General features: G+C 62.0%; 54 protein-coding genes and 4 tRNA genes (2 of these 58 cut by a window edge). 22 read left to right on the plus strand and 36 right to left on the minus strand.

Annotated elements, in window-relative coordinates:
• From nuoK to THL1_RS12360, 22 genes are all read right to left on the minus strand, one after another.
• Positions 1-224 carry the 5' portion of an NADH-quinone oxidoreductase subunit NuoK gene (gene nuoK / locus THL1_RS12255; RefSeq protein WP_069083527.1) on the minus strand. The gene continues 85 nt to the left of window position 1, outside the view, so only the first 224 of its 309 coding nucleotides appear in the window; its start codon is at positions 222-224; its stop codon lies beyond the left edge, outside the window.
• Positions 225-228: 4 nt separating this feature from the next.
• Positions 229-729, minus strand: coding sequence for an NADH-quinone oxidoreductase subunit J (gene nuoJ, locus THL1_RS12260; protein WP_069083528.1), 501 nt, complete (start codon positions 727-729; stop codon positions 229-231).
• Positions 730-739: 10 nt separating this feature from the next.
• The gene (gene nuoI / locus THL1_RS12265) at positions 740-1,288 is read right to left on the minus strand and encodes an NADH-quinone oxidoreductase subunit NuoI (RefSeq protein ID WP_028628751.1); all 549 of its coding nucleotides are present in this window, start codon (positions 1,286-1,288) and stop codon (positions 740-742) included.
• An 11-nt stretch (positions 1,289-1,299) separates the two neighbouring features.
• Positions 1,300-2,289: an NADH-quinone oxidoreductase subunit NuoH gene (gene nuoH, locus THL1_RS12270; RefSeq protein WP_069083529.1), complete on the minus strand. Its 990-nt coding sequence runs from the start codon at positions 2,287-2,289 to the stop codon at positions 1,300-1,302.
• Positions 2,286-4,994, minus strand: coding sequence for an NADH-quinone oxidoreductase subunit NuoG (gene nuoG, locus THL1_RS12275; RefSeq protein ID WP_069083530.1), 2,709 nt, complete (start codon positions 4,992-4,994; stop codon positions 2,286-2,288). Before nuoG ends, nuoH begins: the two co-directional genes overlap by 4 nt.
• Before the next feature lie 96 nt (positions 4,995-5,090).
• Positions 5,091-6,437, minus strand: coding sequence for an NADH-quinone oxidoreductase subunit NuoF (gene nuoF / locus THL1_RS12280; RefSeq protein WP_069083531.1), 1,347 nt, complete (start codon positions 6,435-6,437; stop codon positions 5,091-5,093).
• Complete coding sequence (gene nuoE, locus THL1_RS12285; protein ID WP_145928290.1) at positions 6,434-6,934, minus strand: NADH-quinone oxidoreductase subunit NuoE; 501 nt, start codon at positions 6,932-6,934, stop codon at positions 6,434-6,436. The genes nuoF and nuoE overlap by 4 nt, the downstream gene beginning before the upstream one ends.
• Positions 6,931-8,712 carry an NADH-quinone oxidoreductase subunit C/D gene (gene nuoC / locus THL1_RS12290; RefSeq protein ID WP_069083533.1) on the minus strand — a complete coding sequence of 594 codons (1,782 nt, stop codon included), beginning with the start codon at positions 8,710-8,712 and terminating at the stop codon, positions 6,931-6,933. Before nuoC ends, nuoE begins: the two co-directional genes overlap by 4 nt.
• A gap of 62 nt (positions 8,713-8,774) precedes the next feature.
• Complete coding sequence (locus tag THL1_RS12295; RefSeq protein ID WP_028628745.1) at positions 8,775-9,452, minus strand: NuoB/complex I 20 kDa subunit family protein; 678 nt, start codon at positions 9,450-9,452, stop codon at positions 8,775-8,777.
• A 10-nt stretch (positions 9,453-9,462) separates the two neighbouring features.
• A complete protein-coding gene (locus THL1_RS12300; protein WP_069083534.1) occupies positions 9,463-9,876 on the minus strand; it encodes an NADH-quinone oxidoreductase subunit A in 414 nt (137 codons plus the stop codon).
• A 491-nt stretch (positions 9,877-10,367) separates the two neighbouring features.
• On the minus strand, positions 10,368-12,362 hold the full coding sequence (locus THL1_RS12305) for a PhoX family protein (protein ID WP_069083535.1): 1,995 nt from the start codon (positions 12,360-12,362) through the stop codon (positions 10,368-10,370).
• 119 nt (positions 12,363-12,481) lie between these two features.
• Positions 12,482-13,081 carry a murein L,D-transpeptidase catalytic domain-containing protein gene (locus THL1_RS12310; protein ID WP_069083536.1) on the minus strand — a complete coding sequence of 200 codons (600 nt, stop codon included), beginning with the start codon at positions 13,079-13,081 and terminating at the stop codon, positions 12,482-12,484.
• A gap of 168 nt (positions 13,082-13,249) precedes the next feature.
• Positions 13,250-14,845 (minus strand): isocitrate lyase, encoded by a 1,596-nt coding sequence (locus THL1_RS12315; RefSeq protein WP_069083537.1) that lies wholly within the window; start codon positions 14,843-14,845, stop codon positions 13,250-13,252.
• A 509-nt stretch (positions 14,846-15,354) separates the two neighbouring features.
• Positions 15,355-16,164: a secretin N-terminal domain-containing protein gene (locus THL1_RS12320; RefSeq protein ID WP_069083538.1), complete on the minus strand. Its 810-nt coding sequence runs from the start codon at positions 16,162-16,164 to the stop codon at positions 15,355-15,357.
• The gene (locus THL1_RS12325) at positions 16,161-16,790 is read right to left on the minus strand and encodes a histone acetyltransferase HPA2 (RefSeq protein WP_069083539.1); all 630 of its coding nucleotides are present in this window, start codon (positions 16,788-16,790) and stop codon (positions 16,161-16,163) included. The genes THL1_RS12320 and THL1_RS12325 overlap by 4 nt, the downstream gene beginning before the upstream one ends.
• Before the next feature lie 8 nt (positions 16,791-16,798).
• Positions 16,799-17,224: a GNAT family N-acetyltransferase gene (locus THL1_RS12330; RefSeq protein ID WP_069083540.1), complete on the minus strand. Its 426-nt coding sequence runs from the start codon at positions 17,222-17,224 to the stop codon at positions 16,799-16,801.
• Positions 17,217-18,383 (minus strand): cupin domain-containing protein, encoded by a 1,167-nt coding sequence (locus tag THL1_RS12335; protein ID WP_069083541.1) that lies wholly within the window; start codon positions 18,381-18,383, stop codon positions 17,217-17,219. Before THL1_RS12335 ends, THL1_RS12330 begins: the two co-directional genes overlap by 8 nt.
• A 60-nt stretch (positions 18,384-18,443) precedes the next feature.
• On the minus strand, positions 18,444-19,814 hold the full coding sequence (purB, locus tag THL1_RS12340) for an adenylosuccinate lyase (protein WP_069083542.1): 1,371 nt from the start codon (positions 19,812-19,814) through the stop codon (positions 18,444-18,446).
• A 108-nt stretch (positions 19,815-19,922) separates the two neighbouring features.
• The gene (gene hflD, locus THL1_RS12345) at positions 19,923-20,543 is read right to left on the minus strand and encodes a high frequency lysogenization protein HflD (RefSeq protein ID WP_069083543.1); all 621 of its coding nucleotides are present in this window, start codon (positions 20,541-20,543) and stop codon (positions 19,923-19,925) included.
• The gene (gene mnmA / locus THL1_RS12350) at positions 20,540-21,658 is read right to left on the minus strand and encodes a tRNA 2-thiouridine(34) synthase MnmA (protein WP_069083544.1); all 1,119 of its coding nucleotides are present in this window, start codon (positions 21,656-21,658) and stop codon (positions 20,540-20,542) included. Before mnmA ends, hflD begins: the two co-directional genes overlap by 4 nt.
• Before the next feature lie 55 nt (positions 21,659-21,713).
• A complete protein-coding gene (locus tag THL1_RS12355) occupies positions 21,714-22,157 on the minus strand; it encodes an NUDIX hydrolase (protein ID WP_069083545.1) in 444 nt (147 codons plus the stop codon).
• A 93-nt stretch (positions 22,158-22,250) separates the two neighbouring features.
• Positions 22,251-24,479, minus strand: a complete 2,229-nt coding sequence (locus tag THL1_RS12360) for an NADP-dependent isocitrate dehydrogenase (RefSeq protein WP_069083546.1) — start codon at positions 24,477-24,479, stop codon at positions 22,251-22,253.
• A gap of 357 nt (positions 24,480-24,836) precedes the next feature.
• Here THL1_RS12360 and icd point away from each other — a divergent pair, with 357 nt between their 5' ends.
• Positions 24,837-26,093 (plus strand): NADP-dependent isocitrate dehydrogenase, encoded by a 1,257-nt coding sequence (gene icd, locus THL1_RS12365; protein ID WP_069083547.1) that lies wholly within the window; start codon positions 24,837-24,839, stop codon positions 26,091-26,093.
• Positions 26,094-26,161: 68 nt separating this feature from the next.
• Here the strand turns inward: icd and cspD are convergent, their stop codons facing one another.
• Positions 26,162-26,425 carry a cold shock domain-containing protein CspD gene (gene cspD / locus THL1_RS12370; protein ID WP_069083548.1) on the minus strand — a complete coding sequence of 88 codons (264 nt, stop codon included), beginning with the start codon at positions 26,423-26,425 and terminating at the stop codon, positions 26,162-26,164.
• Positions 26,426-26,655: 230 nt separating this feature from the next.
• Here cspD and clpS point away from each other — a divergent pair, with 230 nt between their 5' ends.
• Both clpS and clpA read left to right on the plus strand, forming a co-directional pair.
• Positions 26,656-27,018, plus strand: coding sequence for an ATP-dependent Clp protease adapter ClpS (gene clpS, locus THL1_RS12375; protein WP_069086497.1), 363 nt, complete (start codon positions 26,656-26,658; stop codon positions 27,016-27,018).
• Positions 27,019-27,046: 28 nt separating this feature from the next.
• Positions 27,047-29,317, plus strand: a complete 2,271-nt coding sequence (gene clpA / locus THL1_RS12380; protein WP_069083549.1) for an ATP-dependent Clp protease ATP-binding subunit ClpA — start codon at positions 27,047-27,049, stop codon at positions 29,315-29,317.
• Positions 29,318-29,371: 54 nt separating this feature from the next.
• Here the strand turns inward: clpA and infA are convergent, their stop codons facing one another.
• The 4 genes from infA to trxB form a co-directional block, all read right to left on the minus strand.
• Positions 29,372-29,590 carry a translation initiation factor IF-1 gene (gene infA, locus THL1_RS12385; protein ID WP_016492441.1) on the minus strand — a complete coding sequence of 73 codons (219 nt, stop codon included), beginning with the start codon at positions 29,588-29,590 and terminating at the stop codon, positions 29,372-29,374.
• 100 nt (positions 29,591-29,690) lie between these two features.
• The gene (locus THL1_RS12390) at positions 29,691-30,398 is read right to left on the minus strand and encodes an arginyltransferase (RefSeq protein ID WP_069083550.1); all 708 of its coding nucleotides are present in this window, start codon (positions 30,396-30,398) and stop codon (positions 29,691-29,693) included.
• Between the two features lie 54 nt (positions 30,399-30,452).
• The gene (gene aat / locus THL1_RS12395) at positions 30,453-31,133 is read right to left on the minus strand and encodes a leucyl/phenylalanyl-tRNA--protein transferase (protein WP_069083551.1); all 681 of its coding nucleotides are present in this window, start codon (positions 31,131-31,133) and stop codon (positions 30,453-30,455) included.
• A gap of 38 nt (positions 31,134-31,171) precedes the next feature.
• Entirely contained in the window at positions 31,172-32,122 is a 951-nt protein-coding gene (gene trxB, locus THL1_RS12400) for a thioredoxin-disulfide reductase (protein WP_069083552.1), read from the minus strand.
• Between the two features lie 265 nt (positions 32,123-32,387).
• Between trxB and ftsK the strand changes: the two genes are divergently transcribed.
• The 6 genes from ftsK (at position 32,388) to cysG (ending at position 39,977) form a co-directional block, all read left to right on the plus strand.
• Positions 32,388-34,796 (plus strand): DNA translocase FtsK, encoded by a 2,409-nt coding sequence (gene ftsK, locus THL1_RS12405; protein ID WP_083245870.1) that lies wholly within the window; start codon positions 32,388-32,390, stop codon positions 34,794-34,796.
• 30 nt (positions 34,797-34,826) lie between these two features.
• Positions 34,827-35,453, plus strand: a complete 627-nt coding sequence (lolA, locus tag THL1_RS12410) for an outer membrane lipoprotein chaperone LolA (RefSeq protein ID WP_069083553.1) — start codon at positions 34,827-34,829, stop codon at positions 35,451-35,453.
• Between the two features lie 12 nt (positions 35,454-35,465).
• Complete coding sequence (locus tag THL1_RS12415; protein ID WP_069083554.1) at positions 35,466-36,791, plus strand: replication-associated recombination protein A; 1,326 nt, start codon at positions 35,466-35,468, stop codon at positions 36,789-36,791.
• Positions 36,788-37,162 carry a fluoride efflux transporter CrcB gene (gene crcB / locus THL1_RS12420; protein ID WP_069083555.1) on the plus strand — a complete coding sequence of 125 codons (375 nt, stop codon included), beginning with the start codon at positions 36,788-36,790 and terminating at the stop codon, positions 37,160-37,162. Before THL1_RS12415 ends, crcB begins: the two co-directional genes overlap by 4 nt.
• 16 nt (positions 37,163-37,178) lie before the next feature.
• Positions 37,179-38,459, plus strand: a complete 1,281-nt coding sequence (gene serS / locus THL1_RS12425; protein ID WP_069083556.1) for a serine--tRNA ligase — start codon at positions 37,179-37,181, stop codon at positions 38,457-38,459.
• A gap of 123 nt (positions 38,460-38,582) precedes the next feature.
• Positions 38,583-39,977, plus strand: coding sequence for a siroheme synthase CysG (cysG, locus tag THL1_RS12430; RefSeq protein WP_069083557.1), 1,395 nt, complete (start codon positions 38,583-38,585; stop codon positions 39,975-39,977).
• Here the strand turns inward: cysG and THL1_RS12435 are convergent.
• From THL1_RS12435 to THL1_RS12465, 7 genes are all read right to left on the minus strand, one after another.
• Complete coding sequence (locus THL1_RS12435) at positions 39,962-40,975, minus strand: glutathione S-transferase family protein (protein ID WP_069083558.1); 1,014 nt, start codon at positions 40,973-40,975, stop codon at positions 39,962-39,964. The genes cysG and THL1_RS12435 overlap by 16 nt on opposite strands.
• Positions 40,976-41,061: 86 nt before the next feature.
• The gene (locus tag THL1_RS12440; protein WP_069083559.1) at positions 41,062-42,045 is read right to left on the minus strand and encodes a glycosyl transferase family protein; all 984 of its coding nucleotides are present in this window, start codon (positions 42,043-42,045) and stop codon (positions 41,062-41,064) included.
• A complete protein-coding gene (locus THL1_RS12445) occupies positions 42,042-42,377 on the minus strand; it encodes a TusE/DsrC/DsvC family sulfur relay protein (protein ID WP_069083560.1) in 336 nt (111 codons plus the stop codon). The genes THL1_RS12440 and THL1_RS12445 overlap by 4 nt, the downstream gene beginning before the upstream one ends.
• Complete coding sequence (gene tusB / locus THL1_RS12450; RefSeq protein WP_069083561.1) at positions 42,374-42,676, minus strand: sulfurtransferase complex subunit TusB; 303 nt, start codon at positions 42,674-42,676, stop codon at positions 42,374-42,376. Before tusB ends, THL1_RS12445 begins: the two co-directional genes overlap by 4 nt.
• Complete coding sequence (tusC, locus tag THL1_RS12455; RefSeq protein ID WP_069083562.1) at positions 42,676-43,032, minus strand: sulfurtransferase complex subunit TusC; 357 nt, start codon at positions 43,030-43,032, stop codon at positions 42,676-42,678. Before tusC ends, tusB begins: the two co-directional genes overlap by 1 nt.
• 1 nt (position 43,033) lies before the next feature.
• The gene (gene tusD, locus THL1_RS12460; protein WP_069083563.1) at positions 43,034-43,426 is read right to left on the minus strand and encodes a sulfurtransferase complex subunit TusD; all 393 of its coding nucleotides are present in this window, start codon (positions 43,424-43,426) and stop codon (positions 43,034-43,036) included.
• Positions 43,427-43,538: 112 nt separating this feature from the next.
• Entirely contained in the window at positions 43,539-44,207 is a 669-nt protein-coding gene (locus THL1_RS12465; protein WP_069083564.1) for a Bax inhibitor-1/YccA family protein, read from the minus strand.
• A gap of 125 nt (positions 44,208-44,332) precedes the next feature.
• Here THL1_RS12465 and THL1_RS12470 point away from each other — a divergent pair.
• From THL1_RS12470 to THL1_RS12505, 8 genes are all read left to right on the plus strand, one after another.
• A tRNA-Ser gene (locus THL1_RS12470) sits at positions 44,333-44,422 on the plus strand.
• A gap of 651 nt (positions 44,423-45,073) precedes the next feature.
• A complete protein-coding gene (locus THL1_RS12475; protein WP_237234795.1) occupies positions 45,074-46,765 on the plus strand; it encodes a multicopper oxidase family protein in 1,692 nt (563 codons plus the stop codon).
• Between the two features lie 39 nt (positions 46,766-46,804).
• The gene (locus THL1_RS12480; RefSeq protein ID WP_069083565.1) at positions 46,805-47,428 is read left to right on the plus strand and encodes an SCO family protein; all 624 of its coding nucleotides are present in this window, start codon (positions 46,805-46,807) and stop codon (positions 47,426-47,428) included.
• A 291-nt stretch (positions 47,429-47,719) separates the two neighbouring features.
• Complete coding sequence (gene uvrY / locus THL1_RS12485) at positions 47,720-48,364, plus strand: response regulator transcription factor GacA (RefSeq protein ID WP_069083566.1); 645 nt, start codon at positions 47,720-47,722, stop codon at positions 48,362-48,364.
• A 1-nt stretch (position 48,365) separates the two neighbouring features.
• Complete coding sequence (uvrC, locus tag THL1_RS12490; protein ID WP_069083567.1) at positions 48,366-50,186, plus strand: excinuclease ABC subunit UvrC; 1,821 nt, start codon at positions 48,366-48,368, stop codon at positions 50,184-50,186.
• A 32-nt stretch (positions 50,187-50,218) separates the two neighbouring features.
• Entirely contained in the window at positions 50,219-50,779 is a 561-nt protein-coding gene (gene pgsA / locus THL1_RS12495; protein ID WP_069083568.1) for a CDP-diacylglycerol--glycerol-3-phosphate 3-phosphatidyltransferase, read from the plus strand.
• Between the two features lie 69 nt (positions 50,780-50,848).
• A tRNA-Gly gene (locus THL1_RS12500) sits at positions 50,849-50,924 on the plus strand.
• Positions 50,925-50,965: 41 nt separating this feature from the next.
• Positions 50,966-51,039 (plus strand) — tRNA-Cys (locus tag THL1_RS12505).
• 217 nt (positions 51,040-51,256) lie between these two features.
• Here THL1_RS12505 and THL1_RS31190 read toward each other — a convergent pair.
• Positions 51,257-51,439 carry a hypothetical protein gene (locus THL1_RS31190; protein ID WP_083245871.1) on the minus strand — a complete coding sequence of 61 codons (183 nt, stop codon included), beginning with the start codon at positions 51,437-51,439 and terminating at the stop codon, positions 51,257-51,259.
• A 303-nt stretch (positions 51,440-51,742) separates the two neighbouring features.
• Between THL1_RS31190 and THL1_RS12510 the strand changes: the two genes are divergently transcribed.
• The 5 genes from THL1_RS12510 to galU all read left to right on the plus strand — a co-directional run bounded on the left by THL1_RS12510 (position 51,743) and on the right by galU (position 55,638).
• Positions 51,743-51,952 (plus strand): cold-shock protein, encoded by a 210-nt coding sequence (locus THL1_RS12510; protein WP_069083569.1) that lies wholly within the window; start codon positions 51,743-51,745, stop codon positions 51,950-51,952.
• A 308-nt stretch (positions 51,953-52,260) separates the two neighbouring features.
• A tRNA-Leu gene (locus THL1_RS12515) sits at positions 52,261-52,346 on the plus strand.
• Between the two features lie 648 nt (positions 52,347-52,994).
• Complete coding sequence (locus THL1_RS12520; RefSeq protein ID WP_069083570.1) at positions 52,995-53,279, plus strand: hypothetical protein; 285 nt, start codon at positions 52,995-52,997, stop codon at positions 53,277-53,279.
• A gap of 109 nt (positions 53,280-53,388) precedes the next feature.
• Positions 53,389-54,750 (plus strand): UDP-glucose dehydrogenase family protein, encoded by a 1,362-nt coding sequence (locus THL1_RS12525; protein ID WP_069083571.1) that lies wholly within the window; start codon positions 53,389-53,391, stop codon positions 54,748-54,750.
• Positions 54,751-54,798: 48 nt separating this feature from the next.
• Positions 54,799-55,638: a UTP--glucose-1-phosphate uridylyltransferase GalU gene (gene galU / locus THL1_RS12530; protein ID WP_069083572.1), complete on the plus strand. Its 840-nt coding sequence runs from the start codon at positions 54,799-54,801 to the stop codon at positions 55,636-55,638.
• Positions 55,639-55,903: 265 nt separating this feature from the next.
• Here the strand turns inward: galU and THL1_RS12535 are convergent, their stop codons facing one another.
• On the minus strand, positions 55,904-56,162 hold the 3' portion of the coding sequence (locus THL1_RS12535; RefSeq protein ID WP_069083573.1) for a VOC family protein. 164 nt of this gene lie beyond the right edge of the window; 259 of the gene's 423 nt are visible here — the last part of the coding sequence; the start codon falls outside the window, past its right edge; it ends in the stop codon at positions 55,904-55,906.

Here is a 56,162-nt window from a genome sequence, read left to right on the forward strand (position 1 = left end):
GCCTCGGCGGCTGCAAGGCTGATCACCAGAATGAACATGATCTGGCCGTCAGGCTGGGCCCAGCGGGCGCCTGCGACCACGAAGGCCAGAGCAGCGGCGTTCATCATCACTTCCAGGCTCATCAGCACGAAGAGGATGTTGCGCCGTACCATCAGGCCGATCAGGCCCAGGCAGAACAGTACGCCGGAGAGTGCCAGGCCGTGTTCCAGTGGGATGCCAGTCATGGCGTTACTCCTTTGCTTCGTGGCGGCCGAGGTGGAACGCGGCGACCAGGGCTGCGAGCAGCAGCATGGAGGCCAGTTCCACGGCCAGCAGATAGGGGCCGAAGAGGGCGATGCCGACCGTCTTGGAGTCCACCGTGGTGTGGCCGATGGCAGCGCCGCTGGCGTTGCCGAACAACACATACAGCAGTTCGGCCAGCAGGGCGGCGGAGAGCAGGGCAGGGCCGGTCCAGATGCCGGGCTTGAGCCACTTCTTCTCCTGCTCGGCGATGGCCGGTCCGAGGTTCAGCATCATCACCACGAAGACGAACAGCACCATGATGGCGCCGGCGTAGACGATGATTTCCAGTGCGCCGGCAAACGGCGCGCCCAGGGCAAAGAAGCACATCGACACCGCCAGCAGCGAGACGATGAGGTTGAGCAGGGCATGCACCGGGTTGGTGTTGGTGACCACCAGCAGGGTGGAAGCCACCGCCACGGCGGCGGCGAAATAGAAGGCGAATTCCACGCACGTCTCCTTAGGGCAGCAGGCTCTTCACGTTGATCGGCTCGGCCTCGTTCTGCGCGGCGCCTTTCGGCTTGCCGGCAATGGCCATACCCGCCACGCGATAGAAGTTGTAGTCCGGGTTCTTGCCGGGACCGGAGATCAGCAGGTCTTCCTTCTCGTACACCAGGTCCTGGCGCTTGAACTCGCCCATCTCGAAATCCGGGGTCAGCTGGATCGCGGTGGTGGGGCAGGCTTCTTCGCACAGGCCGCAGAAGATGCAGCGGGAGAAGTTGATGCGGAAGAACTCGGGGTACCAGCGACCGTCCTCGGTCTCGGCCTTCTGCAGGGAGATGCAGCCGACCGGGCAGGCCACGGCGCAGAGGTTGCAGGCGACGCAACGCTCTTCGCCATCGGGGTCACGGGTGAGGACGATGCGGCCACGGTAGCGCGGCGGCAGGTACACGGGCTCTTCCGGGTATTGCAGGGTGTCACGCTTGCGGAAGGCATGGCCGAAGATCATCACCAGGCTGCGAAGCTGGGTGAAGGTGCCATGCACGACGTGGATGATTTCTTTGATCATGGTGTTTCTCCTTACTGGGCCGCCAGCACGAGCGCGCCGGTCACCAGCAGGTTGATCAGGGTCAGCGGCAGGCACACCTTCCAGCTGAAGGCCATCACCTGGTCATAGCGCGGGCGCGGGATGGACGCGCGCAGCAGGATGAACAGCATGATGAAGAAGCCGGTCTTGAGCGCGAACCAGATGAAGGGGATCTGCGGCAGGATGCCGAACGGGCCATGCCAACCGCCGAAGAACAGGGTCACGAGCAGGGCGGAGATCAGCACGATGCCAATGTATTCACCCACGAAGAACATGCCCCACTTCATGCCGGCGTACTCGATGTGGTAGCCGTCAGCCAGTTCCTGTTCCGCTTCCGGCTGGTCGAAGGGGTGACGGTGGGTCACGGCGACGCCGGCGATGATGAAGGTACAGAAGCCGAAGAACTGCGGAATGATGAACCACAGGTTCTGGGCCTGGTATTCAACGATGTCGCGCATGTTGAAGGAACCGACCTGGGCCACGATGCCCATCAGCGACAGCGCCAGGAACACCTCGTAGGAGATGGTCTGGGCCGAGGCGCGCAGGCTGCCGAGCAGGGCGAACTTGTTGTTGCTCGACCAGCCGGCGAAGAGCACTGCGTAGACCGCGATGCCGGCCATGGCGAAGAAGAACAGGATGCCGATGTTCAGGTCGGCCACGCCCCAGGTGGGGGTGACCGGCACCACGGCGAAAGCCACCAGCAGGGCGCTCATCGCGATGATGGGCGCCAGGGTGAAGATCAGCTTGTCGGCGAACGGCGGGGTCCAGTCTTCCTTGAAGAACATCTTGATCATGTCGGCGCCCAACTGGAAGGCGCCGAACGGGCCCACGCGGTTCGGGCCGTAGCGGTCCTGCCACAGGCCCAGCAGGCGACGTTCCACCCAAGAAAGCAGCGCACCGCTCACAACCACCCCGAGAAGGATGACGATGGCCTTGAGGACGGCGACGACGATGTCGATCAGTTCGGGCGTCAGCCAGCTCATTGCGCGGACTCCTGTACGGCAGTGACGACGGCACCGGCGAAGGTGGCCGGGATGCCCGGCAGGCCGGCAGGCAGGCCGATCAGGCCGATGCCCAGCTCCTCCTTGACGGAAAGCGGCAGACGCAGGGTCTGGCCGTTGACGGTCAGGGCGAGCAGGGCGCCGTCATTGACGCCGAGGCGATCGGCTTCGTCCTTGGCCATGGCCACGTAAGGCTGCGGGATGCGCTCTTGCACCGGCGCGGCGCGGGAGCTGTTCTCCTCGCTGCCGAACAGGTGGTGCAGCGGCACAGCCTGCCAGGTGCCCTGGGCCGGGTTGAAGGCGGCGTTGACGCCGAACCAGGGGAGAACCTGGCCCTTGGCTTCGATCAGGCGAACGCCCGGGTCGCCAGCGCGCAGGTGACCACCGACTTCGTCCTGGAACTTGTTCCAGGCTTGCGGCGAGTTCCAGCCCGGGGACCAGGCGAAGGGAATCTGCTGACGGGCTTCGGTGCTGCCGGCATAGCCTTCCATGGAGAAGGCGAAGGCCGAGTCCTTGTCCTGCGGCTGACGCGGCTCGTGCACGCTGATGTTGGCGCGCATGGCGGTGCGGCCGCTGTAGCGGTGCGGTTCGCGGGCGAGCTTCATGCCCTTGATGCGGAACGAGGCGCTCGGCGCGGCATCGCGGATGCCGGCCAGCAGCGCGCTGCTGTCGGCGCAGGCGGCGGTGACCTGGTCGAGCTGGGTCCAGTCGACGGACTTGCCCAGCAGGGTGCTGTGCAGTGCGTGCAACCAGCGCCAGCCCTCGCGGACCAGGATGCTGTCGTCGTAGTAGCTCGGATCAAAGACCTGGAAGTAGCGCTGGGCGCGACCTTCCAGGCTAACCAGGGTGCCGTCGCCTTCGGCGAAGCTGGCCGCCGGCAGTACCAGGTGGGCGCGCAGGGCGGTCGCGGTCTGCTGGTGGTCGGCCACGATGACGACCTGGGCGGCGGCCAAGGCGGCATCAACCTTGGCGGCGTCGGCGCGGCGGTACAGGTCGTTTTCCAGGACCACGACAGCATCGGCCTTGCCGGAGGTCAGGGCTGCCAGAGCCGCGTCGACGGACTCACCGCCAAACAGGGCCAGGCCCATGCTGTTGGCTTCCGGAACCACGAGGCTGAGGGAACCGTTCTTCTCACGATTCTTCAGGGCGCTGGCAATGTTGGCGGCGGCTTCGATCAAAGCCTTCTCGCCCAGCGAGGCGCCCGAGATCACTAGCGGGCGCTTGGCTTTGATCAGGGCGTCGGCGATGCGCTTGACCAGCTCGGCGGCTTCGCTTTCCAGACCTTCCACGGCCGGGGCGCTCGGGTCGATGGCGTGAGCCACGGCGAAACCGATGCGGGCGAGGTCGGCCGGGGCGGCGTGGACGCTTTCAGCGGCGACGTCATCCAGGCGAGTGGCGGCAACGCTGGCGATGAACAGCGGGTTCAGGGCGTCCTGGGCGACGTTCTGCACGGCGGCCATGTGCCAATCCTGGATCTTCATCGAGGCGGCGATTTCGGTGGCCTTGCCCTTGACGGCCTGACGCAGGGCGAGGGCCATGCGGGCAGCGGTCTGGGTCAGGTCTTCGCCGAGGACGAAGATGGCGTCGTGCTGCTCGATGTCGCGCAGGGTGGGCACCGGCAGCGGGCCGTTCTGCAGGATGTCGCGGATCAGGCGCAGGTTGGCGAGCTCGGCGGCGGCGATGCCAGAGTAATAGTTCTCGGCGCCGACCAGCTCACGCAGGGCGAAGTTGCCTTCGAGGCTGGCGCGGGGCGAGCCGATGCCGATCACGCGCTTGCCCTTGAGCAGTTCGGCGGCCTTGTCCAGGGCGCCGTCCAGGCTCAGCTTCTGGTTGCCCAGCAGCGGCTGGCGCGGGCGGTCTTCGCGGTTGACGTAGCCATAGCCGAAGCGGCCGCGGTCGCACAGGAAGTACTGGTTCACCGAGCCGTTGAAGCGGTTCTCGATGCGGCGGATCTCGCCGTAGCGCTCACCGGGGCTGATGTTGCAGCCGCTGGAGCAGCCTTGGCAGATGCTCGGGGCGAACTGCATGTCCCATTTGCGGTTGTAGCGCTCGGAGTGGGTTTTGTCGGTGAACACGCCGGTCGGGCAGACCTCGACCAGGTTGCCGGAGAACTCGCTCTCCAGCACGCCGTCTTCGACGCGGCCGAAGTAGACGTTGTCGTGGGCACCGTAGACGCCGAGGTCAGTGCCGCCGGCGTAGTCCTTGTAGTAGCGCACGCAGCGGTAGCAGGCGATGCAGCGGTTCATCTCGTGGGAGATGAACGGGCCGAGCTGCTGGTTCTGGTGGGTACGCTTGGTGAAGCGGTAGCGACGGGCGTTGTGGCCGGTCATTACCGTCATGTCCTGCAGGTGGCAGTGACCACCTTCCTCGCACACCGGGCAGTCGTGCGGGTGGTTGGTCATCAACCATTCGACGACGCTGGCGCGGAATTGCTTGGCCTCTTCGTCGTCGATGGAAATCCAGGAGTTGTCGGTGGCGGGGGTCATGCAGGACATGACCAGGCGACCGCGTTTGTCGTTCTCGTCGGTGTACTGCTTCACCGCGCACTGGCGGCAGGCGCCGACGCTACCGAGCGCCGGGTGCCAGCAGAAGTAGGGGATGTCGAGTCCGAGGGACAGACAGGCCTGCAGGAGGTTGTCTGCACCATCGACTTCGAGCGTCTTGCCGTCTACGTGGATAGTGGCCATGGTTCAGTCTTCATCTGCCCGTTTGACCGGGCTTGGCTAATGGAATCAGTGTGCGCACGGGGCCGGGTGAGCGGCCGCCATGGCGAATTCTTCTTCTCAGGCGCCGACCGGGATCGGTCGCGCTGCCGGAATCTCTCGGGCGATGCCTGCCTCGAATTCCGGACGGAAATACTTCATCGCACTGCCCAGCGGCTCGACGGCGCCCGGTGCGTGGGCGCAGAACGTCTTGCCTGGGCCGAGGAAGTTGACGAGCTGCTCCAGCGTCTCCAGGTCGCCGGGTTGGCCTTCGCCGCGCTCCAGGGCGCGCAGGAGCTTGACGCTCCACGGCAGGCCGTCGCGGCAGGGCGTGCACCAGCCGCAGGACTCACGGGCGAAGAACTCTTCCATGTTGCGCAGCAGGGAGACCATGTTGATGCTGTCGTCCACGGCCAGGGCCAGGCCGGTCCCCATACGGGTGCCCACCTTGGCGATGCCGGCGGCGTACATGGGGGCGTCCAGGTGTTCCGGAAGCAGGAAGCCGGTACCGGCACCGCCGGGCTGCCAGGCTTTCAGCTTGAATCCGTCGCGCATCCCACCAGCGTAGTCTTCGAACAGCTCACGGGCAGGAACACCGAAGGGCAGCTCCCAGAGGCCGGGGTTCTTCACCTTGCCGGAGAAGCCCATGAGCTTGGTGCCCATGTCTTCGCTGCCCGGGCGGGCGAGGGTCTTGTACCAGTCCACGCCGTTGGCGACGATCGCCGGCACGTTGCACAGGGTCTCGACGTTGTTGACGCAAGTGGGCTTGCCCCAGACGCCGACAGCGGCGGGGAAGGGCGGCTTGGAGCGCGGGTTGGCGCGGCGGCCTTCGAGGGAGTTGATCAGCGCGGTCTCTTCACCACAGATGTAACGGCCTGCGCCGGTGTGGACGAAGAGTTCGAAATCGAAGCCGCTGCCGAGGATGTTCTTGCCCAGCAGGCCGGCGGCCTTGGCTTCCTCGATTGCACGGTTGAGGTTGTTCGCCGCGTCGACGTATTCGCCGCGCAGGAAGATGTAGCCGCGATAGGCCTTGAGGGCGCGGGCGCTGATCAGCATGCCTTCCACCAGCAGGTGGGGCTGCTGTTCCATCAGCATGCGGTCCTTCCAGGTGTTGGGTTCCATTTCGTCCGCGTTGCACAGCAGGTAGCGGATGTTCATGGATTCGTCGGCCGGCATCAGGCCCCACTTCACGCCGGTGGGGAAGCCCGCACCGCCGCGGCCTTTCAGGCCGGAGTCCTTGACCTGCTGCACGATGTCGGCCTGGGCCATTTCGGTCAGGGCCTTGCGTGCGGCGGCGTAGCCGTTCTTCTGCTGGTATTCCTCGAGCCACACCGGCTGCGCGTCTTCGCGCAGGCGCCAGGTCAGCGGATGGGTTTCTTCGCTGCGGGCGATGCGGTTGGCCGGGCCAATGGAGGTAAGGGTCTTCACTGGTAGGCCTCCAGCAACTGGGCAACGCCATCAGGCTGGACGTCGCCGAAGGTGTCGTCGTCGATCATCACGGCCGGGGCTTTGTCGCAGTTGCCCAGGCAGCAGACCGGCAGCAGGGTGAAGCGGTTGTCGGTGGTGGTCTGGCCGAGGCCGATGCCGAGCTGCTTCTGCATTTCGGCAACGACGGACTCATGACCGCCCACGTAGCAGGTCATGCTGTCGCACACGCGGATCACGTGGCGGCCGACCGGCTGACGGAAGATCTGGCTATAGAAGGTCGCCACGCCTTCGACGTCGCTGGCGGGGATGCCGAGGATCGCGCCAATGGCGTCAGCGGCGCCGTCCGGCACCCAGCCACGCTCTTTCTGGACGATCTTCAGGGCTTCGATGGACGCCGCGCGCGGGTCCTCGTAGTGATGCATTTCGTGCTCGATGGCCGAGCGCTCGGTTTCGCTGAGGACGAAACGGTCGGTCTGGATAAGGGTGCTCATGATCAGCGGTCCACGTCAGCCATTACGAAGTCGATACTGCCCAGGTAGGCGATCAGGTCTGCCACCATGCTGCCGCGGATCACCGAGGGGATCTGCTGCAGGTGGGGGAAACTGGGCGTCCGGATCCGGGTGCGGTAGCTCATGGTGCTGCCGTCGCTGGTGAGGTAGTAGCTGTTGATGCCCTTGGTCGCCTCGATCATCTGGAAGGCTTCGTTGGCCGGCATGACCGGGCCCCAGGAAACCTGCAGGAAGTGGGTGATGAGGGTCTCGATGTGCTGCAGCGTGCGCTCTTTCGGCGGCGGCGTGGTCAGCGGGTGGTCGGCCTTGTACGGGCCTTCCGGCATGTTCTTCAGGCACTGGTCGATGATGCGGATGCTCTGGCGCATCTCTTCCACGCGGACCATGCAGCGGTCGTAGGCATCACCGTTGTGGGCCAGGGGTACTTCAAACTCGAAGTTTTCATAGCCGGAGTACGGGCGGGCCTTGCGCAGGTCGAAGTCGCAGCCGGTGGAGCGCAGGCCGGCACCGGTAACACCCCACTCGAGGGCTTCCTTGGTGTTGTACTGGGCCACGCCGACGGTGCGGCCCTTGAGGATGCTGTTCTTCAGGGCAGCCTTGGTGTACTCGTCGAGGCGCTTGGGCAGCCATTCGACGAATTCTTTCACCAGGCCGTCCCAGCCGCGCGGCAGGTCGTGGGCGACGCCGCCAATGCGGTACCAGGCCGGGTGCAGGCGGAAACCGGTAACGGCTTCGATCACCTTGTAGGCGCGCTGGCGGTCGGTGAAGGTGAAGAACACCGGGGTCATGGCGCCCACGTCCTGGATATAGGTGCCCAGGAACAGCAGGTGGCTGGTGATTCGGAAGAACTCGGCCATCATCACGCGGATGAAGTCGACGCGCTGCGGCACCTTGATGCCGGCGAGCTTCTCGACCGCGAGGACGTACGGCAGGTTGTTCATCACGCCACCGAGGTAGTCGATACGGTCGGTGTAAGGAATGAAACTGTGCCAGGACTGGCGCTCGGCCATCTTCTCGGCACCACGGTGGTGGTAACCGACTTCCGGCACGCAGTCGACGATCTCTTCGCCGTCCAGCTGCAGGATGATACGGAAGGCACCGTGGGCGGAGGGGTGGTTCGGGCCGAGGTTGAGGAACATGTAGTCCTCGTTCTCGCCGTGGCGCTTCATGCCCCAGTCTTCCGGGCGGAAGCGCGCGGCTTCTTCTTCAAGCTGATGCTTGGCCAGGGTCAGGCTGAAGGGGTCGAATTCGGTGGCGCGCGCCGGGTAGTCCTTGCGCAGTGGGTGACCTTCCCAGGTGTTGGGCATCATGATCCGCGACAGGTGCGGGTGGCCGGCGAAGGTGATGCCGTACATGTCCCAGACTTCCCGCTCGTACCAGTTGGCGTTGGGCCAGATACCGGTGACGGTAGGAAGGTTGAGGTCGCCCTCGGACAAGGCCACCTTGATCATCACGTCACTATTACGTTCCAGCGACATCAGGTGGTAGAACACCGTGAAATCGGCATTCGGCAGGCCGCGGCGCTGGGTGCGCAGGCGCTCGTCCACGCCATGCAGGTCGTACAGCATGACGTAGGGGCGCGGGAGATTGCGCAGGAACTTGAGGACGTCGATCAGCTTGTCACGGGCGACCCAGATCACCGGCATGCCGGTACGGGTCGACTGGATGGTCAGGCTTTCGGCGCCAAAGCGGGAATTGAGCTCTACGACGACGTCTTGGTCGTCAGCCTTGTAAGGCGGAATGGACAGAACGGTGTCTGCAGTCATGGTCTCGGTCGCTATTCGTCAACGTAAAGAATGAGCCTGGGGTCTTCCGGAGAAGAACAGGCTCAGACTTCGTCGGGGCTGCGCAGGTTGGTGACCTGAATACGCTGTTCGCGGCGCTTCTCTCGCTCGGAGGGCATGTCGGCACGGTAGATGCCTTGGTCCCCAACGACCCAGGATAGCGGGCGGCGCTCCTGGCCGATGGATTCCTGCAACAGCATCAGGCCTTGCAGGAACGCCTCCGGACGGGGCGGGCAGCCGGGAATGTAGACGTCCACGGGAAGGAACTTGTCCACGCCCTGAACGACCGAATAAATATCGTACATGCCACCGGAGTTCGCGCACGAACCCATGGAAATTACCCACTTCGGTTCCAGCATCTGCTCATAGAGACGCTGGATGACCGGCGCCATCTTGATGAAGCAGGTGCCGGCGATGACCATGAAGTCCGCCTGGCGTGGTGATGCACGAATGACCTCCGCACCGAATCGCGCGATGTCGTGCGGCGCGGTGAAGGCGGTGGTCATCTCCACGTAGCAGCAGGAGAGGCCAAAGTTGTACGGCCACAGGGAGTTCTTGCGACCCCAGTTGACTGCGCCGTTGAGAACATCCTCAAGCTTGCCCAGGAAGATGTTCTTATGCACCTGATCTTCTAGCAGCGGGTCGGAAACGGTCTCCCGTTCGCCGATCGGATACTGCTCGTAAGTGGCATCCGGATCGATCCGAGTAAGTTTGTATTGCATTGCCAAAGCCTCATTGTTTTAGCTTCGCCTGCCGCTTGCGACGACCTTCGGGAGCCCAATCAAGCGCCCCGATGCGCCATAGGTAGACAAGACCTGCCAACAGAATTGCTATGAAAATGGTTGCTTCGATAAAACCGGCCCAACCGCTTTCGCGGACGGAAACGGACCAAGCGAAGAGAAAGAGGGCTTCGACGTCGAAGATCACGAAGAGCATCGCGACCAGATAGAACTTTGCGGAGAGGCGCAGGCGAGCGCTGCCGGTGGGGAGCATGCCGGATTCGAAGGGGTCGTTCTTGCTGCGGCCGATGGACTTGCTGCCCAGCAGGCTCGAGACGCCGATCATGAAGGCACAGAGGCCGACGACGCCTAGCAGGAAAATAGCGAAACCCCAGTTGTGGGACATGATGGCAGCAGCTTCCGACATGCCGGAACTCCTTAAGACAAGGAACGGCGTTCACTTGCGTTAAAAGGTTTAATGCCGAGCATTTAATGATGCCCTGGCAATCGATTCCGACAATTTTATGCCCGACCGGGCGTGCAAGTAAATTTTTCAGGCCAAAAAATTGCCCACGCAGCCGGATTTTTGGCCTCTTGTTTGCCTGTAAGCCTTTGGTGGCGGGGCTTTCAGGAATTTGTTAGGCCTTGGTCGGATTGCGGCCTTATGTCGCAGTCAGGGGAAGAGATTGTGGGTAATGATAGTCATTAGCATTTGATTGGTGGTTAATTAGTCACTACACGTGAGTTGTCTTGTGAAACTAATAAACTGCCCAAAAAAATATGTGTAAATCCTTCCTAAGTTGAACTTCGGGTCGCTTTCATAATTGCGACAATTACATTTGTTTTTGTTCATGCATCCTTGCGAGTCAGGAAAAAAGAGGCCGACCCGCAAGGGTCGGCCAAGAGCCTTGCGGGGAATCAGAGCAGTCGGCGCCCATCCTCGCGGGTGATGACAACAGTGGAAGAGCGCGGGCGCTTGCCGGGGCCATCCGGCCAGGCGCTGAGCAGGTTGGTGGCCGTGGAGCCTTCGCCGGGGTGCTGGATGTTGACGAACAGGGTACGGAAATCCGGTGTTGCGCTGATCCCGGTGACTTCCGCGCCCAGGGGGCCGACCAGGAAGCGTTTCATCTCTCCACTGCGTGGATCCGCCACCAGCATCTGGTTGTTGCCGAAGGGGCCGGCGCTGAGCTGGCTGCCACTCATGTCGGTCTGGATCCACAGGCGTCCTTCGTCGTCGAACCAGAGACCGTCGGGGCTGGCGAGGATGTTCTGTGCACCCAGGGGCTTGCCATTCGGGCCGCGGCTGTCGCCTTCGGGGCCGGCGAGCAGGAAGATGTTCCAGTCGAAACGGCGGCCTGCGTGGTCGCGGCTGTTTTCACGCCAGCGGATGATGTGGCCGTAGGCATTGGCTGGGCGGGGGTTGGCGGCATCGGCGGTGGTGCGCGCGGTGTTGTTGGTGAGGGTGAAATAGACCTCGCCGTTATCGGGATTCACGGCGCCCCATTCCGGGCGGTCCATACGCGTGGCACCCACGACGTCGGCAGCCTGGCGCGTGTTGATCAGCACTTCGCCCTGGTCGGCGAAGGTCACGCCTGCGACGTTGCAGGCCTTGAGGAAGTTGCGATCGTTGATGTCCAGGGCCAGCCAGTCGCCGCTACCGTCGGCGTTGAAGCGTGCGACGTACAGGGTGCCTTCATCCAGCAGGCGGCCGTTGGCCTGGCCGGGGCGGTACTTGTCGCGGCTGACGTACTTGTAGATGTACTCGTTCTGCGAGTCGTCGCCGGAGTAGCAGACTACCGGGCGGCCGGGCTTCACGGGGGCGAAAATCAGCCCTTCATGGGCAAAGCGACCGAGGGCGGTGTGTTTGACCGGCGTTGAGTCCGGGTCAAAGGGGTCGATTTCGACGATCCAACCGAAATGGTTGGGCTCATTGCGGTAGTCGCCCTTGGCGTCGGCGGCTTTGCGGGTGGCGTCGAAGCGTTCGAATTCGTCGCCCGGCAAAGTTTCCCAGCCGAAGCGGCTGCTATTGCGCAGGCCGTAGCGTTTGAGTTCGCGCGGCAGATCGGTGTCGCGAGTGGCGAAGTAGCCTGCCCAGTTCTCTTCGCAGGTGAGGTAGGTGCCCCACGGCGTAAAGCCGTTGGAGCAATTGTTCTGAGTGCCACGAGTGGCGGTGCCTTGCGGGCTGTAGCGGGTCTGTAGCAGTTTGTGACCACGGGCCGGGCCGGCGATTTTCATGGGTGTGGCGGCCGTGATGCGGCGGTTGCGACGGCTGGGCACCACTTCCCATTCGCCATTTACATTGCGGCGGATTTCCACCACGGAAACACCGTGGGCATTGATTTCCTTGCGCACTTCTTCGGCGATGACGCGTTTGCCGCCCACGACGGTCGGACCGTTGGGGTGCAGCAGCGGGGCGTCGATGTATTCATGGTTGAGCACCAGGAGGCCGTGGTCCGAGCGCATGCCGATTCCGCGACGTGCATCGATCGGGAAAAAGTGCATGCCGTCATGGTGCATGCCGATCTGCTCGGCCTGGTCCTGCGCGCTGTTGCTGGCGTCTTCGGCGAAGGCCGGGTAGCGACCGGTGATTGGCGTGCCCCATGGGATAAAGGGGGTGGCCTTGTAGCCCGGCGGTACGGAAATGGTGTCGGCGCGGCCGCTGGGGATGGCCTCGAAAGGCAGGCGTGCACGCGGCTTGAGCGGGAAGCCTTTCGCCTGGGGTTCAGCGGCCAGTGCGTCTCCAGGGGCGGCGGCGCCGAGGAAGGCGAGGGCGCTCATGGCGGCGCCGCCAATCAGCACCTGGCGACGATTGAGCCCGCTGATCAGGTCGTTGATGTGCGGGTTGTCAGAGGTGTTGCTGGGTAGCTCGTCGCCGTTGCCAAAGAGCACGGCATTGTCGTTTTGTTGGTTCAAGGCGGATCTCCACGCAGGCGAATCGACGGAGACCTGACGCTAATGGCTCAACACGACGGAACCATGACAGTACGATGGATATGCTGTTGCGTGGGACGTGCCGCACAGATCGCGAGCGCTTACTGATGCGCAAACGCCTGTCCTTTCTGGCTGATGGCGAATATCAGTGCACCACCCTCCAGCTCTTCGATAACCCTGTCACGGTCGGCGCTGGCCAGGACCAGGCAGCCATGGCTGCGTCCCGGTACGCCGTGCTGGCGGATGAAGTCCTCCTCCATATAGGTGTTGGCGTGGATGACGATGGCGCGCTCTTCGGCATTGCTGTTGGTCTGGCTGAGGCCGATGAGTCGCATGGAGCGGCCATGCCCTGGCTCCTCGCTATCGAAAACATCGGAGGTGCGGAACTCGCCCAGTGAAGTTGCGCGGCTGCCCGGTGCGTTGGAGAAGCTGTCGGCGTGGCCATCATGGTCCGGGTCCGAGCCCTTGCCGTGGGCGACGCGGTAACGGCCAAGCAAGGCATGGTTACGGCTGTCGAACAAGTAGAGGCGCGGCAGTGCGGATGCGCGCCCGTAGTCGACCACGGCGAAGCGTGGATGTCGGCCGGTCTTGAGTCCGTCAAGGATCTCGCCCAGTTGCGGCTGGCTGACCAGCAGCTCCAGGTCGCTGGCGCGAAGGGCGGGAGAGAGGAGCAGGAGAATCAGCAGCAGGGTTCGGGGCATGGCTGGGCTCCGGGGTTTTGCTGATTCTAGAAAGGCGGGGAGGCTTGGCAACCCGCTGCGGACGATCGGGTAGTGGAGCGCCCTTAAAAAGGAAACCCCGGTGCAGGCACCGGGGTCCTCTGACTCGCCATGTCCGGCCGATGCGTGGTCGGCCGGTGGCAGTTCCTCTTAGTGGAACTGGTTCATGGTGTTGTCTTTGCCGCTCGCTTTCAGAGCAGCTTCGCCAGCGAAGTACTCTTTATGGTTATCGCCGATGTCGGAGCCAGCCATGTTCTGGTGCTTGACGCAGGCGATGCCCTGACGGAGTTCCTGACGCTGCACGCCCTTCACGTAGGCCAGCATGCCTTGGTCGGCGAAGTAGCCCTTGGCCAGGTTGTCGGTGGACAGGGCCGCGGTGTGGTAGGTCGGCAGGGTAATCAGGTGGTGGAAGATGCCGGCGTGGGCCGAACCGTCGCGCTGGAAGGTACGGATCTTCTCGTCTGCAACCTGGGCCAGTTCGGTTTCGTCGTACTCGACGCTCATCAGCTTGGCGCGGTCGTAGGCGGATACGTCTTTGCCTTCGGCAACGAACGCATCGAACACTTGCTGGCGGAAGTTCAGGGTCCAGTTGAAGGACGGGCTGTTGTTGTACACCAGCTTGGCGTTCGGGATGACCTGGCGGATGCGGTCAACCATGCCTTTGATCTGGCCAACGTGCGGCTTCTCGGTTTCGATCCACAGCAGGTCGGCGCCGTTCTGCAGCGAGGTGATGCAGTCCAGGACGCAGCGATCTTCGCCGGTGCCCTTGCGGAACTGGAACAGGTTGCTCGGCAGGCGCTTCGGACGCAGCAGCTTGCCACCGCGGTTGATCACCACGTCGCCGTTCTGCAGGTCGGCGGCGCTGATTTCGTCGCAGTCCAGGAAGGAGTTGTACTGGTCGCCCAGGTCACCCGGTTGCTTGGTCACGGCGATCTGCTTGGTCAGGCCGGCACCCAGGGAGTCGGTACGGGCAACGATCACACCGTCGTCAACGCCCAGTTCGAGGAAGGCGTAGCGAACAGCGTTGATCTTGGCGAGGAAGTCTTCGTGCGGAACGGTCACTTTGCCGTCCTGGTGGCCGCACTGCTTTTCGTCGGATACCTGATTCTCGATCTGGATGCAGCAGGCACCCGCTTCGATCATTTTCTTGGCCAGCAGGTAGGTGGCTTCCGGGTTACCGAAACCGGCGTCGATGTCGGCGATGATCGGTACTACGTGGGTCTCGTAGCCGTCGATCTGGGCCTGGATCTCGTCCTGCTTGGCTTTGTCGCCAGCGGCGCGGGCAGCGTCCAGGGCGGTGAACAGCAGGTCCAGTTCGCGGGCGTCAGCCTGGCGCAGGAAGGTGTAGAGCTCTTCGATCAGGCCGGAAACGGCAGTCTTCTCGTGCATGGACTGGTCGGGCAGCGGGCCAAAGTCGGAGCGCAGCGCGGCAACCATCCAGCCGGAGAGGTAGAGGTAGCGCTTGTTGGTGGTCTTCAGGTGCTTCTTGATGGAGATCAGCTTCTGCTGACCGATGAAGCCATGCCAGCAGCCCAGGGACTGGGTGTAGACGGAGGAGTCGGCGTCGTACTCGGCCATGTCCTTGCGCATGATGGCCGCGGTGTACTTGGCGATATCCAGACCGGTCTTGAAGCGGTTCTGGGCGCGCATGCGGGCAACCGACTCGGGGTTGATAGCGCTCCAGCTGTTGCCGTTCGCTTCTTTCAGAGCGGCAATGGCCTTGATGTCGTTTTGATAAGCGGACATGGTCAATCCTTCAAAGTGTGTATGTGGTTGAGCACCGACTTTCCCACTCAAAAACCTGCGTTCTGAAGGTTATTGCGGGTTGCTCACCGCAGCGCGTCGAAGGACCGACTGGAGAGATTTAGCTGGAGGAGGGGTGACTGACTGCAGACGCTCGCGAAATCGATGGGTGGTTTTGCGCTCTTCGATCACTTGCCGGTTCGTGGAAACCGTTGGGCGATCTGCCGGGCACTGCCTTCGATATTGCGATTGTTGCGGGTGCTTCCCCGTCCCTCAGGACAACCTCGTTCCAGTCGCAACCTCGTCGCACTGCCTTATGGGCTGTTACAACACGGATCGGCTCGGCTGGTTGGCTGGGAGCGCGATCCGGAGGCCCTTTCCAGGGCCCCTGGCTAGCGGGAGCGAGGCCATCATGCTCTTTCAAACAGGTGTTCGTCAAACGTTTTGTAGTGTTTTTTTAGCACTACTACATAAGACTTTCGGCTGAGACCGGCTGGTCTGAAAATGTGCGATCAGTCGACCGCTTCAACCTTGAGCCGCAGGGTCATGTCGTCGCGTCCCTGGGTGGTGCGGTGGCGGAGAAAACCGCTTTCGTCGGACTGGCTGCTTTCGTTCACGGCGCCGATGGTGATCCATTCGCCGAGCCGGCCGCTGACCTTTGTATCGGTGCTCTGCACATCGATCACGCCGGGCTGGTGGTTGTTCAGGCGGTCGCGGTTGCTGCTGATGCTGACGTGCACCAGTTCGCCACTGAGGGTGGCCGTGACGTAGAAGCCCTGGGTCACGTTGCGGTACTCGGTGTTGCTGTAGACCTCGCCATAGGGGCCACTGCTGGTGCTCGTGATGGGCACGCTCTGGCCAACCTGGATCAGGGCCGGGTAGCCCTCGGTGGCCTGCACCTGTTGCACGCCGCCACCACGGCTGTCGGTGTTGCGACGGATGATGCGCACCTGGTCGCGGCCGTGGACTTCGCCCCGTCCGGCCTGGACGTCCACGCCGCCAACGCTGGCCGAGCCATTGACGGCATAGCCGCGGTCACTCTGGAAGTTGCTGTCGCTGGTGTCGACGCTGATCAGCAGGCGTCGCGGACGGGTATCGAGCTGGTCCAGCAGGTTGCGCAGTTCGGTGATCCTGGCCGGCTCGGCATTGACGATCAGTTGGTTGCCATATGCGCTGACGCGCCCTTCGTTGCCCAGCACCGACTGAGCCATCGGCAGCAACTCATCCGCCGTGCGGTAGCGCAGCTGGATGAGCTCCGTGGCCGCCTGCAGGGGCAGGCAGGCCAGCAGGAGGAGGGCGGCGAGCAGGGCGCGTGGGGTCATATCAGGAAGCTCCGCAAATCGGGGTCGGTAATGCTCAGGTCCCAGGCTTGCTGAAAGCGGGTCTGCTGCAGCCGGGTCCTTCCGGGGTCGTTGTAGAGTGCGTAGCCCGAAAACTGCTCGGGTTCCGGGCGGACGAGCAGTCCGCGGTCGTCGGCGATCAGATAGGCGAGGTCCTCGGCCGGATGGTCGGGGTTGATGCGGCGAATCTGGAAATTGCTGGAGATGCGCCGGCTAAGGCTGAGCAGGCGATGGCCTTCCTTCACGACGCGGCTCAGGTCGCGAACCAGGATGCGCAGCTGGCACTTCGGGTCGCTGATGAGCAGGCGGGTGCAGGCTTGCTGAATGGCGCTGTTGTGATAGAGCCACGGTTCCAGGTCGGTGCTGTACAGGCAGAGCTGGCGGCGGGCCTGTTGCATCAGCGCGAGGGCATGGGCACGAGCGTCTTCCGGCGTGCTGAAGCGTTCGAGGCGATCATGGCTGCCGAGGGCAAAGGGAGCAGGCTCCCAACTGGGAGTTTCCGATTGTGCAGCCGGTGGGTTGTGAACGCTGAAGCGCCCCGGCGACTGAAACTCGATTGCCGGCAGCTCGACGTCGTTCTCAGTGGGGTCCGGGGCGTTCTCGTTCATCTGTGTCTCTACTGGCTTTCGCGCACCATGTCCACGTGGGGAATGCCAGCCTCGAGGAACTCGCTGCTGACGATCTTGAAGCCGTGGCGTTCGTAGAACGCAGTGGCATGCACCTGGGCGGACAGCATCTGGCGCTTCAGGCCTTGGCGCTCCGCTTCAGCGATGGCCGCCTGCAGCAGGCGGTCGCCCACCTTCAGTCCGCGCCAATCCTTGAGCACCGAAACGCGGCCGATGTGGCCGTCGGGAAGCAGGCGAGCGGTGCCGATAGCATAGTCCCGCTCGAAGGCGAGAAAGTGCACGGCGTCCGCATCTTCGGTGTCCCATTCCAGCTCCGGTGCGACGGACTGTTCGGCGATGAACACGGCCTCACGGATTCGACGCAGGTCGGCATTGTCCTTTTGCCAGTCGGCAACGCGGACGTGTATCTCACTCATCGGCAAACTCCAGACTTCCTTGCTTGACCAGTTCCAGAAGAAGCTTACGCCCCTCGTCATCGGCCAGCCATTGGCCGAGATTCTCCAGATGCAGGGCTTCGGCTGCGCAGATCAGCTTCAACAGCTCGCGCAACTCGCTCGGCAGCAGGCGGCTCTGGCCACTGGCGAAGAGCACCAGGCCGACGTCCACTTCGGACCAGGCTAGGCGTGCGCTGGGGTTGCGGATCAGTACCGCGCCGTCTTCGATGGCGCCGAGGAAGTCTTCTTCTTCCACTTCAGCGCCGGCCACCAGCTCGGGGTAGCGCGGCTCGGTCATGAACTGGCCGAACCAGGTCAGCAGCAGGCGCTCGTCGCTCATGTGCTCGTTGAGCAGGGTCTTGAGGCGGTCCAGGGCATCGCGCTGGATCTCATGCGGATCGCTGGCGGGGGCAGCGCCGGCATCGCTGTAGCGCTCTTCGTCCGGCAGGAACTGGGCGAGGAAGTCGGTGAAGTGAGTCAGCACTTCGGCGGCGCTGGGGGCGCGGAAGCCGACGGAGTAGGTCATGCAGTCGTCTTCGGCGATGCCGAAGTGGGCCAGGCGTGGCGGCAGGTAAAGCATGTCGCCGGGCTCCAGGACCCATTCGTCGGTCTGTTGGAAGTCGGCGAGGATGCGCAGGTCCGCGTGGGGCAGCAGGGCGCTTTCGGCGTCGCACATCTGGCCAATCTTCCAGTTGCGGCGGCCGTGGCCCTGCAGGAGAAACACGTCGTAGTTGTCGAAGTGCGGTCCTACGCCGCCACCGGGTGCGGCGAAGCTGATCATCACGTCATCGATGCGCCAGCTGGGCAGGAAGCGGAATTGCTCCAGCAGTTCCGCCACGTCCGGAACGAACTGATCGACGGCCTGGACCAGCAGCGTCCAGTCACGCTCAGGCAGGTTCTGGTAGGTGTCTTCGGCGAATGGGCCGCGACGCAGTTCCCAGGGGCGTTCGCCGTGCTCGAGAACCAGGCGCGATTCGACTTCCTCTTCCAGGGACAGGCCAGCCAGTTCGTCGGGGGAGATGGGGCTTTCGAATCCGGGGATGGCCTGACGGATCAGGAGTGGCTTCTTCTGCCAGTAATCGCGCAGGAATTCGCGCGCGGTAAGTCCGCCCAGAAGTTGAAGAGGAGTATCAGGATTCATGTCTAAGCCTTTGAAATAAAAACGCCCGGCACAGCCGGGCGTGCAATGGTTCAAAACCGATCAGATGCGCTTGGCCTGGGCTACGGCGTTGCCGATGTAGCTGGCGGGGGTCATTTTGCGCAGTTCGGCCTTGGCCTCGGCCGGAATATCCAGGCCATCGATGAAAGTCTGCAGGGCTTCCGGGCTGATGCCCTTGCCGCGGGTCAGTTCCTTGAGCTTCTCGTACGGATTCTCGATCGCGTAGCGGCGCATCACGGTCTGGATGGGCTCGGCAAGGACTTCCCAGCAGGCGTCCAGGTCTTCAGCAATGCGCTGAGCATTCAGCTCCAACTTGCTGATTCCCTTGAGGGTGGCCTCAAAGGCGATAACGCTGTGAGCGAAGCCAACGCCGAGGTTGCGCAGCACGGTGGAGTCGGTCAGGTCACGCTGCCAACGGGAGATCGGCAGCTTGCTGGCCAGATGCTGGAGCAGAGCGTTGGCGATGCCGAGGTTGCCTTCGGAGTTCTCGAAGTCGATTGGGTTGACCTTGTGCGGCATGGTGGACGAGCCGATCTCGCCGGCAATGGTCTTCTGCTTGAAGTAGCCGAGGGAGATGTAGCCCCAGACGTCGCGATCGAAGTCGATGAGGATGGTGTTGAAGCGGGCGACGGCGTCGAACAGCTCGGCAATGTAGTCGTGCGGTTCGATCTGGGTGGTGTAGGGGTTGAAGGTCAGCCCCAGGTCGCTTTCGATGAATTCGCGGGCGTTGGCTTCCCAGTCGACGTCCGGGTAGGCGGACAGATGGGCGTTGTAGTTGCCCACGGCACCGTTGATCTTGCCCAGCAGCGGCACGGCGGCTACCTGGGCGATCTGGCGCTCCAGGCGGTAGACGACGTTGGCCATTTCCTTGCCGAGGGTGGTCGGCGAGGCCGGCTGGCCGTGGGTGCGGGAGAGCATCGGCACGTCGGCGAAACGCACGGCCAGATCGCGGATGGCGTTGGCCAGCTGGCGCATCAGCGGTAGCACGACCTGGTCGCGGCCTTCACGCAGCATCAGGGCGTGGGACAGGTTGTTGATGTCCTCGCTGGTGCAGGCGAAGTGGATGAATTCGCTGACCTTGGCCAGTTCGGGCAGCTTGGCGGCCTGTTCCTTGAGCAGGTACTCCACGGCTTTCACGTCGTGGTTGGTGGTGCGCTCGATTTCCTTGATGCGCTCGGCATGCTCCAGCTGGAAGTCTTCGGCCAGCTTGTCGAGCAGGACATTGGCTTCGGCGGAGAAGGGCGCGACTTCCGGAATGCCGGCGTGGGCGGCGAGGCGCTGCAGCCAGCGGACCTCTACCTGGACGCGAAAACGGATCAGGCCGTATTCGCTGAAGATCGGGCGCAGGGCGTTGGTTTTGCCGGCGTAGCGGCCGTCTACGGGGGAAACCGCGGTGAGCGAGGAAAGCTGCATGAGTGCGTTCTCGGACAATCGGTCAACGAAAAGGGGCGCACATCATACATGGTTTTCTTTCCGCTCGCCGCTTCCGTGCCATGGTCGTTCGACACATGGCACGTCGGGTCAGCCGCGGAGCAGGGGGTAGAGCTCGTTCAGCAGCTTGCGGCGGCTGAACAGGAGCTGCCAGCGATTGCCGCCCAGCTGGCGCCAGAGGCGCGCGGCGCGGATGCCTGTGAGCAGCAGGGCACGGATTTTCGCGGCGTTGCTGGATTGCTGCAGGTGGCGCATGTCGCCGTGCACCTGGATGCGCTGGCGGAAGGTGCTCAGGGTGTCCTGGTAGAGGCTGGCACAGGCCGCAATGACGTTGTCGTGTACCAGTCCGAAGTGCTGTACCTGCTGCTGGATCTGGTCCAGGCGGGTGCCAATGATGTCCAGCATGTCGCCGCGTTTGGCCAGTTGGCGTTCCAGCGTGAGCAGGGCCAGGGCATAGCGCAGGGGCTCGCGTTGCAGGCTGGCGGGTTCGCGCTCCAGTGCGCTGGCCAGGGCCTTGTAGCCGTCGCGCAGGTTGATGTCGTCGCCGCCGTAGACTTCCAGGGTGTCCTTCGGATTGCGGATCAGCAGGCTTCCGAGCATGCAGCTCAGCGGCGGTTCGCTGATCTGCCCGGTCTTGGCGATGCGGTCCACCAGGGCAGCGGCTTCGAAGACAGCGCCGAGGGCGACCAGTTGTTCGCGGGTCTGGTTCATGGGCGCTGTACCCCTGCATCCCAGGGGTGAGCGCTTTCGATCACACCGCCGCCGAGGCAGATTTCGCCGTCGTAGAACACGACCGACTGGCCTGGTGTGACGGCGCGCTGGGGTTCGTCGAATACTGCGACATAGCCGTCTGCGGTCTTTTCCAGCGTGCAGGGCTGGTCGCTCTGGCGATAGCGCACCTTCGCCTTGAGGCGGCGTGGCTGGCTGAGGTCGATGGGGTTGACCCAGTAGATGTCGGAAGCTTTCAGCGAGCGGGAGAAGAGCCAGGGATTCTCGTTGCCCTGGCCGACGATCAGCACGTTGCGCGAAAGGTCCTTGGCCAGCACGTACCACGGGTCGTCGCTGGCGTCTTTCATGCCGCCGATACCCAGGCCCTGGCGCTGACCGATTGTGTGGTACATCAGGCCGTGGTGGCGCCCGATGACGTCGCCCTCAGTGGTTTCGATACTGCCGGGCTGGGCGGGCAGGTACTGCTTGAGGAAGTCGGTGAAACGGCGCTCACCGATGAAGCAGATGCCGGTGGAGTCCTTCTTGCGCGCAGTCGCCAGGTCGTATTTCTCGGCAATGGCGCGCACTTCGGGCTTCTCCAGTTCGCCGACCGGGAACAGGGTGCGAGCGATCTGCTCACCGCCGACGGCGTGCAGGAAGTAGCTCTGGTCCTTGTTCGGGTCCAGGCCCTTGAGCAGTTCGGTGCGGCCGTCGATGTCGCGGCGGCGCACGTAGTGGCCGGTGGCGATCAGGTCTGCGCCAAGGGACAGGGCGTAGTCGAGGAAGGCTTTGAACTTGATTTCGCGGTTGCAGAGGATGTCCGGGTTCGGCGTGCGGCCTGCCTTGTATTCGGCGAGGAAGTGCTCGAACACGTTGTCCCAGTACTCCGCGGCGAAGTTGGCGGTGTGCAGCTTGATGCCGATACGGTCGCAGACGGCCTGGGCGTCGGCCAGGTCCACCTTGGCGGTGCAGTACTCGGTGCCGTCGTCCTCGTCCCAGTTCTTCATGAACAGGCCTTCCACCTGATAGCCCTGCTCGAGGAGCAGGAGGGCGGAAACCGAGGAGTCGACGCCGCCGGACATGCCGACTATGACGCGGGTATTGGCTGGATCACGCATGGGAATCTGCACTGGCTGTTGAGCAAAAGCGGAATTCTAACAGGGCTGGGGCTGGTCAGGCGACGCGGATCAGGCTGAGGGGGAACCGCTCGCCTGCGAGGTAGTCATCGATGCAGCGCAGGACCAGATGACTGCGCCAGCGGTCTTTTTCCGCCAGGAGTTCATCGCGCGTCAGCCAGCGCGGCCCGATGATGCCGTCGTCCAGCGGCTGGTCCGGGTGGTGGTGCAGTGGGCGGGCGGCGAAGCAGACGCGCTGGTAGGTCACGCCGTTGCTGGGGGCGGTGTAGAGATAGATGCCGGTGACGGCAGTGAGCTCGACCTCCCAGCCGGTTTCCTCGAAGGTTTCGCGAATGGCGGCTTCGAGCAGGCTTTCATCGGCTTCCAGATGGCCGGCTGGCTGGTTGAACACCGCGTGGCCGCCGGCCAGCTCCTCGACCAGCAGGAAGCGGCCCTGGTCTTCGACGATGGTTGCGACCGTGATATGGGGTTGCCAGCTCATCTGGGACTCCTGATGACAATAGACATGGTGCCGATAACGCCAAAAAAGAAACCCCGGACAGGGCCCGGGGTCTCTTTTGACTGCCTGAGGCGATTAAGCCAGCAGGCCGTCGATCGCAGCATTGAAGGTGCTGCTGGGGCGCATCACCTGGCTGGTCAGCTCCGGATTCGAGCGGTAGTAGCCGCCGATGTCCACGGCTTTGCCCTGGGCACCGTTCAGTTCAGCGACGATGGTCGCTTCCTGTTCGGTCAGGGTCTTGGCCAGCGGCGCGAAGTGGGCCTTCAGCTCGGCGTCTTCGTTCTGGGCTGCCAGGGCCTGGGCCCAGTACAGCGCCAGGTAGAAGTGGCTGCCGCGGTTGTCGATCTCACCGACCTTGCGGGACGGCGACTTGTTGTTGTCCAGCAGTTTGCCGGTGGCTTCGTCCAGTGCCTTGCCGAGCAGCTTGGCCTTGGCGTTGCCGGTCTTGATCCCGGTTTCTTCCAGGGAGACCGCCAGGGCCAGGAACTCGCCCAGGGAATCCCAGCGCAGGTAATTCTCTTCCACCAGCTGCTGCACGTGCTTCGGAGCCGAACCGCCGGCGCCGGTCTCGTACATGCCGCCGCCCGCCATCAGCGGAACGATGGAGAGCATCTTGGCCGAGGTGCCCAGTTCCATGATCGGGAACAGGTCGGTCAGGTAGTCGCGCAGTACGTTGCCGGTCACTGAAATGGTGTCCTGGCCGCGCAATTGGCGCTCCATGCTGGTACGGATGGCTTCGTTGTAGCCCTTGATGCTGATGTCCAGGCCAGTCAGGTCGTGGCCCTGCAGGTACAGCTCGACCTTCTTGCGCAGTTCGCGGTCGTGGGCGCGCTCCGGGTCCAGCCAGAAGATGGCCGGGGTGTTGGACTGGCGGGCGCGGGTAACGGCCAGCTTGACCCAGTCACGGATCGGGGCGTCCTTGGTCTGGCAGGCGCGCCAGATGTCGCCGGCTTCCACTTCGTGCTGCATCAGCACGGTGCCATCGGCGGCCACAACGCGCATGGAGCCGTCGGCGGTCATTTCGAAGGTCTTGTCGTGGGAGCCGTATTCCTCTGCTTTCTGGGCCATCAGGCCAACGTTCGGTACGGTACCCATGGTGGTCGGGTCGAAGGCGCCGTTGGTTTTGCAGAAGTTGATCATTTCCTGGTAGATGCGAGCGTAGGTGCTCTCGGGCATCACCGCCTTGGTGTCTTTCTGCTTGCCGTCCTTACCCCACATCTGGCCAGAGTTGCGGATCATCGCCGGCATGGAGGCGTCGACGATCACGTCGCTCGGGATGTGCAGGTTGGTGATGCCCTTCACGGAGTCGACCATCGCCATTTCCGGACGGTGGCTGTACACCTCGTGGATGTCGTGGAGGATCTCTTCCTGCTGGGACGCCGGCAGCACCTTGATCTTGTCGTAGACGCTGCTGATGCCGTTGTTCGGGTTGACGCCCAGTTCCTTGAACAGCTCGCCGTACTTGTCGAACACGTCCTTGTAGTAAACGCTGACCGCGTGACCGAATACGATCGGGTGGGAGACCTTCATCATGGTCGCCTTGACGTGCAGGGACCACATGACGCCGGTTTCCTTGCAGTCCTGCAGGGTCTGCTCGAAGAAGGTGCGCAGTTTCTTGCAGCTCATGAACATGCTGTCCAAGACTTCGCCGTCCTGCAGGGAGAGCTGCTTCTTGACCTCGACCTTGCCGTCCTTGCCGACGAACTCGATGCGCACGTCACCGGCCTTGGCCATGGTGATGGACTGTTCGCTGGAGAAGAAGTCGCCGCCACGCATGTAGTCGGCGTGGGAGCGGGAGGCCATGCTCCACTTGCCCATGGAATGCGGGTGCTTGCGAGCGTAGGCCTTGACGGCGGCGGGAGCGCGGCGGTCGGAGTTGCCTTCGCGCAGTACCGGGTTCACGGCGCTGCCCAGAACCTTGGCATAGCGGGCGCGAGCGTCTCTCTCGTCGTCGGTCTGCGGGTCTTCCGGGAAGTCTGGAACGCTGTAGCCCAGGGCCTGCAGTTCGGCGATGGCGCCTTTGAGCTGCGGCACGGATGCGCTGATGTTCGGTAGCTTGACGATATTGGCGTCAGCGGAAGTGGCCAGCACGGCCAGGTAGGCCAGGTCATCTTCGATGCGTTTGTCGGCTTCGAGCTTGTCGGCGAAGCTGGCCAGGATGCGTCCTGCAAGAGAGATGTCGCGAGTTTCGACGTCGATGCCTGCTGATGCGGCAAAGGCCTTGACGATCGGGAGGAGCGAGTAGGTGGCGAGCGCAGGGGCTTCGTCGGTGAAGGTGTAGGTGATCTTCGGACGGTTGGACATTAACGTTTAACTCTCTTCTTTTCTGGGCGCGCACAGACTCTCGAAGCGCATTGGTAGACGCATTCGCTCAATGTCGACGTTGAGCTCGGCCGAGAATTGCCGCGGGGGTAATGGAGCGCCAGTAGAGCGTTGTACGGCCGAACCATGGTGGTGGTCTGGCCGTTGCGAGGACAGTGAGTCTGGTCCCAGACTGCTCGCCCCCGATGACTGTCAAGTCACGGCGCGCAGTATATCACTCCTTTAGGCGGGCTGACGCAGACGCCTGCTTTCGACTAAGGAAGATATGGTCGATGACCGGCCAACTGGAGTAGGCTCACGAGCTGCAAGAGCGTTCTCAACCACAACACGGAGCTCAGCATGGGATACCAAAAGATCCAGGTGCCGGCAGTCGGTGACAAAATCACCGTCAATGCAGATATGTCCCTGAAGGTACCGAACAATCCGATCATCCCCTTCATCGAGGGTGACGGAATTGGCGTCGACATCAGCCCTGTCATGATCAAGGTAGTAGATGCCGCCGTTGCGAAGGCTTACGGCAGCGATCGCAAGATTTCCTGGATGGAGGTCTACGCTGGCGAGAAGGCCACCCAGGTCTACGATCAGGACACCTGGCTGCCGAAAGAAACGCTGGAAGCCGTTCGTGACTACGTCGTCTCTATCAAAGGCCCGCTAACCACGCCGGTCGGCGGTGGTATCCGCTCCCTCAACGTGGCCCTGCGCCAGGAGCTGGACCTCTACGTTTGCCAGCGTCCGGTGCGTTGGTTCGAAGGCGTGCCGAGCCCGGTGAAGAAGCCCGGTGACGTTGACATGGTGATCTTCCGCGAGAACTCCGAAGACATCTACGCCGGCGTCGAGTGGAAAGCCGGCAGCCCCGAGGCCGAGAAGGTCATCAAGTTCCTCACCGAGGAAATGGGCGTCAAGAAGATTCGCTTCACCGAAAACTGTGGTATCGGCATCAAGCCGGTTTCCCAGGATGGCACCAAGCGCCTGGTGCGCAAGGCTCTGCAGTACGCCGTGGATAACGATCGCAGCTCGGTGACCATCGTCCACAAGGGCAACATCATGAAGTTCACCGAAGGTGCCTTCAAGGAGTGGGGCTACGAGGTCGCGCGTGACGAGTTCGGTGCCGAACTGCTGGATGGCGGCCCGTGGATGCAGTTCAAGAACCCGCGTACCGGCAAGAGCGTCGTGGTCAAGGATGTGATCGCCGACGCCATGCTGCAGCAGATCCTGTTGCGCCCGGCCGAGTACGACGTGATCGCGACCCTGAACCTGAACGGTGACTACCTGTCCGACGCCCTGGCGGCTGAAGTGGGTGGCATCGGTATCGCCCCTGGCGCGAACCTGTCCGACACCGTTGCCATGTTCGAGGCTACCCACGGCACCGCGCCGAAGTATGCGGGCCAGGACAAGGTAAACCCGGGCTCGGTCATCCTCTCTGCAGAGATGATGCTGCGTCACATGGGCTGGACCGAAGCTGCCGACCTCATCATCAAGGGCACCAACGGCGCAATCGCCGCGAAGACCGTGACCTACGACTTCGAGCGTCTGATGGATGGCGCCAAGCTGCTGTCCTGCTCGGAGTTTGGCGACGCCATCATCGCTCATATGTGAGCCTGGAGGCGGATACAAAAAGGCCGGTCATCTGACCGGCCTTTTTTATGCCCAAATATTGCGAAGGCTCAAACTTCTACCATGCTGCCCTGGGGTTGGCTGATTGCAGCAGGTGCTTCGGTGGTGGCCGTGACTGCTCGAATATTCACGGCGTGCAGCCCTTTGGGGCCCTGGATGATATCGAAGCTTACCGGCTGTCCAGCCTTTAGCGTCTTGTAGCCGTCCATCTGAATGGCCGAATAGTGGGCGAACAGGTCCTCATCTCGGCCTTCGGCAAGGATGAATCCATAGCCTTTGGCGTTGTTGAACCACTTGACCTTACCGCTAAGCATGCTGATATCCCTCTGCAAAGGACTCCATCACTGGAGTATCATCCACTTCGACTCCACGCCCTGAAGGCCGCCTTGGCCAGGCACGTGGATCCCCTGATACCCGAAGACGGGTATCCACTGGTTGTAACACCGTTTTGCCGTTAGTCAAGGCGCCGCCCGCATCGCCTGAGAAGCGGATCAAAGTCTTTCCAGCGGCCATTTCCCATACATCCATGACCTTTATTTCCAGCATGCATGCAAGCAGCCAGATTCGACTAACATTCAATCAGGATGGTCCGCAGCATCATGAGGACGACTCCACCGGCCTGGCAGTGCAAGAAGCCAAGCCGGCCCTGCAGGCTCCACCTATGTATAAGGTGGTGATGTTTAACGATGACTACACCCCTATGGATTTCGTGGTCGAGGTGCTCGAAGTGTTCTTCGGTTTGAACCGGGAACTGGCCACCAAGATCATGCTGACCGTGCATACGGAAGGTCGGGCGGTTTGCGGCGTGTTCACTCGCGATATCGCCGAAACCAAGGCCATGCAGGTCAATCAATATGCGAGAGAGAGCCAGCATCCGCTGCTCTGTGAGATCGAGAAGGACGGTTAACGCCGCCGCTTGGGTATGAGGTGAAGCCATGTTGAACCGCGAGCTCGAAGTCACCCTCAATCTTGCCTTCAAGGAGGCCCGCGCCAAGCGTCACGAATTCATGACGGTTGAGCACTTGTTGCTCGCTTTGCTGGACAATGAAGCCGCTGCCACTGTGCTGCGGGCGTGTGGCGCGAATATGGATAAGCTGCGGCATGATCTGCAGGAGTTCATCGATTCCACCACTCCGCTGATCCCTCAGCACGATGAAGACCGTGAAACCCAGCCCACGCTGGGCTTCCAGCGGGTCCTGCAGCGTGCTGTCTTCCATGTGCAGAGTTCCGGCAAGCGTGAAGTGACCGGTGCCAATGTGCTGGTTGCCATTTTCAGCGAGCAGGAAAGCCAGGCTGTGTTTCTGCTGAAGCAGCAGAGCGTGGCGCGCATCGATGTCGTCAACTACATCGCCCACGGCATCTCCAAGGTGCCGGGTCATGGCGAGCAGCACGATCATGAGCAGGAGATGCAGGACGAGGAGGGCGGGGAAGCCGCTGCTTCCGGTAATCCCCTGGATGCCTATGCCAGCAATCTGAATGAACTGGCCCGGATGGGGCGCATCGACCCGCTGGTCGGGCGTGAGAGTGAAGTTGAGCGTGTCGCCCAGATTCTGGCGCGTCGCCGCAAGAACAATCCGCTGCTGGTGGGCGAGGCGGGTGTCGGCAAGACCGCCATCGCCGAAGGCCTGGCCAAGCGCATCGTCGACAACCAGGTGCCTGACCTGCTGGCTGACAGCGTGGTCTACTCGCTGGATCTCGGCGCGCTGCTGGCAGGCACCAAGTACCGCGGTGACTTCGAGAAACGCTTCAAGGCGTTGCTCAACGAGCTGCGCAAGCGTCCGCACGCCATTCTCTTCATTGACGAGATCCACACCATCATCGGTGCCGGTGCGGCGTCGGGCGGGGTGATGGATGCGTCCAACCTGCTCAAGCCGCTGCTCTCCTCGGGTGAGATCCGCTGCATCGGTTCCACCACCTTCCAGGAGTTCCGCGGCATCTTCGAGAAGGATCGGGCTTTGGCTCGGCGCTTCCAGAAGGTCGATGTCACTGAGCCTTCGGTGGAGGATACCGTCGGTATTCTCAAGGGGCTCAAGGCACGCTTCGAGCAGCACCACCATATCGAGTACAGCGATGAGGCCCTGCGTGCTGCGGCTGAACTGGCGGCGCGCTATATCAATGATCGGCACATGCCCGACAAGGCCATCGACGTGATCGACGAGGCTGGTGCCTATCAGCGCCTGCAGCCGGAAGAGAAGCGCGCCAAGCGCATCGAAGTGGCCCAGGTCGAGGACATTGTCGCCAAGATCGCGCGGATTCCTCCGAAGCATGTCTCCAGTTCCGACAAGGAGCTGCTGCGTAACCTGGAGCGCGATCTGAAGCTGACAGTGTTCGGTCAGGATGCTGCCATTGATTCCCTGTCGACCGCCATCAAGCTATCCCGTGCCGGTCTCAAGTCGCCGGACAAGCCGGTAGGCTCCTTCCTCTTCGCTGGCCCCACGGGGGTCGGCAAGACTGAAGTGGCCCGCCAGTTGGCGAAGGCAATGGGTATCGAGCTGCTTCGTTTCGATATGTCCGAGTACATGGAGCGGCACACCGTTTCGCGTCTGATCGGTGCGCCTCCTGGCTATGTCGGCTTCGATCAGGGCGGTCTGCTGACCGAGGCTATCACCAAGATGCCGCATTGTGTGCTGCTACTGGATGAAATCGAGAAGGCCCACCCTGAAGTCTTCAACCTGCTGTTGCAGGTGATGGATCATGGCACGTTGACCGATAACAATGGGCGCAAGGCGGACTTCCGCAATGTGATTCTGGTCATGACCACCAATGCGGGCGCCGAAACCGCTGCGCGGGCCTCCATCGGCTTCACGCTGCAGGATCACTCCTCGGACGCCATGGAAGTCATCCGCAAGAGCTTCACGCCGGAGTTCCGCAATCGCCTGGACACCATTATCCAGTTCGGCCGACTGAGCCATGAAGTGATCAAGAGCGTCGTGGACAAGTTCCTCACCGAGCTGCAGGCGCAACTGGAAGACAAGCGAGTGCAGCTGGTGGTCAGTGATGAGGCTCGCGGCTGGCTGGCTGAGCGCGGCTATGATGCGCAGATGGGGGCTCGTCCGATGGCTCGCCTGATCCAGGACAAGATCAAGCGTCCGCTGGCGGAAGAGATCCTGTTTGGCGAGTTGGCCGAGCATGGCGGCGTCGTGCATGTCGACGTCAAGGATGAGGAGCTCGGCTTCGAGTTCGAGACGACGGCGGAAATGGCCTGACTGACGGCCACCCATAAAAAACCCGGCGGACGCCGGGTTTTTTATGACTATCGATCAGCGGGCGCGATAGGTGATGCGGCCCTTGCTCAGATCGTATGGCGTCAGCTCGACGCGAACCTTGTCTCCGGTGAGGATGCGGATGTAATTCTTGCGCATTTTGCCGGAGATGTGCGCGGTGACGACGTGCCCATTTTCCAACTCCACACGGAACATGGTGTTGGGCAGGGTGTCGATGACAGTGCCTTCCATTTCGAAGCTGTCTTCTTTCGACATGCAGTAAAGCCCTCGGTATTCAGAGATGGTCCCTGCCGCAGATGCGGCGGGCAAAAACGGCGTGCATTGTGCCCGAAAACTGTGCTGCTCGCCAAGGGCTTCAGCTAAGTGTCACCCAGCGCTGGTTGACGAACAGTTCGATCGGGCGGTACTGGGTCTTGTAGTTCATCTTCCTGCAGTTCTTGATCCAGTAGCCTAGGTAGACGGCCTGCAGGCCGAGGCGGGCGGTTTCACCGATCTGCCAGAGGATGGCGTAGCGGCCAAGGCTGCGCCGCTCTTCGTCGGGATCGTAGAAGGTGTAGACGGCAGAGAGACCGTTGGGCAGGGCGTCGGTTACGGCGACCGCTTTCAGTTCGCCATTGAGGCGGAATTCGTAGAAGCGGGAAAAAGGCAAATCGCGCACCAGGAAGGTGGAGAACTGGTCCCGGCTGGGCGGGTACATGTCGCCATCGGAATGACGTTGCTCGATGTAGCGAACGTAAAGCGCGTAGTACTCCTCGGTGAAGGCTGGGCGCACGGCGATGACGTTGAGGTCGGCGTTGCGCTTGAGGATGCGCTTTTGCTGTCGATTGGGGATGAACTGGTCCGCGGGGATGCGTGCCGGCACGCAGGCGTTGCAGCGTTGGCAGTGCGGTCGGTAGAGGTGGTCGCCACTACGGCGGAAGCCCATTTCCGACAGTTCGGCGTAAACCTCCACATCCATGGGCTGGCTGGGGTCGAGGAACAGGGTGGTGGCCTGCTCCTCGGGCAGGTAGCTGCATGGATGCGGTTGAGTGGCATAAAACTTGAGACGAGCCAGCTCGGTCATGGTCAACCCCCGGGTGAACCCTTCAGCAAGTGTATGTCAGGCTGCGGGGCTCGCCTAGGCGATCCAGTTCGCGTTGTTCGGCTGATCCAGATAAAGCTGCAGGTAGCGGGAGAACTTCTCCCGGCTGATGGTGCGGGCGCCGAAACTTTGCAGGTGCTGGGTCGGCATCTGGCAGTCGATCAGCACGAAGCCCCATTGGTGCAGGTGCTGTACCAAGGTGGCGAAACCGACTTTGGAAGCATTGTCGGCGCGGCTGAACATGGATTCGCCGAAGAAAAGCTTGCCCATGGCCAGCCCGTACAGGCCACCCACCAGTTTGTCGCCGCTCCAGACTTCCACCGAGTGAGCTACGCCGCGACGGTGCAGTTCGATGTACGACGCCTGCATCTCTGTTGTGATCCAGGTGCCGTCGGCGTAATCGCGCGGTCCGGCGCAGCCTTCGATGACGGCTGGAAATACCTGGTCGAAGGTCACACGAAAGCGCTCCTGGCGCAGCAGCTTGGAGAGGCTGCGAGAGATGTGGATTTCCTGTGGGGGAAGCACGGTGCGAGGGTCGGGGGACCACCAGAGGATAGGTTGGCCGTCCTGATACCAGGGGAAGCAGCCATGGCGATAGGCCTGGATCAGGCGCTCCGGCGATAAATCGCCGCCAGCGGCGAGCAAGCCGTTGGGTTCACGCAGGGCGCGGCCGAGCGGCGGGAAGGTGAGGGAGTCGCGCTGTAGCCAAGTGAGCATGGGGAGGGGAGGGCGGGCCCGCGAGCCCGCCTGACCTGTCAGTTGTCGTCGAGGAACTTCTCGGCGTCCAGCGCTGCCATGCAGCCCGAGCCAGCGGAAGTAATGGCCTGGCGGTACACGTGGTCGGCCACGTCGCCGGCGGCAAACACGCCCGGAGTGCTGGTGGCGGTGGCGTTACCCTCTAGGCCGCCTTGCACGATCAGGTAGCCGTCGCGCATTTCCAGTTGGCCCTGGAACAGTTCGGTGTTGGGTTTGTGCCCGATGGCAATGAAGACGCCGGCCAGGGACAGCTCTTTCGTGCTGCCGTCAGCGGTGCTCTTCAGGCGTACGCCGGTCACGCCGGTGTTGTCGCCCAGGACTTCGTCCAGGGTGTGGTTCCAGTGCAGGCGAATGTTACCGTTGGCGGCCTTCTCGAACAGCTTGTCCTGAAGAATCTTCTCGGAGCGCAGCTTGTCGCGCCGGTGGATCAGGTGCACTTCCTTGGCGATGTTGGCCAGGTAAAGGGCCTCCTCTACCGCGGTGTTGCCGCCACCGATTACGCAGACCACCTGGTTGCGATAGAAGAAGCCATCGCAGGTGGCGCAGGCAGAAACGCCCTTGCCGGCGAAGGCTTCTTCGGATGGCAGGCCGAGGTACTGGGCAGAGGCGCCGGTGGAGATGATCAGGGCGTCGCAGCTGTAAGTGCCGCTATCGCCCTTGAGGATGAAGGGGCGCTTTTGCAACTCGGCGGTGTGGATGTGGTCGTAGACAATCTCGGTGTCGAAGCGCTCGGCGTGCTTTTGCATGCGCTCCATCAGGGCGGGGCCGGTAAGCCCTTCGACGTCGCCCGGCCAGTTGTCCACTTCAGTGGTGATGGTCAGTTGGCCGCCAGGCTGGATGCCGGTGATGACCACAGGCTTCAGGTTGGCGCGCGCGGCATAGACGGCCGCGGTGTAGCCCGCCGGGCCGGAGCCCAGGACGATCAATCGGGAATGCTTGACTTCGCTCATAAAAAGGCTCCATAAGTCTTTGTCACGAAAGAGAATGCATGCTCCAATTGAGCATTGCGCAAATTGTTGGCGGCTATGCTACACCGAAGCGCGAGACGTCGCCAAAACGCCGGAGCGACAATCCGTTTCCGCATGGCGTCGCGCGGGCAAATCCGTACAATGGGCCACGTTCCGAATGGGTTGGAGCCCGTGATGGCACACTGCCTGCGGACTTTCACCCTCGACCGACTCTTGAACGCGCCACGGGCGCAGGAAAAGACGCGTTTTGAAGAATTCCACGACCAGAGCCCAGATCCCCGTCTGGCGCCAGCAATTGCATTATCGCCTCAAGGAAGGTGCGTTGATCGCGCTGGGCGCCGTCTGCCTCTACCTGTGGATGGCGCTGCTCACCTACGATTCCTCCGATCCGGGTTGGACCCACACCAGCAATGTCGAGCAGGTTCAGAACGCAGCCGGACGCCTTGGCGCCTGGTTCGCCGACATCCTGTTCATGGCCCTGGGCTATTTCGCGTACGTCTTTCCGCTGCTGCTGGCCATCAAGACTCTGCAGGTCTTTCGCCATCGCCATGAGCCCATCGACTGGAGCGGCTGGCTGTTCTCCTGGCGCCTGATCGGGCTGGTCTTCCTAGTGCTGTCCGGCGCCGCGTTGGCCGATATCCACTTCCAGGACCACGCCGGGCTGCCCGCCTCCGCCGGTGGCGCGCTTGGCGAGAGTCTCAGTCATCTGGCGGTCAATGCCCTCAATGTGCAGGGCAGCACCTTGCTGTTCTTCGCGCTCTTCCTGTTCGGCCTGACCGTATTCACCGACCTGTCCTGGTTCAAGGTCATGGATCTGACCGGCAAGATTACCCTCGACCTCTTCGAACTCATCCAGAGCGCAGTCAACCGCTGGTGGAGTGCTCGCCTCGAGCGCAAGCAACTGGTAGCCAAGCTGCGTGAAGTGGATGTGCGGGTGAACGAAGTCGCAGCGCCGGTGGTTTCCGACCGTCGCGAGCAGGCCAAGGTCAAAGAGCGTCTGATCGAGCGCGAAGACGCATTGGCCAAGCACATGACCGAGCGCGAGAAGCGTCCAGCTCCGGTCATCGCGCCGCCGCCGGCACCCAAGCCGGCCGAGCCGAGCAAGCGTGTGCAGCAGGAAAAGCAGGCGCCGCTGTTCGTCGACACCGCCGTTGAAGGGACCCTGCCGCCAATTTCCATTCTCGATGTGGCCGAAAAGAAGCAGAAGAGCTTCTCTCCGGAGTCCTTGGAAGCCATGTCCCGCCTGCTGGAAATCAAGCTGAAGGAATTCGGCGTTGAGGTGCTGGTGGAATCGGTCCATCCCGGTCCGGTGATCACCCGCTTCGAGATCCAGCCGGCCGCTGGCGTGAAGGTCAGCCGCATTTCCAATCTGGCGAAGGACCTTGCCCGATCCCTCGCGGTGATCAGCGTCCGCGTGGTGGAAGTCATTCCTGGCAAGACCACGGTCGGTATCGAGATTCCCAACGAAGACCGGCAGATCGTGCGCTTCTCCGAGGTGCTGTCTTCTACCGAGTATGACGACGCCAAGTCGCCGGTCACCCTGGCCCTCGGACACGACATCGCCGGCAAGCCGATCATCACCGACCTGGCGAAGATGCCCCACCTGCTGGTGGCGGGTACCACCGGTTCCGGTAAGTCGGTCGGCGTGAACGCCATGATTCTGTCGATTCTGTTCAAATCCACGCCTGAGCACGCGCGGATGATCATGATCGACCCGAAGATGCTCGAACTCTCCATTTACGAAGGCATTCCGCACCTGCTGTGTCCGGTGGTCACCGACATGAAAGAGGCGGCCAACGCACTGCGCTGGAGCGTTGCCGAGATGGAGCGGCGCTACAAGCTGATGGCCGCCATGGGCGTGCGTAACCTGGCCGGTTTCAACCGCAAGGTGAAGGACGCCGAAGAAGCGGGTACGCCGCTGACTGATCCGCTCTACCGTCGCGAGAGCATGGAAGACGAAGCTCCGCTGCTGAAGACGCTGCCGACCATAGTGGTCGTCGTCGATGAGTTTGCCGACATGATGATGATCGTCGGCAAGAAGGTCGAAGAGCTGATCGCACGTATCGCCCAAAAGGCGCGTGCCGCAGGTATCCATCTGATCCTGGCCACCCAGCGCCCGTCGGTGGACGTGATCACCGGTCTGATCAAGGCCAACATTCCGACCCGGATGGCGTTCCAGGTTTCCAGCAAGATCGACTCGCGCACGATCCTCGATCAGGGTGGCGCCGAGCAACTGTTGGGCCACGGTGACATGCTCTACCTACCGCCGGGCACCGGCCTGCCAATCCGCGTGCATGGCGCGTTCGTCTCCGACGATGAAGTGCATCGCGTGGTGGAGGCCTGGAAGCTGCGCGGCGCACCGGACTACATCGAAGACATCCTGGCTGGCGCGGAAGAGGGCGGTGGCAGCTTCTCCGGTGGCGAGGGCGGTGAAGGCGGCAGTGAGGGCAGCGAGGACGACCCGCTCTATGACGAGGCGGTACGCTTCGTGACCGAAAGTCGCCGCGCCTCGATCTCAGCGGTGCAGCGCAAACTGAAGATTGGCTACAACCGCGCCGCGCGCATGATCGAGGCGATGGAAATGGCTGGGGTAGTGAGCGCCATGAACGGCAACGGGTCGCGCGAGGTAATCGCGCCGGCACCGATGCGAGACTGATCCGAAACGGATTTTTTGACGAGGATTTCCATGCGACTGATCCGCATGCTGATGGTGGCCGTGCTCGGCCTGGCGACCCTGCAGGTCCAGGCTGACGACAAAGTTGCCATCAGCCGCCTGACTGAAATGCTGAACAAGGCCCAGACCATCACCGGCCGGTTTTCCCAACTGACCCTCGATGGTTCTGGCACCCAATTGCAGGAAACATCTGGCGAGCTGTCGTTGAAGCGACCAGGCCTGTTCCGCTGGCACACCGATGCGCCCATGGAGCAGCTGCTGGTCTCCAATGGCGAAAAGGTCTGGCTCTACGACCCGGATCTGCAGCAGGTGACTATCCAGACGCTGGACCAGCGACTGACCCACACGCCGGCGCTGCTGCTCTCGGGTGATGTTTCGAAGATCAGCGAGAACTTCGAGATCACTCACAAGGAAGGTGGTGATGTGGTCGATTTCATCCTCAAGCCGAAGGCCAAGGACACGCTGTTCGACACCTTGCGCCTGTCCTTCCGCAATGGCGTGATCAATGACATGCAGCTGATCGACAGTGTCGGCCAGCGCACCAACATTCTCTTCCTCGGGGTCAAGATGAACCAGGCGATCGATGCCGCCCAGTTCAGCTTCAAGGTCCCGGAAGGCGCTGACGTCATCCAGGAATAAGCTGTTACGCCCATGGATCTGTTCCGCTCCGAACCTATCTCCCAGCCCCTGGCGGCGCGCCTTCGTGCCACTAGCCTGGACGAGTATGTCGGCCAGGGGCACCTGCTGGCGCCGGGCAAGCCCCTGCGCGAGGCCCTGGAGCAGGGTGCGCTGCATTCCATGATCTTCTGGGGGCCGCCCGGGGTCGGTAAAACCACTCTGGCCAAGCTGTTGGCTCAGGTGACCGACGCCCACTTCGAAACCATTTCCGCAGTGCTCTCCGGGGTCAAGGAAATTCGCCAGTCGGTGGAAGTGGCGAAGCAGCAAGCCGCTCAGTATGGTCGCCGCACCATCCTCTTCGTGGATGAGGTGCATCGCTTCAACAAGTCCCAGCAGGATGCCTTTCTGCCGTATGTGGAAGATGGCACGCTGATCTTCATTGGCGCGACCACCGAGAACCCATCCTTCGAACTCAACAACGCACTGCTCTCCCGTGCTCGCGTCTATGTGCTGAAAAGCCTGGATGAAGCGGCCCTGCGTCGGCTGGTGGCGCGCGCCTTGAACGAGGACAAGGGCCTCGGCAAGCGCAAGCTGAGCCTGCCCGATGAGAGCTTTGCCATCCTGATGGCCGCCGCCGACGGAGATGGCCGGCGCCTGCTCAACCTCCTGGAGAATGCGGCTGACCTGGCCGAGGACGGCGGCGAAATCGGCGCTGAGCTGCTGCAGAATCTGCTGGGCGATAGTCGTCGCCGATTCGACAAGGGCGGCGAGGCCTTCTACGACCAGATTTCAGCCCTGCACAAGTCGGTGCGCGGCTCCGACCCTGATGCTGCCCTCTACTGGTACGCACGCATGCTCGATGGTGGCTGCGATCCGCTGTACATCGCGCGCCGCGTCGTGCGCATGGCCAGTGAGGATATTGGCAACGCCGACCCGCGCGCCCTGAGCCTGTGCCTGTCGGCGTGGGATGTGCAGGAGCGTCTGGGTAGTCCGGAAGGTGAGTTGGCGGTCGCGCAGGCCATTACCTATCTGGCCTGTGCGCCGAAGAGCAACGCTGTGTACATGGCGTTCAAGTCCGCCATGCGCGACGCCGCCGAAAATGGCTCGCTGGAGGTGCCGCTGCACCTGCGCAATGCACCGACCAAGCTGATGAAGCAGTTGGGCTATGGCGAGGAGTACCGCTACGCTCACGACGAGCCGGACGCCTATGCGGCGGGCGAGGACTATTTCCCCGAGCAGCTGGAGCCCCGTCAGTACTATCAGCCTGTGCCTCGGGGCCTGGAGCTGAAAATCCGCGACAAGCTGCAGCATTTGAAGCACCTCGATCACAGCAGCGCCTGGCAGCGGAGAAAGTCGTGATCGGACTGATCCTGGCGGTGTCCGCCGGTGGTGTGGCCGGCACGCTGTTGCGCTTCGCCACCAGTAATCTGGTGGCCAGCTACTGGCCACGCTACTTCTACGCCGGTACCCTTGCGGTCAACATCGTCGGCTGCCTGCTGATCGGCTACCTCTATGGGCTTTTCCTGTTGCGTCCCGAGGTGCCGGTGGAAATCCGATCTGGCCTTATGGTGGGATTCCTTGGCGGCCTGACGACCTTTTCATCCTTTTCCCTCGACACGCTGCGCCTGCTGGAAAGCGGCCAGTTGCCACAGGCCATGGGCTATGGGTTGCTGAGTGTGTTGGGCGGCCTGCTCGCCACCTGGGCTGGCCTGATACTGACGAAAATCTGAGAGACGAGAACCTGACATGCTCGATGCCAAACTGGTCCGCACCCAGCCCCGGGAAATCGCGGAACGCCTCGCTACCCGTGGCTTTGAACTGGATGTAGCACGCCTGGAAGCGCTGGAAAACCAGCGCAAGTCCGTTCAGACCCGGACCGAACAATTGCAGGCTGAGCGCAACGCTCGTTCCAAGTCCATCGGCCAGGCCAAGCAGCGCGGCGAAGACATCGCGCCGCTGCTGGCGGACGTCGACCGTATGAGCAGCGAGCTGGAAGAAGGCAAGCGCGAGCTGGAAAGCATTCAGGCCGAGCTGGACAATCTGCTGCTGAACATCCCGAACCTGCCCCATGAATCCGTGCCGGTAGGCGAGGACGAAGAGGGCAACGTTGAAGTGCGCCGCTGGGGCACTCCGCGCAGCTTCGATTTCGAGGTCAAGGATCACGTGGCCCTGGGCGAGCAGTACGGCTGGCTCGACTTCGAAACCGCCGCCAAGCTGTCTGGCGCCCGTTTCGCCCTGCTGCGCGGGCCTATCGCCCGCCTGCACCGCGCCCTGGCGCAGTTCATGATCAACCTGCACGTCACCGACCACGGTTACGAAGAAGCCTATACGCCTTACCTGGTCCAGGCTCCGGCGCTGCAGGGCACTGGCCAACTGCCCAAGTTCGAGGAAGACCTGTTCAAGATCTCCCGTGAGAACGAGGCTGACTTCTACCTGATCCCGACGGCTGAAGTTTCCCTGACCAACATCGTGTCCGGTGAAATCGTCGACGCCAAGCAGTTGCCGATCAAGTTCGTCGCCCACACTCCGTGCTTCCGCAGCGAAGCCGGCGCCTCGGGTCGCGATACCCGCGGCATGATTCGCCAGCATCAGTTCGACAAGGTCGAGATGGTGCAGATCGTCGAGCCGTCCAAGTCTTTCGAGGCCCTGGAAGGCATGACCGCCAATGCCGAGCGCGTGCTGCAACTGCTCGAACTGCCCTACCGTGTGCTGGCTCTGTGCACCGGCGATATGGGCTTCAGCGCCGTCAAGACCTACGACCTGGAAGTCTGGGTGCCGAGCCAGGACAAATACCGCGAGATTTCCTCCTGCTCCAACTGCGGTGACTTCCAGGCTCGCCGCATGCAGGCGCGCTACCGTAATCCGGAGACCGGCAAGCCCGAGCTGGTCCACACCCTGAACGGCTCTGGCCTGGCTGTTGGTCGTACCCTGGTGGCCGTTCTGGAAAACTACCAGCAGGCCGATGGCAGCATCCGCGTGCCCGAAGTGCTCAAGCCCTACATGGGCGGCATTGAAGTCATCGGCTGATTGCCCACCCCTGCCCAGGCAGGGGGATATGGACAATCCCACCGCCCGCGTCGTAGCCAGGCTGCACGCGGGCGGTGATCGTTCAAGCTCCATCTTCATTCGTTATCGCTAGAAGGCATTGCTATGGATTTCCTCCCGCTGTTCCACAATCTTCAAGGGCGCCAGGTGCTCGTGGTCGGCGGGGGAGAGGTCGCTCTGCGCAAGGCTCGCCTGTTGGCCGACGCCGGGGCACGGCTGCGGGTGGTGGCGCCAAAGATCGAGGCGCAACTGCTGGACATGGTCGAGCGCAGTGGCGGCGAGTCCTGCCTGCGTGGTTATCAGGAGATGGACGTGGATAGCTGCGTCCTGGTCATCGCCGCGAGCGACGATCAGGCCTTGAACGCGAACGTATCGGCGCATGCCCAGGCACGCGGCATTCCAGTCAATGTCGTGGACGCGCCGAAGCTCTGCAGCGTGATTTTCCCTGCAATCGTAGACCGGTCACCGCTGATAGTCGCGGTGTCCAGCGCCGGCGATGCCCCGGTTCTGGCGCGGTTGATCCGTGCCAGGATCGAGACGTGGATTCCCGCGGCCTATGGCCAGTTGGCGGGGCTGGCGAAGAAATTCCGTGACCAGGTGAAGACCCTGTTTCCTGACGTGCAGCAGCGCAGGGTGTTCTGGGAGGAAGTGTTCCAGGGGCCGGTGGCCGAGCGCATGTTGGCCGGGCAGGGCGGCGAAGCCGAGCGCCTGCTCGCCGAACGCGTTGCTGGCGGCGCGCCCAAAGCCCTGGGAGAGGTTTATCTGGTGGGGGCCGGCCCGGGTGATCCTGACCTCCTGACCTTCCGTGCCTTGCGCCTCATGCAGCAGGCCGATGTGGTGCTCTACGACCGCCTGGTGGCGCCATCGATCATTGAACTCTGCCGGCGCGATGCCGAGCGTATCTACGTCGGCAAGCGTCGTGCCGACCACGCATTGCCCCAGGATGAGATCAATCGCCAGTTGATCGAGCATGCGAAGAAAGGTAAGCGAGTGCTGCGACTGAAGGGTGGTGACCCCTTTATCTTCGGCCGTGGCGGCGAGGAGATCGAGGAACTGGCTGCCAACGGCATTCCCTTCCAGGTCGTGCCCGGTATTACAGCCGCTTCGGGCTGCGCCGCCTACGCGGGAATCCCGCTGACTCACCGTGATTACGCGCAATCGGTACGCTTCGTCACCGGCCACCTGAAGGATGGAAGCTGTGATCTGCCCTGGGGTGATCTCGTCGCGCCAGGCCAGACACTGGTGTTCTACATGGGGCTGGTCGGCTTGCCGCTGATCTGTGAGCAGCTCATCAGGCATGGCCGCGCCGCCGAAACCCCGGCAGCCCTGGTGCAACAGGGCACCACCAGCCGCCAGCGCGTATTCACCGGTACCCTGGCCAACCTGCCGCAGCTCGTCGCGGAGCACGAAGTCCACGCGCCTACGCTGGTGATCGTGGGCGAAGTGGTGACGCTGCGCGAGAAGCTGGCTTGGTTCGAGGGCGCTCAGGCTGGGGTCTGATCCTTCGACGTGACCGGCAGTGCACTCAAGTGGCCGCGACCATGGGGGCGGCTGAAGTCCCGCACCGGCCCAAGCGGCACGACACCCGTGGGGTTGATGGTGCGATGGCTGGCGTAATAGTGATGCTTGATGTGGGTGAAGTTCACTGTCTCCGCCACGCCCGGCCACTGGTACAACTCGCGCAGCCAGCCTGACAGATTGGGGTAGTCCTCCAGGCGGCGCAGGTTGCACTTGAAGTGGCCGTGATACACGGCGTCGAAGCGAATCAGGGTTGTGAACAGGCGCCAGTCTGCTTCGGTGATGTACTCCCCAGTCAGGTAGCGCCGCGTTTCGAGCAGCGCATCCAGCTGGTCGAGCTCGTCGAACAGGGTCTGGAAGGCTTCCTCGTAGGCATCCTGGGTGGTGGCGAAGCCGGCGCGATAGACGCCATTGTTGATCGCTGGGTAAATGCGCTCGTTGAGTGCGTCTATCTCGGAACGTAGCGCTTGCGGATAGAAGTCCAAGCGATTGCCGGTCAGGTGGTCGAACGCACTGTTGAACATCCGGATGATTTCCGAAGACTCGTTGCTGACGATCCTTCCGGTCTTCTTGTCCCAGAGCAGCGGCACAGTGACGCGACCGGAGTACTCAGGGCTGTCCTGGGTGTAGCGCTGGTGCAGATACTGCAGCCCGTCGAGCCTGTCACCAGTCGAACCGTGTTGCGGATCGAAGGTCCAGCCCTGATCCTGCATCAGCCAACTCACTACGGAAACGTCGATCAGCGATTCCAGGCCTTTCAGCTTGCGGAAGATCAACGTGCGGTGCGCCCAGGGGCAAGCCAGAGACACATAGAGGTGATAGCGACCCGCTACGGCTGGAAAGCCCCCTTCACCCGAGGGGCCCGGTGTGCCGTCGGCGGTGATCCAATTGCGTCGCCGAGCGCTTTCGCGCTGGAAGCGTCCATCCTTGGCAGTGTCATACCACTTGTCATGCCACTTGCCATCGATCAACAGGCCCATGGTTGGTCTCCGAAGTTGGGGTTCGAGGACCAGTTTATCGACAGTTGATCGATGGAAAAGCAAAAAAGGGTGGAATCAACTATCGATCAGCTCGATACCTTGCGCGCAGCCCAAAGGCGGTCAGCCTCTACGAACGCCTGTTCGCGCGCCATGCCAAGGCCGCGCAGAGCCAGGGCCATGGTTGCGCGAACCGCCAGTTGGCCGTAGCCGTCCTCGCATTCGCCCCGCCAGACAGCGGCCAGTTGGCTGGCGTCCAGGGTTTCCGGTTTCACATGGCGAAGGGCGGAGAGTGCTGGCCATTCCTCGTCCCAGGCTTGGCCGTCGGTGGTGCCATAGAGATGGCAGGCGGTGTCCGGATTGACCTCAATTTCGCCACCTTCGCCCTTGATCACCATGGCGTGATCGCCGAGGAGTCCGCTGGCATCGCGGTGCTCCGCCTGATAGCCGGGGTGGAAGATGCTCTGCAGGCCGCAACGGGCGCCGAGTGGATTGAGGATGCGCGCCAGGGAGTGGATGGGAGAACGCAGTCCCAGGGTGTTGCGCAAGTCGATCATCCGCTGCAGTTGTGGCGCCCAGGCTCCCAGCGGGATGAAGGCCAATTGGCGCTCACGCAATGCAGCCTCGACCTGGTTCCAGTCCTGGCAGAGCGGGATGTCCAGCAAGTCCAGCAATTGCTCGGTGTACAGGCGTCCGGCGGTGTGTGCGCCGCCGCCGTGCATGAGGATGCGTATGCCGCTGTCGGCAAGGGCCTTGGCTGCCAGCAGGTACCAGGGCAGGTGGCGTTTCTTGCCGGCGTAGCTCGGCCAGTCCAGGTCTACAGCGATGCTTGGCGCCGGATTGCGTTGGCGGAAGGCTTCGGTGAAACCGGCCAGTTCCTCGGCGTTCTCTTCCTTGTGCCGCAGTAGCATGAGGAAGGCACCGAGCTGAGTGTCTTCCACTTCGCCGTCGAGGAGCATGCCCATGGCTTCTCGGGCTTCCTCGCGCGTCATGTTGCGGGCGCCGCGCTTGCCTTTGCCGAGGATGCGCACGAACTGGGCAAATGGATGTTCCGGTGGGGTGATGAGATTCATAGGCAATTGGTCGGTTTGGGCAGGCCGGCGAGCTTGGCGGCAAGCTTGGCGGGGGCACCTTTGAACAGGCGATTGAGGTGCAGGCTGTTGCCCTTGTCCGGGCCGAGCTTCTGCGCCACGTACTTGACCAGGGGGCGGTTAGCCGGCGACAGCTGGAACTCCGCGTAAAAGCCGCGCAGCAGCTCAAGGACTTCCCAGTGCTCGGGCTGCAGTTCAAGCTCCTCCCGCTCCGCCAGGGCATGGGCAACCGCCGGGCTCCAGTCGGTCAATTCCTGCAGGTAGCCGTCCTTATCCAGCGCAATGCGGCGGCCTTCGATCAGCAATTCGCTCATAGCCAGCTGTTCACCTTGTCATAGTGGCAGCAGAGTTCGACGAACGCTGGATAGTCCAGGGCATTCACGCGGGCTGGAAGGGCGGCCAGGGCGCGGGCTTGCAGGTCTTCTGCAAGCGCGTACAGGGCAATTGACTCGGGCATCAGGGTCAACGCCTGGCAGGCCACGCTGCCGGGTTGCAGGGCATAGGTTGCGTCACCGGTGAGTAGCAAGCCGTCATCGGGGCCCAGCAGGCGCAGGCAGCTACCCAGGCGGCTATCCGCGAACGGGGAGTGAGAAAGAATGTGCAGGGTGGCCATCAGAGGGTGAGCACTTGGTCGTAGCGGTCGATAAGGGCGGTCAGGGCAGCGTCGTCGAGGATCTCCACCGCCAGATTCAGCGCGGTAGCCTCCAGGCCACGCTCCTGCAGGCTGCGCGCCGAGGCATAAAGCGACTCCACGCCAAACAGGGGCAAGGCCTGGAGATTGGCCGTCAGATCCTTTTGCTGGAGCGCGGCTGGCTGTTGGCCGGCTGCCAGTTGGAGCACGCCGTCGTCGAGGAATAACAGGCCGAGTGGGAGGTCGAACGCACCGCCAGCCAGGGCGATATCGAGCGCTTCCCTGGCTCCTGGACCGGTCCAGGGCGCTTGGCGGGAGATGATCAGCATGGATTTCATGTCAGTTGCCTCCAAAACTGACGAGGCGATCGGCCATCTGCGCGGCCTCGTGCAACTGGCCCAGGCCCGATAGCTCCCAGCCTGCGGCCAGGTTGGCAGCAGGCCGTTCATAGCGTCGGGCTTCTTCAGCGTTCAGTACGCCACGGCGCAGTGCTGCAGCGATGCAAACCACACCATCGAGCTTGTGTTCGCGAATGAAGGTGCTCCATTCGGCGGACAGGTCAGGTTCATCCTGGGGAGCCACTACGTTGGATGAGGCGCTGTGCACACCGTCCTGGTAGAAGAACAGGCGGATGATCTCATGCCCTCCGGCCAGGCAGGCCTCTGCAAAGCGCAGGGCGCGCCGGGAGGAGGGCGCGTGGGCGGGGGCGAAGAGGGCAATGGCGAATTTCATGGTCGCTCGGGCGAATGGAAAACTGCTGGAATGATACGGCCAGACGCATTCTTTTTCCTGTCCAGGCAGAAAAAAGCCCGCCGAAGCGGGCTAGTCCGAGGAGGGTTGGCGATCAATCGTCGCTGCTGAATACGCCAACCAGTTGCAGCAGGCTGATGAACAGGTTGTAGATGGATACGTACAGGCTGATGGTGGCCATGATGTAGTTGCGCTCGCCGCCATGGATGATGGCGCTGGTCTGATAAAGGATGCAGACCGAAGAGAACACTACGAAGCCCGCACTGATCGCCAGTTGCAGGCCGCTAATGTCGAAGAAGAAGCTGGCGAGCATGGCGCCGATCAGGACGAAGAAGCCCGCGGTGATGAAACCGCCGAGGAAGCTCATGTCCTTGCGGGTGGTCAGCACATAAGCCGACAGGCCGAAGAACACCAGGGCGGTCATGGCGAACGCCGAGCTCACCACCTCGCCGCCGTTGGGCATGCCGAGGTATCTGTTGAGGATCGGGCCCAGGGTGTAACCCATGAAGCCGGTCAGTGCAAAGGTGGATACCAGGCCCCAGGCGGAGTCACGCAGCTTCACGGTGAGGAAGAACAAGCCGTAGAAACCGATCAGCACCACGAAAATGCTGGGATAGGGCACGCGCATCTGTTGGGCGGCGTAGGCAACCAGGCCGCTGAAGGCGAGGGTCAGGGCCAGCAGGCCGTAGGTGTTGCGCAGGACGCGGCTGACTTCCAGCTGCTCCGCTTGCGCAGGGTTGAGGGCGTAGTTCTGTTCGTTCATCGCGACACTCCCGAATTGGTTTCCGTGACCTGAGTCAGTCTGGATCATAACAGAGGGCCAGAAGGCGCCAAATGCAAGAGTTTGACAGCGTGTTGCGTTCCGGTACTATGGCGCCCCGCGCAAGCGGAGGTGTGGCCGAGTGGTTTAAGGCAGCGGTCTTGAAAACCGCCGAAGGGGAGACTCTTCCGTGAGTTCGAATCTCACCGCCTCCGCCATCTAGTTAGCTGAAAGCCCCGGATACCGGGGCTTTCGCGTTTCTGGGGCATTCAGTTGCCGAAAGTCCGCACAGCCTCCGTTCGATCCTCACCCTGGCATTCCTGAGCCGCAGCGCATACATCCCATCTGGCTCCTTTCATAGCCAACGCGCGTGCCACTCCCGTGTCTGTTACCGCTTCCATGTCGCCAAACAAGCGTCGCTTTCCGCTTTTCCCGCTCTGGCTCCTGCTCGATGTTTCTCGATTTCTTTACAGGTACCGCACTTTGTCGTGGCAATTAGCCGTTCATCCCGTCGTGGTTGCTCGAATTTGCTCTCGACAATGCTCTCGACCGCTCTGGAATGGACTTTCCAAGACTTGTAGATAGACGCGTCAATATGATGACCGCTGACATTTACATTTTGATACATCTGCACTTTAGTCAGCTTATTGACGTTCTGCGGCGCTAAACAAAACGAGCAAGGCTCAATCAGCCCATGCCTTCACTGGTGCAATTTCTTCTAGAGATGCCTCAGGTGTCCGTCCAGTGTCGAGGGCCAGCAACTGGAGAGAGAGATGAAACGCCCTGACTGCGAGCACGCTACAGATCGGCCTGAGGATCTGGCTGATGGCGAGGGGAGAAGGACATTTCTGAAACTGGCGGCAGCGACTATGGCGGCACCGCTGCTGATCACGGGTACGAAAGCCCGGGCAGAAATCGCGCCACCCGTATTCCCGCCGAGCCCGCCCACTGTGCCGTGGGCCCACGAGTTGCCCAAGCAAGTGAATCCTGCGGGGACGGTATCGTCGCTGAGTCCGGCGCCGACTGAAGTCGCCAACGTTGCAGCGGGCGAGGCGGGGCGTAATCCCCACCAGCGCTGGGCGCAGTTTGCGCCGGGTGCGTTGCTCTACGAGATCAGCGCGATGGAGCGAAACGACTGGGTCTACAGCCCGTCCTATCCGCCGCAGCGAATCTGGGGCTATCAGGCCAACAGCAACCCGGATCGGACCATGCCCAGTGCGACCTTCTTCGCGCGCTATGGACGACCTCTGATCTGTCGCATCCACAACAAACTGCCACAGAACCACGTGGGCTTCGGTACGCCGGAGATTTCCACTCACCTGCACAATCTGCATTGCGGGTCGGAAAGCGACGGCTTCCCGGGCGACTACTACAGCCCCAACAAACACGGCCCGTGCCTGTCGGCCAACGGTCGATTCAAGGACCACCTCTACTCGAACGTGAAGGCCGGATTCGAGGCGCGCCAGGACCTGGCCGGTGATCCCACAGAAGCACTGGGCACGCTCTTCTATCACGACCACACGCTGGACTTCACCGCGCCCAACCTGTACCTCGGCCTGGCGGGGTTCTACTACATGTTTGATGAACTGGATTCGGGCAACGAGGCCGATCCGAACCCCAACGCGCTGCGCCTGCCGAGCCACCCCTACGACTACCCGCTGAACTTCAACGACCGGCGCTTCGATGCCAGTGGCAAGTTGTTCTACGACCAGGTGCATCCGGAGGGCGTGCTGGGTGACAAAGTCGCGGTGAACGGCCGCATCGAACCCGTGCTGCGGGTTGCGGCGCGCAAGTATCGATTTCGTCTGTTGAATACCGGACCGAGCCGCTTCTACAACCTCGCCCTGGTGTCCGCGACGAACCTGAAGCAGAAATTCACCTACATCTCCAACGACGGCAACCTGTTGCCGGCGCCGTTGCTCAACCAGACCAATGTAACCCTCGGCGTGGCCGAGCGCGCCGACATCGTGGTCGACTTTTCCAAGTACGTGATCGGTACCCAGTTGTACCTGGTCAATCGCATGCGTCAGGTGGAAACCCGTCTGCCGAAGGACATCAAGGACCCCGGCGACCGGGTGTTGAAGATCATCGTCGACCGCTACCCGCCAGCCCAGGACCTGAGCCGTGTGCCAGCCACCTTGCGGCCGCTCCCCATTGTCACTCAGGCGGAGATCGACTCGGCACCGGTTCGCCGCTGGATTTTCGAGCGGGACAAAGGCATGTGGGCAATCAATGCCAAGTTCGTGGATGTGAACAGCCCAAGGGCGCAGATACCCAAGGGCAGCTACGAAATCTGGGAGCTCTCCAATGTCAACGACGGTTGGAGCCATCCGATTCATATCCACTTCGAGGAGGGTCGAATCCTCCAGAAGCTCGTCAAGGGCGTCAGCGTGCCTATCCCGGCACATGAGCAAGGGCGCAAGGATGTCTATGTGGTGGAGCCATTCACCACCTTGCGAGTGTTCCTGCGCTTCCGCGACTACAAGGGTAAGTACCCCATGCACTGCCACAACCTGATCCACGAGGACCACGCCATGATGCTGCGTTGGGACATCGTCTGAGGCGGATTGCGGATCACCCTTGAGGTGGGAGGAGTCACTATGAATACGCGAAGAAAGATGTTGGCCGGACTCGGTGGTGCTGCCTTGCTGGCTGGCTGGGCGGCCTCCCGGACGGGGGGCGAGTTGGTTGTGGTGAATCCCGAGCCGGCTCCGGGAGCCGTCCCGTTTCCCAATGTCACGCTCTATACCCACGAGGGGCGAAAGGTGAGGTTCTATGACGACCTCATCCGCGGCAAGGTCGTGACCTTCAACATGATGTACACCCAGTGCACGGGCAAGTGCCCGACCATGACGGCCAACCTGCGCCAGCTCCAGCAGTTGCTGGGCGACAGGGTCGGTCGGAGTGTGTTCATGCACTCCATCACTCTGCAGCCGCTTCTGGATACCCCGGAGGTGCTCAAGGCGTATGTCGAGCAGTACCATATCGGCCAGGGCTGGCAGTTCCTGACCGGGGATCCGGAGGATATAGAAGCGGTTCGCTTCAGCCTGGGGTTCTATGACATCGATCCTGAAGTCGACCGCAACCTGACCAGCCACACCGGTCTTGTGCGCATGGGCAACGACCACTATCAGCGTTGGACCATGGCGCCGGCATTGACGGGGTCGCAGCACATTCTCTCCACCCTGAACCACGTTGACCGCGAATGGGGCGTGGCGTCCTGAACGGCAAAAGGGTGTTCCTGGAGTTACAGGGGCACCCTCACTCGCTGCACATTCCTTTCTGACGTTGATAGACAGTTCCGGCTCATGACCGATTGAAGTCACGGGCCATTCCATTATTCCGCGTCCCTGTCAGGACGCGCGTGGAGATCAATCCGGTTGAGAATTTGGCGCTGCCTGTTTGACGCCAATTGCATCTGGAGCTAGGTCATTGCCCGGTCATTTGCTAATGTGAAGCTCATTTGAACGAGCTTGCTGCCCCAGGGCAGCGCGCGATGCACTGAGAGGTGTCGCTTGATTAGGGTGCTGGTGGTCGATGACCACGATCTAGTGAGAACGGGGATTACCCGCATGCTGGCCGATATCGAGGGCCTGCAGGTGGTGGGGCAGGCCGACAGTGGCGAAGAAGCCCTGAAGAAAGCACGGGAGCTCAAGCCGGATGTGGTCCTGATGGACGTCAAGATGCCCGGCATCGGCGGCCTGGAGGCCACTCGCAAGCTGCTGCGCAGCCACACCGACATCAAGGTGGTGGCGGTAACTGCCTGTGAAGAAGATCCGTTCCCGACGCGATTGCTGCAAGCTGGCGCCGCCGGGTACCTCACCAAGGGCGCTGCCCTGGAGGAAATGATCCAGGCGATTCGCCAGGTGTTCGCGGGGCAGCGCTTCATCAGCCCGCAGATCGCCCAGCAGCTGGCGCTCAAGTCCTTCCAGCCGCAGGCCAGCGGTTCGCCCTTCGATCTGCTTTCGGAGCGCGAGATCCAGATCGCCCTGATGATCGCCAACTGCCAGAAGGTGCAGAGTATTTCCGACAAGCTCTGTCTGTCGCCGAAGACGGTGAATACCTACCGCTACCGGATTTTCGACAAGCTTTCCATTTCCAGTGATGTGGAGCTGGCGCTGCTGGCCGTTCGGCATGGCATGGTGGACGCTGTCAGCTAAGATGTCCGACTTCGACGCGAGTGCTTTCCTTGCCGCCTGCAGCGGTCGTCCGGGGGTTTACCGGATGCTCGACGCGGACGGCAAGCTGCTTTATGTGGGCAAGGCCAAGAACCTGAAGAAGCGTCTGGCCAGCTACTTTCGCAAGACCGGTCTGGCTCCCAAGACCGCAGCCCTGGTGGCGCGGATCGCCCAAGTCGAAACGACCATCACGGCCAACGAGACCGAAGCACTGCTCCTCGAGCAGACGCTGATCAAGGAATGGCGACCGCCCTACAACATCCTGCTGCGGGACGATAAGTCCTACCCCTATGTGCATCTCAGCGACGGCGACTTTCCGCGGCTGAGCATTCACCGTGGCGCCAAGAAGCAGAAGGGGCGTTATTTCGGACCTTATCCTAGCGCGGGCGCCATCCGTGAAAGCCTCAATCTGCTGCAAAAGGCTTTCCTGGTTCGTCAGTGTGAAGAGAGCTACTACAAGAACCGTACCCGGCCCTGCCTGCAGTACCAGATCAAGCGCTGCAAGGCGCCCTGCGTCGGACTGGTGTCGCCGGAAGAATATGCCGATGACGTTCGCCACTCGGTGATGTTCCTTGAGGGACGCAGCAACTCGCTGGCTCAGGAGCTTTCTACCGGGATGGAGGATGCGGCACGGCGGCTGGATTTCGAGAGGGCCGCCGAGCTGCGCGACCAGATATCGATCCTTCGCCGGGTGCAGGACCAGCAGAGCATGGAGGGTGGCACTGGCGATATCGACGTCGTCGCCGCCATTGCCACGCCGGGCGGCGCCTGCGTGCATCTGATCAGCGTTCGCGGTGGTCGCGTGCTGGGCAGCAAGAACTTCTTTCCGCAGGTCGCTATCGAGGAAGAGGCTGCGGATGTCCTGGTCGCCTTCATCGGCCAGTACTACCTGGGCAACCAGGAGCGCGACCTGCCCGGTGAGCTGATCGTCAACGCCACACACGAGGATTTCCCCACCCTGATAGCCGCGTTGGCTGAACAGCGTGGTCGCGAACTCGACATCAGCCATCGTGTGCGCGGGACGCGGGCGCGCTGGCAGCAGCTGGCCGTCACCAACGCCGAGCAGGCGCTGACGGCGCGTCTGGCCAATCGACAACATACGGCTGCGCGCTTTGAAGCCCTGGCCGAGGCACTTGGGCTCGACGAAGCGCCGCAGCGCCTGGAGTGTTATGACATCAGCCATTCCAGTGGCGAAGCCACGGTGGCCTCTTGCGTGGTATTCGGGCCCGAAGGGGCGCTGAAGTCGGACTACCGCCGCTACAACATCGAAGGGGTCACGGCCGGCGACGACTATGCAGCGATGCATCAGGCGTTGTCCCGTCGGTTCAGCAAGCTGAAGGACGGGGAGGGCAAGTTGCCAGACGTGCTGCTGGTGGACGGCGGCAAGGGGCAGCTTTCCATGGCCCAGGAAGTGCTCAAGGAACTGGCTGTGCCGGAACTCATCCTGCTGGGGGTCGCTAAGGGCGTTACCCGCAAACCCGGCTTCGAGACCCTTTACCTGAACGATGCGTCACACGAGTTCACCCTGCCTGCGGATTCGCCTGCGCTGCACCTGATCCAGCAGATCCGCGATGAGGCACACCGCTTCGCCATTACCGGGCACCGCGCACGGCGCGGCAAGGCGCGGCGTACATCCAGCCTGGAAGAGGTGGCCGGAGTCGGGCCCAAGCGTCGTCGGGAGCTGCTCAAGCACTTTGGAGGGCTGCAGGAACTCAGCCGCGCCAGCATCGAGGAAATCGCCAAGGCGCCAGGTATTAGCAAAAAGCTTGCTGAGTCGATTTATGCTGCCTTGCACAGCGAGTAGAATGCCGCCTTCATTCAGAACCAGCCGTAACGATGAATATTCCTAACCTGCTCACCGTTCTGCGCGTACTGCTTATCCCTGTCTTCATCCTGCTGTTCTATCTGCCGTTCTCCTGGAGCTACCTGGCAGCCAGTGCGGTTTTCGCCATTGCAGCGGTTACCGACTGGTTCGATGGCTACCTGGCCCGGCGCTGGCAGCAGAGCACGCCCTTCGGCGCTTTCCTCGATCCAGTCGCGGACAAGCTGATGGTGGCGGTAGCGCTGGTGTTGCTGGTTGAAGAGCATCACAACCTCTGGCTGACGCTGCCGGCGGCGACCATCATCGGTCGTGAAATCGTGGTATCGGCTCTGCGTGAGTGGATGGCGGAGCTCGGCGCGCGAGCCCATGTTGCCGTATCCAACCTAGGCAAGTGGAAGACCGCAGCGCAGATGGTGGCGCTGGTCATCCTTCTGGCCAACCCTCCGCTGTTCACGTTCTGGGTCGCCGTTGGCTATTTCCTGCTGATCCTTGCAGCTGCCCTGACGCTCTGGTCGATGCTGCACTACCTGCTGGCAGCCCTGCCGCACCTCAGCACTGACCCGAAGGAAAAATAAAAGTTTTTTGAATCAAGGGGTTGACGGCTGTTCATGAATCTATAGAATGGCGCCCGTCAACACGACAAAGCGGGAATAGCTCAGTTGGTAGAGCACGACCTTGCCAAGGTCGGGGTCGCGAGTTCGAGTCTCGTTTCCCGCTCCAGTTTCACGCGATGACGCCGCCGCAAGCGGCGTCATCGTTTAGGCCGGATGGCAGAGTGGTCATGCAGCGGATTGCAAATCCGTGTACGCCGGTTCGATTCCGACTTCGGCCTCCATCTAAAAAGCCCCGTAGATCAAAAGTCTACGGGGCTTTTTTCTGTCTGCAGAATTCCTGTCTTCGCAGGATGCGCAAGCCATTTCCTCAACTGGATACACCCCCTCAGGGGCGTCAGCGAGGCGTCCAAGCGCGAGTCCTGGTTTTGCTGGCTGCGACTGGCGTTCAGAGCTATCGAGGTCCCTGGCATCAAGAAAGCCCGCATCGGCGGGCTACTTCTAGCTGGGGACCTCTGGGTCACGGGGCTTTGCCTGTGCCTTGGTCCACTGTGACTTGGTGCGCTCGGTATTCCACCCTGACTTGCCGGTGGGAACCTCTGTGATCTCGCCCCCTTTCGACAGGAACGCTTTGGTCTGTTCGTCCAGAGCGGATCTCGCTCGGCTTGCCGGTGTATCGGACATCAGAGTCACCTTTGAGTGATGGGCCGCATCAGCTAGCGACCCGCACCGACTATACCGCCATTCTCTATACACCGCCGGGATTGTCGCCAGTGGTCAATCTTTCCGGAAATGCGCGTTTCGGAAGAAATGGCTATGAAAGTTCTGTAAACCCTGTATCCTTCCGCCACTGCCTGCTCAGTCTCGCGGCACCGTTTTGATGTTTCGTCCTTACGATTCTCCATCTCCTCGGCTCGCTTCGCTTCGCATCCAGTAATGGCCAGGCCGCTCCCTGGCATCGTGTCCCTACACCTTGGAGATAAAATTATGTCTACTCGCCAAAACGGTACCGTTAAGTGGTTCAACGCTGAAAAAGGCTTCGGCTTCATCACTCCCGAATCCGGCCCGGACGTATTCGTCCACTTCCGCCAGATCGAAAGCACCGGCTACAAGTCCCTCGACGAGGGCCAGCGCGTGTCCTTCCTGGTGACTGCTGGCGCCAAAGGCCCTCAGGCCGAGCAAGTTCGCGCCCTGTAAGGGTTGCTGAGCTAGCAAAAAAAGCCCCGCACATGCGGGGCTTTTTTGTTTCTGCGGTGTCATCGCTGTGGCGTGTCCGCGTCTCGGGGCGATCTGTGGTCATCTGCTCGATCACGCGCGTCTGGAAAGACCGAGTGATCAGAAATCTACGAGACTTTCCTCAAGCACTTCGGGATGTTGCGGCGTTTTTGGGGAAGGGCCTTCGCTGAATCCTGAAACACAGGTGCAAAGGCTGTGATTCGGTGCCTAAGTGATTGATTCGAAATTTTATTTGGGCTTAAATCAGCGCCCTGCGCCAATCCCCTCCTGCCCGGATGGCGAAATCGGTATACGCAGAGCACTTAAAATGCTTCGCCCTTTGGGCGTGCGGGTTCGAGTCCCGCTCCGGGCACCATTAAAATCAAAGCCTTACACGCAACTCCTCAACGGAATTCTACGATCACGTAGTACTTTTCGCGCTTGCTACCGATGGTGGCCGCGCAGAGGCCCTGTGCAGCTTCTGCTGAACGATACCGAGGCCTGAGTGCGTTCAGTTTCATCCCATCCCTGCGCCGGACGAAAACAGTCTAAAAGCGCACTACCGAAAGCACGGGGTTTTGCTAGCCTCATTATCAGTAGGTGGATACGCAGACTGATGCGCAAGCGGATAGTGAGGAAACGTGGGGCGCGTTCCGAAGGGTACACGGTTAGAAAGATCTCCCCGATGAGATCCAGCCCTTACGCCGTGTGAAGCAGAAGAGTTCCAATACTTCTGTGAGATGCCTGAAAAACCTTGCAAGCCGGAAACCAGCACCGGCCACCTACTACGAATTCCAGGCCCGCCTTGTGCGGGCCTTTTCGTTTGTGGCGATTTCTGCGCAGCAATCCTTCCTATATGATCGTTTGGCGCTCGGTGGTTGGGATTTATCTGATGTCGGCGTAGAACCTTTCGTGTTTATAAGCGGACTAAGGCTGAAGTTGGGGGGCGTGTACGACTCGTCCCTTGTGCAATTCGGTTAGTTTTAGAGGTACCTGAATGGATCGGGTGAAAGAGAGGAATCGAATGGAATCGAAAGAGCAGCAGTTGGCGCGTTTGCTCAGCCTGACCACCCGCAGTCTCACGCACCTAACTGCGGCAATGAGCGAAATGTCCTTCGAGATGATGCGCAGTGAGGACCCTGCCGTGAAAAGTGCGGGAGGGCGCATGATCGACCACCTGGCAGCGATAGGGGCGGGCCTTGACCAACACTGGGAGACGCTCGCCGCCTACAGCGATATGCCCATTCCTTACGAAGGCACCGAAGCCCTGGTGGAGATGGAGCTCAAGGCGCTCCCACAAGAGTCCTGACCCAACGGCCCGTGCGGGCCGTTTCTGTTTCTCCATACTGTCATGCCGCCGTCACGGCCTTGCCACGAGCGTTGGATGGAATCCGCCTATCACTGGCGGAGGGCTCTCCATGCGGCTATGCGTGATTGGTGCGGGTTATGTGGGGTTGGTTACGGCGACCTGCTTTGCCGAGATGGGCAACCAGGTGTGTTGCGTGGAGCGTGACCCCTTCCGCCTGGCTCGCCTTGCCCGTGGCCAGGCGCCCATTTACGAGCCCGGCCTGGACGCCTTGCTCCAGGCGAATATCGCCAGCGGCCAATTGAGCTTCACGGCGCGCATCGAAGAGGGTGTCGATCACGCGGATATCGTCTTCATCGCCGTGGGTACCCCCAGCGGCGAGGATGGCTCGGCTGACCTTTCCCATGTGCTGGCGGTGGCCGATGAACTGGGTGCCAGCCTGCGCCACGCCTGTCTCGTGGTCGACAAGTCCACGGTGCCGGTGGGAACGGCAGAGCGGGTGGCCCAGCGCATCCACGCGGGCCTCGCTGCCCGCGGCGTGGGCTTCAAGGTCCAGGTGGCGAGTAATCCGGAGTTCCTCAAGGAAGGCTCGGCCATCGACGACTTCATGCGTCCGGACCGGGTCATCATCGGCTGCGACACCCCCGATGCCGCCGAACAGCTGCGCCGTCTCTACGCGCCGTTCCTGCGTAACCACGAACGTGTGCTCGGCATGAGTGTGCGGGCAGCCGAGTTCACCAAGTACGCGTCGAACGCATTCCTTGCGACGAAGATTTCCTTCATGAACGAGATGGCCGGTATCTGTGCGCGGCTGGGCGTGGATATCGAGGATGTACGTCGCGGCGTGGGCAGCGACAAGCGCATTGGCACTCATTTCATCTACGCCGGCTGCGGCTACGGCGGCTCCTGTTTCCCCAAGGATGTGCGCGCGTTGATCCGCACCGCCGAACAGGAAGGCATGGAGCCCGGCATCCTTCGGGCCGTGGAAGCGCGCAATGCCCTGCAGAAGACCTTGTTGTTCCAGAGCCTACGTGAGCATTTCAATGGATTCCTGCAAGGCAGGGTGGTGGCGCTCTGGGGGCTGGCCTTCAAGCCGGGTACCGACGATTTGCGCGAGGCGCCGAGCCTGGTGCTGCTGGATGCGTTGCTGCAAGCCGGCGCGCGGGTGCAGGCGCACGATCCGGCGGCCAATGCCGGGGTCGCCGCGCGCTATCCGAAAGCGGTCGAGTCGGGCCAGTTGCGTTTGCTGGATTCCCCATACAGCGCGGCCGATGGCGCTGACGCACTGGTACTGGTTACTGAGTGGAAGCAGTTCCGCCAGCCGAACTTCGAGCAAATTCGTGGTCTTATGCGCATGCCCGTGATCTTCGATGGACGCAACCTCTACGAGCCGGCGCAGCTGGCTGAATCGGGGTTCCTCTACCGGGGCATAGGACGGCCCGCAAGCGGCCATTGTAAGGCGACTGCGGCGTGATTAGACTGCGCGGCAAATCGCCATAACACCCACCTTCCAAGGTTCGAAATGATCAAGAAATGCCTGTTTCCCGCTGCTGGTTACGGTACCCGCTTCCTGCCGGCCACCAAGGCAATGCCCAAGGAAATGCTGCCAGTGGTCAACAAGCCGCTGATCCAGTACGGCGTTGAAGAGGCACTGGATGCCGGCCTGGGCGAGATCTCCATCGTCACTGGCCGCGGCAAGCGTGCCCTCGAAGACCACTTCGACATCAGTTACGAGCTGGAGCACCAGATCAAGGGCACCGACAAGGAGAAATACCTGGTCGGTATCCGTCGCCTGATCGACGAGTGCAGCTTCTCCTATACCCGCCAGGTCGAGATGAAGGGCCTGGGCCATGCCATCCTCAGCGGCCGTCCGCTGATCGGTGACGAGCCGTTCGCCGTCGTCCTGGCGGACGACCTCTGCCTGAACCTGGAAGGCGATGGCGTACTGACACAGATGGTCAAGCTGTACAACCAGTTCCGCTGCTCCATCGTCGCCATCCAGGAAGTGCCGCGCGAGGAAACGTCCAAGTACGGTGTGATTGCGGGCGAGATGATTCGCGACGACATCTTCCGTGTGAACAGCATGGTGGAGAAACCCAAGCCCGAAGATGCCCCGTCGAACCTGGCGATCATCGGCCGCTACATCCTGACCCCGGATATCTTCGACCTCATCGAGCAGACCGAACCGGGCAAGGGCGGTGAAATCCAGATCACCGACGCACTGATGAAGCAAGCGCAGGACGGTTGCGTGCTGGCCTACAAATTCAAGGGCAAGCGCTTCGACTGCGGTGGTGCTGAAGGCTACATCGACGCCACCAACTACTGCTTCGAGAACCTGTACAAGACTGGCAAGGCCTACTGATCGGGCCAACCCAGTGACCAGGCCGCCTTCGGGCGGCCTTTTTCATTGCAATCGAGAAAGCCTGTGGTTGATTCCATGTCAACGCCGTAGCGCTTTAGGGTGGATGGCGCTTTTCCATCCACCAGCGGCGCTATGCCGGGCCTCGAATGGTTGACCGATGAAGCGTGGTCCACGCTTGGTCTGGAGCCCATCCTTGGCGTCGGGGTGCTGTGAGAGATTTTAATCGCGAATGAATTCGCTCCCACAAGGGTGATTGGCCGCGGCGTCAGGGAATCGGCAGCGCCTCCGAACCCGGTCCCAGCGGCTGGCCGTAGCTGAACTCCACATAGTTGCCGGCCGGGTCGCGCAGGCCGCAGTAGTAGCCCACCGGGTAGGGTTCGTCCCGTGGCGGCCAGACCAGGCAGCCGGCTGCTTCCGCCTGGGCGGCGATGGCGTCGACCCGTTCGCGGCTGTCCACGGCGAAGCCGAAGTGGCTGTAGTCGTCGGTGGCGAGCTGGCGGTCCTGGCCGCCGGGCATGATGACG

It is taken from the genome of Pseudomonas sp. TCU-HL1 (assembly GCF_001708505.1).
GTDB lineage: Bacteria > Pseudomonadota > Gammaproteobacteria > Pseudomonadales > Pseudomonadaceae > Metapseudomonas.

What these genes read in the sequence shown, in the direction of transcription:
- THL1_RS31190 (WP_083245871.1), bottom strand. Translation starts at nt 51,439, where the DNA reads ATGTCCGATACACCGGCAAGCCGAGCGAGATCCGCTCTGGACGAACAG.
- tusC (WP_069083562.1), bottom strand. Translation starts at nt 43,032, where the DNA reads ATGAAATCCATGCTGATCATCTCCCGCCAAGCGCCCTGGACCGGTCCA.
- infA (WP_016492441.1), bottom strand. Translation starts at nt 29,590, where the DNA reads ATGTCGAAAGAAGACAGCTTCGAAATGGAAGGCACTGTCATCGACACC.
- THL1_RS12360 (WP_069083546.1), bottom strand. Translation starts at nt 24,479, where the DNA reads ATGTCCAACCGTCCGAAGATCACCTACACCTTCACCGACGAAGCCCCT.
- cspD (WP_069083548.1), bottom strand. Translation starts at nt 26,425, where the DNA reads ATGCTTAGCGGTAAGGTCAAGTGGTTCAACAACGCCAAAGGCTATGGA.
- nuoG (WP_069083530.1), bottom strand. Translation starts at nt 4,994, where the DNA reads ATGGCCACTATCCACGTAGACGGCAAGACGCTCGAAGTCGATGGTGCA.
- clpS (WP_069086497.1), top strand. Translation starts at nt 26,656, where the DNA reads ATGCATGCAAGCAGCCAGATTCGACTAACATTCAATCAGGATGGTCCG.
- THL1_RS12435 (WP_069083558.1), bottom strand. Translation starts at nt 40,975, where the DNA reads ATGGGCCTGTTGATCGATGGCAAGTGGCATGACAAGTGGTATGACACT.
- serS (WP_069083556.1), top strand. Translation starts at nt 37,179, where the DNA reads ATGCTCGATGCCAAACTGGTCCGCACCCAGCCCCGGGAAATCGCGGAA.
- aat (WP_069083551.1), bottom strand. Translation starts at nt 31,133, where the DNA reads ATGCTCACTTGGCTACAGCGCGACTCCCTCACCTTCCCGCCGCTCGGC.
- tusB (WP_069083561.1), bottom strand. Translation starts at nt 42,676, where the DNA reads ATGGCCACCCTGCACATTCTTTCTCACTCCCCGTTCGCGGATAGCCGC.
- THL1_RS12320 (WP_069083538.1), bottom strand. Translation starts at nt 16,164, where the DNA reads ATGACCCCACGCGCCCTGCTCGCCGCCCTCCTCCTGCTGGCCTGCCTG.
- THL1_RS12330 (WP_069083540.1), bottom strand. Translation starts at nt 17,224, where the DNA reads ATGAGTGAGATACACGTCCGCGTTGCCGACTGGCAAAAGGACAATGCC.
- THL1_RS12480 (WP_069083565.1), top strand. Translation starts at nt 46,805, where the DNA reads ATGAATACGCGAAGAAAGATGTTGGCCGGACTCGGTGGTGCTGCCTTG.
- THL1_RS12325 (WP_069083539.1), bottom strand. Translation starts at nt 16,790, where the DNA reads ATGAACGAGAACGCCCCGGACCCCACTGAGAACGACGTCGAGCTGCCG.
- THL1_RS12510 (WP_069083569.1), top strand. Translation starts at nt 51,743, where the DNA reads ATGTCTACTCGCCAAAACGGTACCGTTAAGTGGTTCAACGCTGAAAAA.
- cysG (WP_069083557.1), top strand. Translation starts at nt 38,583, where the DNA reads ATGGATTTCCTCCCGCTGTTCCACAATCTTCAAGGGCGCCAGGTGCTC.
- mnmA (WP_069083544.1), bottom strand. Translation starts at nt 21,658, where the DNA reads ATGCGTGATCCAGCCAATACCCGCGTCATAGTCGGCATGTCCGGCGGC.
- uvrC (WP_069083567.1), top strand. Translation starts at nt 48,366, where the DNA reads ATGTCCGACTTCGACGCGAGTGCTTTCCTTGCCGCCTGCAGCGGTCGT.
- THL1_RS12355 (WP_069083545.1), bottom strand. Translation starts at nt 22,157, where the DNA reads ATGAGCTGGCAACCCCATATCACGGTCGCAACCATCGTCGAAGACCAG.
- THL1_RS12440 (WP_069083559.1), bottom strand. Translation starts at nt 42,045, where the DNA reads ATGAATCTCATCACCCCACCGGAACATCCATTTGCCCAGTTCGTGCGC.
- icd (WP_069083547.1), top strand. Translation starts at nt 24,837, where the DNA reads ATGGGATACCAAAAGATCCAGGTGCCGGCAGTCGGTGACAAAATCACC.
- nuoC (WP_069083533.1), bottom strand. Translation starts at nt 8,712, where the DNA reads ATGACTGCAGACACCGTTCTGTCCATTCCGCCTTACAAGGCTGACGAC.
- THL1_RS12465 (WP_069083564.1), bottom strand. Translation starts at nt 44,207, where the DNA reads ATGAACGAACAGAACTACGCCCTCAACCCTGCGCAAGCGGAGCAGCTG.
- purB (WP_069083542.1), bottom strand. Translation starts at nt 19,814, where the DNA reads ATGCAGCTTTCCTCGCTCACCGCGGTTTCCCCCGTAGACGGCCGCTAC.
- THL1_RS12445 (WP_069083560.1), bottom strand. Translation starts at nt 42,377, where the DNA reads ATGAGCGAATTGCTGATCGAAGGCCGCCGCATTGCGCTGGATAAGGAC.
- THL1_RS12335 (WP_069083541.1), bottom strand. Translation starts at nt 18,383, where the DNA reads ATGAATCCTGATACTCCTCTTCAACTTCTGGGCGGACTTACCGCGCGC.
- clpA (WP_069083549.1), top strand. Translation starts at nt 27,047, where the DNA reads ATGTTGAACCGCGAGCTCGAAGTCACCCTCAATCTTGCCTTCAAGGAG.
- tusD (WP_069083563.1), bottom strand. Translation starts at nt 43,426, where the DNA reads ATGAAATTCGCCATTGCCCTCTTCGCCCCCGCCCACGCGCCCTCCTCC.
- nuoH (WP_069083529.1), bottom strand. Translation starts at nt 2,289, where the DNA reads ATGAGCTGGCTGACGCCCGAACTGATCGACATCGTCGTCGCCGTCCTC.
- THL1_RS12315 (WP_069083537.1), bottom strand. Translation starts at nt 14,845, where the DNA reads ATGTCCGCTTATCAAAACGACATCAAGGCCATTGCCGCTCTGAAAGAA.
- THL1_RS12310 (WP_069083536.1), bottom strand. Translation starts at nt 13,081, where the DNA reads ATGCCCCGAACCCTGCTGCTGATTCTCCTGCTCCTCTCTCCCGCCCTT.
- THL1_RS12475 (WP_237234795.1), top strand. Translation starts at nt 45,074, where the DNA reads ATGGCGGCACCGCTGCTGATCACGGGTACGAAAGCCCGGGCAGAAATC.
- hflD (WP_069083543.1), bottom strand. Translation starts at nt 20,543, where the DNA reads ATGAACCAGACCCGCGAACAACTGGTCGCCCTCGGCGCTGTCTTCGAA.
- pgsA (WP_069083568.1), top strand. Translation starts at nt 50,219, where the DNA reads ATGAATATTCCTAACCTGCTCACCGTTCTGCGCGTACTGCTTATCCCT.
- THL1_RS12520 (WP_069083570.1), top strand. Translation starts at nt 52,995, where the DNA reads ATGGAATCGAAAGAGCAGCAGTTGGCGCGTTTGCTCAGCCTGACCACC.
- THL1_RS12295 (WP_028628745.1), bottom strand. Translation starts at nt 9,452, where the DNA reads ATGCAATACAAACTTACTCGGATCGATCCGGATGCCACTTACGAGCAG.
- galU (WP_069083572.1), top strand. Translation starts at nt 54,799, where the DNA reads ATGATCAAGAAATGCCTGTTTCCCGCTGCTGGTTACGGTACCCGCTTC.
- THL1_RS12390 (WP_069083550.1), bottom strand. Translation starts at nt 30,398, where the DNA reads ATGACCGAGCTGGCTCGTCTCAAGTTTTATGCCACTCAACCGCATCCA.
- THL1_RS12300 (WP_069083534.1), bottom strand. Translation starts at nt 9,876, where the DNA reads ATGTCGGAAGCTGCTGCCATCATGTCCCACAACTGGGGTTTCGCTATT.
- THL1_RS12525 (WP_069083571.1), top strand. Translation starts at nt 53,389, where the DNA reads ATGCGGCTATGCGTGATTGGTGCGGGTTATGTGGGGTTGGTTACGGCG.
- nuoI (WP_028628751.1), bottom strand. Translation starts at nt 1,288, where the DNA reads ATGATCAAAGAAATCATCCACGTCGTGCATGGCACCTTCACCCAGCTT.
- THL1_RS12415 (WP_069083554.1), top strand. Translation starts at nt 35,466, where the DNA reads ATGGATCTGTTCCGCTCCGAACCTATCTCCCAGCCCCTGGCGGCGCGC.
- lolA (WP_069083553.1), top strand. Translation starts at nt 34,827, where the DNA reads ATGCGACTGATCCGCATGCTGATGGTGGCCGTGCTCGGCCTGGCGACC.
- trxB (WP_069083552.1), bottom strand. Translation starts at nt 32,122, where the DNA reads ATGAGCGAAGTCAAGCATTCCCGATTGATCGTCCTGGGCTCCGGCCCG.